Annotated in this window: 52 protein-coding genes (2 of these 52 running past the window's edge); 28 read left to right on the forward strand and 24 right to left on the reverse strand. The window is 72.2% G+C overall.

The features are described 5' to 3' along the window. The 5 genes from O7635_RS14445 to O7635_RS14465 form a co-directional block, all read left to right on the forward strand. On the forward strand, positions 1-693 hold the end of the coding sequence (locus O7635_RS14445; protein WP_278080928.1) for a nitrite/sulfite reductase. The gene continues 993 nt to the left of window position 1, outside the view; only the last 693 of its 1686 coding nucleotides appear in the window; the start codon falls outside the window, past its left edge; the stop codon is at positions 691-693. Beyond that, positions 690-884: a hypothetical protein gene (locus O7635_RS14450; RefSeq protein ID WP_278085687.1), complete on the forward strand. Its 195-nt coding sequence runs from the start codon at positions 690-692 to the stop codon at positions 882-884. The genes O7635_RS14445 and O7635_RS14450 overlap by 4 nt, the downstream gene beginning before the upstream one ends. A 4-nt stretch (positions 885-888) precedes the next feature. After that, a complete protein-coding gene (locus O7635_RS14455) occupies positions 889-1650 on the forward strand; it encodes a phosphoadenylyl-sulfate reductase (protein WP_278080929.1) in 762 nt (253 codons plus the stop codon). Further along, positions 1647-2459 (forward strand): CbiX/SirB N-terminal domain-containing protein, encoded by an 813-nt coding sequence (locus tag O7635_RS14460; protein WP_278080930.1) that lies wholly within the window; start codon positions 1647-1649, stop codon positions 2457-2459. The genes O7635_RS14455 and O7635_RS14460 overlap by 4 nt, the downstream gene beginning before the upstream one ends. Before the next feature lie 64 nt (positions 2460-2523). Then, positions 2524-2931, forward strand: coding sequence for a hypothetical protein (locus tag O7635_RS14465; RefSeq protein ID WP_278080931.1), 408 nt, complete (start codon positions 2524-2526; stop codon positions 2929-2931). A 230-nt stretch (positions 2932-3161) separates the two neighbouring features. Here O7635_RS14465 and O7635_RS14470 read toward each other — a convergent pair whose 3' ends face one another. Together O7635_RS14470 and O7635_RS14475 are read right to left on the reverse strand one after the other, a co-directional pair. Next, positions 3162-3419: a WhiB family transcriptional regulator gene (locus O7635_RS14470; RefSeq protein ID WP_203703244.1), complete on the reverse strand. Its 258-nt coding sequence runs from the start codon at positions 3417-3419 to the stop codon at positions 3162-3164. A 420-nt stretch (positions 3420-3839) separates the two neighbouring features. Next, positions 3840-4790 carry a diacylglycerol kinase family protein gene (locus O7635_RS14475; protein ID WP_278080932.1) on the reverse strand — a complete coding sequence of 317 codons (951 nt, stop codon included), beginning with the start codon at positions 4788-4790 and terminating at the stop codon, positions 3840-3842. Between the two features lie 90 nt (positions 4791-4880). On the opposite strand from O7635_RS14475, the gene O7635_RS14480 reads away from it, so the two are divergent. Beyond that, complete coding sequence (locus O7635_RS14480; RefSeq protein ID WP_278080933.1) at positions 4881-5273, forward strand: hypothetical protein; 393 nt, start codon at positions 4881-4883, stop codon at positions 5271-5273. A 2-nt stretch (positions 5274-5275) separates the two neighbouring features. On the opposite strand, the gene O7635_RS14485 is transcribed toward O7635_RS14480, so the two are convergent. The 3 genes from O7635_RS14485 to O7635_RS14495 all read right to left on the reverse strand — a co-directional run bounded on the left by O7635_RS14485 (position 5276) and on the right by O7635_RS14495 (position 8334). Further along, positions 5276-6226, reverse strand: coding sequence for a zinc-binding dehydrogenase (locus tag O7635_RS14485; protein WP_278080934.1), 951 nt, complete (start codon positions 6224-6226; stop codon positions 5276-5278). Between the two features lie 503 nt (positions 6227-6729). Further along, entirely contained in the window at positions 6730-7914 is a 1185-nt protein-coding gene (locus O7635_RS14490) for an NADP-dependent malic enzyme (RefSeq protein WP_278080935.1), read from the reverse strand. A gap of 96 nt (positions 7915-8010) precedes the next feature. Beyond that, entirely contained in the window at positions 8011-8334 is a 324-nt protein-coding gene (locus tag O7635_RS14495) for a S24/S26 family peptidase (protein WP_278080936.1), read from the reverse strand. A gap of 87 nt (positions 8335-8421) precedes the next feature. Between O7635_RS14495 and sodN the strand changes: the two genes are divergently transcribed. The 3 genes from sodN (at position 8422) to O7635_RS14510 (ending at position 9680) form a co-directional block, all read left to right on the forward strand. Next, positions 8422-8826, forward strand: a complete 405-nt coding sequence (gene sodN / locus O7635_RS14500) for a superoxide dismutase, Ni (RefSeq protein ID WP_278080937.1) — start codon at positions 8422-8424, stop codon at positions 8824-8826. Positions 8827-8927: 101 nt separating this feature from the next. Next, a complete protein-coding gene (locus O7635_RS14505) occupies positions 8928-9326 on the forward strand; it encodes an anti-sigma regulatory factor (protein WP_278080938.1) in 399 nt (132 codons plus the stop codon). A gap of 60 nt (positions 9327-9386) precedes the next feature. Then, positions 9387-9680 (forward strand): hypothetical protein, encoded by a 294-nt coding sequence (locus tag O7635_RS14510; protein WP_278080939.1) that lies wholly within the window; start codon positions 9387-9389, stop codon positions 9678-9680. Here the strand turns inward: O7635_RS14510 and O7635_RS14515 are convergent. Further along, the gene (locus O7635_RS14515) at positions 9663-10631 is read right to left on the reverse strand and encodes a phosphotransferase (protein WP_278080940.1); all 969 of its coding nucleotides are present in this window, start codon (positions 10629-10631) and stop codon (positions 9663-9665) included. The two genes, O7635_RS14510 and O7635_RS14515, sit on opposite strands and share 18 nt — an antisense overlap. A 605-nt stretch (positions 10632-11236) precedes the next feature. On the opposite strand from O7635_RS14515, the gene O7635_RS14520 reads away from it, so the two are divergent. Beyond that, on the forward strand, positions 11237-12538 hold the full coding sequence (locus tag O7635_RS14520; protein ID WP_278080941.1) for a hypothetical protein: 1302 nt from the start codon (positions 11237-11239) through the stop codon (positions 12536-12538). 51 nt (positions 12539-12589) lie between these two features. Here O7635_RS14520 and O7635_RS14525 read toward each other — a convergent pair whose 3' ends face one another. Together O7635_RS14525 and O7635_RS14530 are read right to left on the reverse strand one after the other, a co-directional pair. Next, a complete protein-coding gene (locus O7635_RS14525) occupies positions 12590-13336 on the reverse strand; it encodes a dienelactone hydrolase family protein (RefSeq protein ID WP_278080942.1) in 747 nt (248 codons plus the stop codon). A 266-nt stretch (positions 13337-13602) separates the two neighbouring features. Continuing rightward, positions 13603-14505: an alpha/beta hydrolase gene (locus tag O7635_RS14530; protein WP_278080943.1), complete on the reverse strand. Its 903-nt coding sequence runs from the start codon at positions 14503-14505 to the stop codon at positions 13603-13605. A gap of 86 nt (positions 14506-14591) precedes the next feature. On the opposite strand from O7635_RS14530, the gene O7635_RS14535 reads away from it, so the two are divergent. Beyond that, positions 14592-14780: a hypothetical protein gene (locus tag O7635_RS14535; RefSeq protein WP_278080944.1), complete on the forward strand. Its 189-nt coding sequence runs from the start codon at positions 14592-14594 to the stop codon at positions 14778-14780. 3 nt (positions 14781-14783) lie between these two features. On the opposite strand, the gene O7635_RS14540 is transcribed toward O7635_RS14535, so the two are convergent. From O7635_RS14540 to O7635_RS14570, 7 genes are all read right to left on the reverse strand, one after another. Next, entirely contained in the window at positions 14784-15908 is a 1125-nt protein-coding gene (locus tag O7635_RS14540; RefSeq protein WP_278080945.1) for an acetate kinase, read from the reverse strand. Further along, complete coding sequence (pta, locus tag O7635_RS14545; RefSeq protein WP_278080946.1) at positions 15905-17947, reverse strand: phosphate acetyltransferase; 2043 nt, start codon at positions 17945-17947, stop codon at positions 15905-15907. Before pta ends, O7635_RS14540 begins: the two co-directional genes overlap by 4 nt. 103 nt (positions 17948-18050) lie before the next feature. Further along, a complete protein-coding gene (locus O7635_RS14550) occupies positions 18051-18227 on the reverse strand; it encodes a DUF6104 family protein (protein ID WP_278080947.1) in 177 nt (58 codons plus the stop codon). Next, positions 18227-21976 (reverse strand): multifunctional oxoglutarate decarboxylase/oxoglutarate dehydrogenase thiamine pyrophosphate-binding subunit/dihydrolipoyllysine-residue succinyltransferase subunit, encoded by a 3750-nt coding sequence (locus O7635_RS14555; protein WP_278080948.1) that lies wholly within the window; start codon positions 21974-21976, stop codon positions 18227-18229. Before O7635_RS14555 ends, O7635_RS14550 begins: the two co-directional genes overlap by 1 nt. Before the next feature lie 133 nt (positions 21977-22109). Next, positions 22110-22940 carry an ABC transporter permease gene (locus O7635_RS14560; protein WP_278080949.1) on the reverse strand — a complete coding sequence of 277 codons (831 nt, stop codon included), beginning with the start codon at positions 22938-22940 and terminating at the stop codon, positions 22110-22112. After that, the gene (locus O7635_RS14565; protein WP_278080950.1) at positions 22937-23851 is read right to left on the reverse strand and encodes an ATP-binding cassette domain-containing protein; all 915 of its coding nucleotides are present in this window, start codon (positions 23849-23851) and stop codon (positions 22937-22939) included. Before O7635_RS14565 ends, O7635_RS14560 begins: the two co-directional genes overlap by 4 nt. A gap of 64 nt (positions 23852-23915) precedes the next feature. Further along, positions 23916-24560 (reverse strand): hypothetical protein, encoded by a 645-nt coding sequence (locus O7635_RS14570; protein WP_278085481.1) that lies wholly within the window; start codon positions 24558-24560, stop codon positions 23916-23918. A gap of 123 nt (positions 24561-24683) precedes the next feature. On the opposite strand from O7635_RS14570, the gene O7635_RS14575 reads away from it, so the two are divergent. The 9 genes from O7635_RS14575 (at position 24684) to O7635_RS14615 (ending at position 36422) form a co-directional block, all read left to right on the forward strand. After that, on the forward strand, positions 24684-25415 hold the full coding sequence (locus tag O7635_RS14575; protein ID WP_278080951.1) for a GNAT family N-acyltransferase: 732 nt from the start codon (positions 24684-24686) through the stop codon (positions 25413-25415). Next, positions 25412-26245: a lysophospholipid acyltransferase family protein gene (locus O7635_RS14580; protein WP_278080952.1), complete on the forward strand. Its 834-nt coding sequence runs from the start codon at positions 25412-25414 to the stop codon at positions 26243-26245. The genes O7635_RS14575 and O7635_RS14580 overlap by 4 nt, the downstream gene beginning before the upstream one ends. 73 nt (positions 26246-26318) lie before the next feature. Beyond that, on the forward strand, positions 26319-27152 hold the full coding sequence (locus tag O7635_RS14585; RefSeq protein ID WP_278080953.1) for a DUF4097 family beta strand repeat-containing protein: 834 nt from the start codon (positions 26319-26321) through the stop codon (positions 27150-27152). After that, positions 27149-27742, forward strand: coding sequence for a PadR family transcriptional regulator (locus tag O7635_RS14590; protein WP_278080954.1), 594 nt, complete (start codon positions 27149-27151; stop codon positions 27740-27742). Before O7635_RS14585 ends, O7635_RS14590 begins: the two co-directional genes overlap by 4 nt. A 70-nt stretch (positions 27743-27812) precedes the next feature. Further along, complete coding sequence (locus O7635_RS14595) at positions 27813-28514, forward strand: response regulator transcription factor (RefSeq protein ID WP_278080955.1); 702 nt, start codon at positions 27813-27815, stop codon at positions 28512-28514. Between the two features lie 11 nt (positions 28515-28525). Then, positions 28526-30169, forward strand: coding sequence for a HAMP domain-containing sensor histidine kinase (locus tag O7635_RS14600; RefSeq protein ID WP_278080956.1), 1644 nt, complete (start codon positions 28526-28528; stop codon positions 30167-30169). Positions 30170-30174: 5 nt separating this feature from the next. After that, on the forward strand, positions 30175-31686 hold the full coding sequence (locus O7635_RS14605) for a trypsin-like peptidase domain-containing protein (protein WP_278080957.1): 1512 nt from the start codon (positions 30175-30177) through the stop codon (positions 31684-31686). Between the two features lie 251 nt (positions 31687-31937). After that, complete coding sequence (locus tag O7635_RS14610) at positions 31938-35348, forward strand: cyclic nucleotide-binding protein (protein WP_278080958.1); 3411 nt, start codon at positions 31938-31940, stop codon at positions 35346-35348. 267 nt (positions 35349-35615) lie between these two features. Then, positions 35616-36422: a hypothetical protein gene (locus O7635_RS14615; protein ID WP_278080959.1), complete on the forward strand. Its 807-nt coding sequence runs from the start codon at positions 35616-35618 to the stop codon at positions 36420-36422. Here the strand turns inward: O7635_RS14615 and O7635_RS14620 are convergent. Further along, positions 36419-37069, reverse strand: a complete 651-nt coding sequence (locus O7635_RS14620) for a response regulator transcription factor (protein WP_278085482.1) — start codon at positions 37067-37069, stop codon at positions 36419-36421. The genes O7635_RS14615 and O7635_RS14620 overlap by 4 nt on opposite strands. Next, positions 37066-38367: a sensor histidine kinase gene (locus O7635_RS14625; protein ID WP_278080960.1), complete on the reverse strand. Its 1302-nt coding sequence runs from the start codon at positions 38365-38367 to the stop codon at positions 37066-37068. The genes O7635_RS14620 and O7635_RS14625 overlap by 4 nt, the downstream gene beginning before the upstream one ends. A gap of 145 nt (positions 38368-38512) precedes the next feature. On the opposite strand from O7635_RS14625, the gene O7635_RS14630 reads away from it, so the two are divergent. After that, positions 38513-39784 (forward strand): ABC transporter ATP-binding protein, encoded by a 1272-nt coding sequence (locus tag O7635_RS14630; RefSeq protein WP_278080961.1) that lies wholly within the window; start codon positions 38513-38515, stop codon positions 39782-39784. On the opposite strand, the gene O7635_RS14635 is transcribed toward O7635_RS14630, so the two are convergent. Further along, positions 39746-41086: a serine/threonine-protein kinase gene (locus O7635_RS14635; protein WP_278080962.1), complete on the reverse strand. Its 1341-nt coding sequence runs from the start codon at positions 41084-41086 to the stop codon at positions 39746-39748. The genes O7635_RS14630 and O7635_RS14635 overlap by 39 nt on opposite strands. Positions 41087-41179: 93 nt before the next feature. On the opposite strand from O7635_RS14635, the gene O7635_RS14640 reads away from it, so the two are divergent. From O7635_RS14640 to O7635_RS14655, 4 genes are all read left to right on the forward strand, one after another. Then, on the forward strand, positions 41180-42028 hold the full coding sequence (locus O7635_RS14640) for a patatin-like phospholipase family protein (protein ID WP_278080963.1): 849 nt from the start codon (positions 41180-41182) through the stop codon (positions 42026-42028). After that, positions 42028-43068: a 1-acyl-sn-glycerol-3-phosphate acyltransferase gene (locus tag O7635_RS14645; RefSeq protein WP_278080964.1), complete on the forward strand. Its 1041-nt coding sequence runs from the start codon at positions 42028-42030 to the stop codon at positions 43066-43068. The genes O7635_RS14640 and O7635_RS14645 overlap by 1 nt, the downstream gene beginning before the upstream one ends. 48 nt (positions 43069-43116) lie before the next feature. Next, complete coding sequence (locus tag O7635_RS14650) at positions 43117-46755, forward strand: hypothetical protein (protein WP_278080965.1); 3639 nt, start codon at positions 43117-43119, stop codon at positions 46753-46755. A gap of 75 nt (positions 46756-46830) precedes the next feature. Beyond that, positions 46831-47847: an acyl-CoA desaturase gene (locus O7635_RS14655; RefSeq protein ID WP_278080966.1), complete on the forward strand. Its 1017-nt coding sequence runs from the start codon at positions 46831-46833 to the stop codon at positions 47845-47847. Between the two features lie 64 nt (positions 47848-47911). On the opposite strand, the gene O7635_RS14660 is transcribed toward O7635_RS14655, so the two are convergent. Together O7635_RS14660 and O7635_RS14665 are read right to left on the reverse strand one after the other, a co-directional pair. Continuing rightward, entirely contained in the window at positions 47912-48685 is a 774-nt protein-coding gene (locus tag O7635_RS14660; protein WP_278080967.1) for a hypothetical protein, read from the reverse strand. 74 nt (positions 48686-48759) lie between these two features. Continuing rightward, positions 48760-49533 (reverse strand): hypothetical protein, encoded by a 774-nt coding sequence (locus O7635_RS14665; RefSeq protein ID WP_278080968.1) that lies wholly within the window; start codon positions 49531-49533, stop codon positions 48760-48762. 86 nt (positions 49534-49619) lie between these two features. Here O7635_RS14665 and O7635_RS14670 point away from each other — a divergent pair, with 86 nt between their 5' ends. The 3 genes from O7635_RS14670 to O7635_RS14680 are packed head-to-tail and all read left to right on the forward strand — an operon-like array spanning position 49620 to position 52117. Further along, positions 49620-50666, forward strand: coding sequence for a cation diffusion facilitator family transporter (locus O7635_RS14670; protein WP_278080969.1), 1047 nt, complete (start codon positions 49620-49622; stop codon positions 50664-50666). Positions 50667-50717: 51 nt separating this feature from the next. Further along, complete coding sequence (locus O7635_RS14675) at positions 50718-51011, forward strand: 4a-hydroxytetrahydrobiopterin dehydratase (protein ID WP_278080970.1); 294 nt, start codon at positions 50718-50720, stop codon at positions 51009-51011. Further along, positions 51008-52117 carry an FHA domain-containing protein gene (locus O7635_RS14680; RefSeq protein ID WP_278080971.1) on the forward strand — a complete coding sequence of 370 codons (1110 nt, stop codon included), beginning with the start codon at positions 51008-51010 and terminating at the stop codon, positions 52115-52117. The genes O7635_RS14675 and O7635_RS14680 overlap by 4 nt, the downstream gene beginning before the upstream one ends. Positions 52118-53807: 1690 nt before the next feature. Here the strand turns inward: O7635_RS14680 and rocD are convergent. From rocD to O7635_RS14700, 4 genes are all read right to left on the reverse strand, one after another. Further along, positions 53808-55022, reverse strand: a complete 1215-nt coding sequence (gene rocD, locus O7635_RS14685) for an ornithine--oxo-acid transaminase (protein ID WP_278080972.1) — start codon at positions 55020-55022, stop codon at positions 53808-53810. Further along, positions 55019-55858, reverse strand: a complete 840-nt coding sequence (gene ddaH / locus O7635_RS14690; RefSeq protein WP_278085483.1) for a dimethylargininase — start codon at positions 55856-55858, stop codon at positions 55019-55021. Before ddaH ends, rocD begins: the two co-directional genes overlap by 4 nt. Before the next feature lie 232 nt (positions 55859-56090). After that, positions 56091-56912, reverse strand: coding sequence for a thrombospondin (locus O7635_RS14695; RefSeq protein ID WP_278080973.1), 822 nt, complete (start codon positions 56910-56912; stop codon positions 56091-56093). A 59-nt stretch (positions 56913-56971) separates the two neighbouring features. Beyond that, a protein-coding gene (locus O7635_RS14700; RefSeq protein WP_278080974.1) for an FAD-dependent oxidoreductase crosses the window boundary here: on the reverse strand, positions 56972-57671 show its 3' portion. The gene runs 677 nt beyond the window's last position; 700 of the gene's 1377 nt are visible here — the last part of the coding sequence; the start codon falls outside the window, past its right edge; it ends in the stop codon at positions 56972-56974.

Consider the following 57671-nt stretch of genomic DNA (forward strand, 5'->3'; position numbering starts at 1 on the left):
AAGCCGATCGACCACATCGGCGTGCACGAGCAGCGCGACGGGCGTTACTACGTCGGGGCCGCGCCGGTCGTGGGTCGCGTTTCCGGTTCACAACTCGCGGCGCTGGCCGACGTCGTCGAGGCGCACGGCAGCGGGCGGGTCAGCCTCACGCCGTACCAGAAGCTGCTCGTCCTGGACGTGCCCGCCGAACGCACCGAGTCGCTGGTGACGGCGCTGCGCGGGATCGGGCTCGAGGCCCGGCCGTCGAGCTGGCGGCGCGCGACGATGGCCTGCACCGGCATCGAATACTGCAAGCTGGCCATCGTCGAGACCAAGGCCCGCGGCCAGGAGCTCGTGGCCCGGCTGGAGGAAAGGCTCGGCGACATCGACGCCGAGATCACCATCAACATCAACGGCTGCCCGAACGCCTGCGCCCGCACGCAGACCGCCGACATCGGCCTCAAAGGACAGTTGGTGGTCGGCCCCGACGGCCGCCAGGTCGAAGGGTTCCAGGTGCACCTCGGCGGCGGGCTCGGCATGGCGCAGGGCCAGACCGCCGGTTTCGGCCGCAAGCTGCGCGGCCTCAAGACCACGGCCGACGAGCTCCCGGCGTACGTCGAGCGCCTCGCCCGCCGTTACCTCGCTGACCGGTCCGGCCCCGACGAGGCGTTCGCCCAGTGGGTGCTCCGGGTCGACGAGGAGGCATTGCGGTGAGCTCCGAGACCCGGGCCGCGCCCATGTACTGCCCGTACTGCGCCGAAGAGGACCTGCGCCCCCACGAGGAGTCGCACGGCGCGTGGGAGTGCCGCGGGTGCCAGCGGGTCTTCTCGGTGAAGTTCCTCGGCCTGCGTGCGGCCGGCGTGTCCAACTCCGCTCCAACTCCGCTGACGGAAGAGGTGAGGTGACCCGATGACAACCGTCAACGCGTCCGGCCTGGGGCTGGTGTCGCTCGGCGGCGCCGCGCGGCCCACCACCGGCCGGTGCTCGGCCGACGAGCTCAAGGCGCTCGCCGACGAGGCGGGCCGGGAGCTGGAAGGCGCGCCCGCGCTGGAGATCGCGCGCTGGGCCGCGTCGACGTTCGGCCCGCACTTCTGCGTGACGAGCTCGATGGCCGACGGCGTCGTCGCCCACCTGGTGTCCCGCGTGGCACCCGGCGTCGACGTGGTGTTCCTCGACACGGGCCTGCACTTCCCGGAGACGCTCAAGGTGCGTGACACGGTCGCCCGCACCCTGCCGGTCAACGTGCGGTCGATCCGGCCCCGGATGACGGTGGGCCAACAGGACGGGGAGTACGGCCCGCGGCTGTTCAACCGCGCCCCCGACGAGTGCTGCTTCCTGCGCAAGGTCGAGCCGCTGGAGCGGGCGCTCGGTGACTACGACGCCTGGGCCGCCGGCCTGCGCCGCGACGAGTCGCCGACCCGGGCCAACACGCCGGTGGTGGCCTTCGATCCCAAGCGCGGCAAGGTGAAGGTCAACCCGATTGCCGCCTGGAGCCAGGCCGACGTCGACTCCTACATCTCGCGCTGGAACGTGCCGGTCAACGAGCTGTTCAAGCAGGGGTACGGTTCGATCGGCTGCTGGCCGTGCACCCGGCGCACCAAGGCCGGCGAGGATCCGCGGGCGGGCCGGTGGGCGATGTTCGACAAGACCGAGTGCGGTCTGCACGTATGAGTCTCCGCGTCTGGCTCCCTGCCGCGACCGGCCCGCTGGTGCTGGTCGCGCACGGCAGCCGCGACCCGCGCGCCGCGCGCGCCAACGCGGCGCTGGCCGCGGCCGTGCGCCGTGCCCGCCCCGGCACGCCGGTGCGTCTGTCGTTCCTCGACCACGCGGGTCCGCGGCCGGCCGACGTGCTGCTGGAGCTGGAGGCGAGCGGGGCCGCGCGGGCCACGCTGGTGCCGTTGCTGCTGACCTCGGCCTATCACGGACGCGTCGACATCCCGGCCGCGCTGATGGACGCGCGGGCCGCGGGGCTGCGGATGCCGGTGGCGCTGGCCGACGTGCTCGGCCCGGTCGCCGGTGTGCCGGACCCGTTGCTGCTGGCCGCGTTGCACCGCCGGCTGCTGGCCGCGACGGCCGCGGCGGGCGTGTGGTCGCCGGACGCGGCGCCGCTCGACGGCGTCGTGCTGGCGGCGGCGGGCACGCGGGACGCGGCGGCGCGCGACACTGTGGAGACGGTGGCGCGGAGCTTGTCGGTGGAGTTGGGCGGGGTGCCGTGCCAGGTGGCGTACGCGTCGGCCGCGGCGCCGACCGGCGACGAGGCGGTGGCGGCGCTGCGAGCGCGTGGGGCGCGCCACATCGCGGTCTCGTCCTATTTCCTTGCCCCGGGCCTGTTGCACGAGGCCGTGGTCACGGCCGCCCGCTCCGCCGGGGCGACGATCCTGGCCGAGCCGCTGGGCGGCGCGCCGGAGCTGGCGCGCCTGGTGGTGGCCCGCACGGCGACGGCCCGCGAGCCGGTGTGTGACCTGGCCCACGCGGCCTGACCCGCCGGTGCCCACTTTGGAGTGATTGCGCGGCGCCGGCCCTGGTCGGGGATACCTTCCGGCCGTGACGAGCGACATGTCATCCGGGGCGGGGCAGCCGACGAAGCCCCCGTTCTACACGACACTGCCGGGCGCGGTGACCATCATCGGCCTGCTCGGCCTGGTGACGCTGTTCATCTGGCTCGGCGACCGGGAGAACCGGGCCCGGGCGGCGCAGATGGTGGTCGAGGTGGCGGAGTGCGACCTGACCGGACAGACCGGCAAGGTGGTGCTGACCGTGCAGAACATGGGCGCGGACACCAGGTCGGCCCACATCGAGGTCGAATACCGGGACGCCGACGGCCACCTGGTCGACACCGACTCCGCGGCGGCCTGGAACGTCCCCTCCGGCGAGACGATCCGCGTCGAGGAAACGACCTCACTGGACTCACCAGCACCCGGCGGCACCTGCACGGTGGCCAGCGTCCGGTGAGAGCAAGGAACGGCCCGTTGTTAACGCATTCCGCAGAGGAACGGTCCGTTCCTAACGCACCGCGGAGCTGGCAGCGACGCGGAGCGAGCGGTCCCCGGCGGGAGCGTCGGTCCGGACCACCGTGGACCCGGGAAACTTCGGGTTAACGGGCCGCGACGTCCGTATGACCAGTCGCCGGGAAAACGCAGGACGCCCCGGAAAACCGGGGCGTCCTTGCGTTGGTGCTTTGATCAGGCGGAGTGAGCGCGCAGGACCCGCAGGCCGCCGCGGCGCTTCACGGCGCGCCGCTCTTCCTCGCTCATCCCGCCCCACACGCCGGCGTCCTGACCGGACTCCAGCGCCCACTGCAGGCACTGGTCGGTCACGGAGCACCGCCGGCAGACGGCCTTGGCCTGCTCGACCTGCAACAGAGCCGGACCGGACGTCCCGATCGGGAAGAACAGCTCCGGGTCCTCGTCGCGGCAGGCAGCATGGTGGCGCCAGTCCATGGCGGCAACACTCCTCGTTCTGCGATGGCAAACAATTTGCGGGTGGATCTTTATATGCGCGCGCGTTGCAGTCCGTGACGGTGAGCATCCGCCACGGCGGCAGCACGTGGGCAGGCGACTAGCCCTGAGGAACGGCGCCGAGGGTGCTCGCTGAGTGCTCGCAGGCAACGTTCCCGTAACTCGTTTTCGCTTGTGAATACTTTCACGAACTGTCGCGATGTCAAGGGGGACGCCGCGAAAAAGTCTGAGCGGGTGAGCAAGGTCACGACCCCTTTGTCCGGATTTCGAGCATGTGCCCAGCACCCGGATTTCGCCAGCCGCAATCAATGTAGTACGGTCCGGGCCACATTACTGGCATTTCCGGCACGTGTCACCCCTGCGGCTGCCAAAATCGGCGCCCGGACACCCCGTACCCGCTCCTCAGCAGATTACTCTCAGCGCTTGCGCCACGGAGGTAAATCTGACTTTTTCCCGCTCGCCGAGATAGTCGCCGTCGAGCTGGAAGGCTTCGGGACGGCGCGCGAGCAGGGTGAATTCGTGGATGTCGTGGAGTTGGACAACTTGCCGACCATGCGGATTGGATCGCGGCGACAGGATCTGGGTAACTGTCCGTGTCGCACTGGCCACCGCTAGCTGACGGATGGCCAGCACGTCAAGTCCGAGGTCGAACGACGCGTCCGGATTGGGGCTTACGGCCCGATCGCCGAGATAGGTCCACGGGGTGGTGTTCTGGATGATCACGGTGGCCAGTTCATCGATCGCCGTCTCGGCCGGGCGTTCGAGCGAGATCGCCGGGTGGCGCCGATCGGTGGCCAGATATTCACTCGCCGTAGAACGCAGATAGAGCGGCGCGGTCGACACCCGGCCCCGGGATCGGGCCCGCTCGACCCGCCTGATGACCGCCGCGTCGAGCCCGAAGCCTGCACAGAAAGTGAAGTAGCGATCGTCCGCGCGCCCCAGCCCGATGGTGCGGAAACGGCCCGCGCGCATCCCCTCGAGTATCACGCCGGTGCCCTCGACCCAGTCCTTCGGAAGGCCGATGGCCCGGGCGAAGACGTTCGTCGACCCGCCGGGCACCACGGCCAGCGCCGGCAGCCGGTCGGCCGGCGCCGTGTCGGCCATCATCGGGAGTTCGCCCAGCGCGCCCATCAGACCGTTGACGGCCTCGTTGACCGTTCCGTCCCCACCGAGGGTGACTACGACGTCGACACCGTGCAGGGCCGCGTCGCGCACCAGCGTCACCGCGTGCCCGCGTCGCCGGGTGAACTCGACCCGCAGGTCGGCCGCGCTGCGCAGCGCGCGGATCAGGACGTCGCGGCTGCGTTCGGAGGTCGTGGTGGCCTTCGGGTTGACCACCAACAAGGCCCGCATGTGGCGGACTGTACCCGCGTGCGGTCACCCTCCGTGCGCCTTCTCGCCGCCCAGCGGCTGTGTCGCGCGGCACGGCGGTATCGTGGCCGCGTGTCCGACACCCCCGCCGAGCCCGCGCCGACGACCCTCCGCGCCGCGGTCTGGCTGCTGTTCGCGGAAGGCGCCGGCATGGTCGGCCTCACCGCCTATCTGGCGTACGAGCTGCTGACCGCCGACGCGGTCGGCCTCGCGTCGGCCGCCATGCTCACCGTTTTCGCCGCCTTGGGCGCCGTGGCGCTGTTCCTGCTCGGGCGCACCCTCGGCCAAGGCCGGGCCGGAGCGCGCGGCCCCGCGATCGTGTTGCAGCTCATGCTCTGCGCGGTCGGCTACTACATGATCCAGGGCGGCCTGGCCTGGCTCGGCTTCCTGTTGATCGCGCTGGGGCTCGGCGTCTGCGGCCTGCTGCTGGCGCCGGCGAGCACCCGCGCCCTGGGCGTCGGATAGGCCTAGCGGGTGTGATCTAGCACGATCTTGCCGAACACGTCTCCCTCGTGGAGACGCGCGAAGGCCCGCTCGACCTCCGAGAAGCCGATCACCTCGTCGACCACCGGCCGAATGCCCTTGTCGGCGCAGAACGCCAACAGCGCGGCCAGCTCGCCCGGCGTGCCCATGGAGCTGCCGAGGATCTCGAGCTGCATGGCGTACACCCGGCGCAGGTCGAGTTTGGGCAGGTGACCCGAGGTCGCGCCGGACACCACGATCCGGGCGCCCGGTGCGCTCGCCTTGAGCGAGTGCTCGAACGTCGCCTCGCCCACCGTCTCGATCACCACACCGACCCGCTCGGGCAGCCGCGCCCCCGGCTCCAGCGCGGTCACGCCCCGGGCCGCGATCCGCTCGCGCTTGTCGGCGTCGCGGCTGGTGACGTAGACCCGCTTGTCCATCGCCAGCGCGATCAGCGCCGCGGCCGTCGCTACCCCGCCGCCGGCGCCCTGGATCAGCACGGCCTCGGTCTCGTCGACGCGCCCCTTGGTGGTCAGCATCCGATAGGCGGTCAGCCACGCCGTCGGCAGGCACGCGGCGTCGGCCCAGTCGAGATCGGCGGGCTTGGGCACAAGATTCTCGACGGGTACGGCGACGCGTTCCGCGAACGTGCCCGGAAAGTGCTCGGACAGCAGGGTGTAGCCGCGGGGATCCCCGGGCGTCGGGATCACCGGGTACACGACGACCTCCTCACCACCGGGCGCGATGCCGGCGGCGTCGCAGCCGAGGATCATCGGGAGTTGCTGCTCGCGCAGGCCGACACCGCGCAGCGACCAGAGGTCGTGGTGGTTGAGCGAGCTGGCCCGCACCTCGACGGTGGTCCAGCCGTCGCGCTGCTCGGGCTCGGGCTGGTCACCGACGGCGAGCGCGTCGAGCGGGTTGGCGTCGTCGAACCGGGTGGCATAGGCAGCGCGCATGGCTAGGAATCTAGCCGCTGCCTCGGCCCGACGCGCGGGTCGTGGCCTGGGGGTGTGCTGGCGGCTTTGCTCTGCAGCCAAATACGCAACGCCTCGCGGCGAGGGTGTTGCGTATTTGGCTGCAGAGCAAAGCCACGACGCTGAAGCGTGCGCGAGCGGTGGTTGGCCGGCTGGTTGGCGGCCACCTTCGTCCGCCCGTCGGCTGGCGTACGCGGCTGGTGGCCGGCGGTCGGGCGGTGCCGCCGTCGCCCGGCCCCGGCGGTGAAACGTGGGCGAGCTCGTTGCCGGGTCCGTGCCTTCTTCGTCCGCCGAGGGAGGACGCGCGCGAGCGGTCGCTTGTCGGCGCCGCTCTCTTTGACTTGCGCCGCGGTCCTCTGTGGTGGGTGCGCCGAGGTCCGCGGTGGTTGTGCCACCGCGGACCTGGCAGCGAAGCGGAGCGAGCGGTCCCCGGCGGGAGCGACGGTCGTGCCCCCGACGGGCCCGGGAAAGCCGGCTCTTGACCGTTATGCGCGTGCGACGCCGTCGCGGCGGGCGGCTTCGGCGACCGCGGCCGCGACCGCCGGGGCCACGCGTGGGTCCAGGGCGGACGGGACGAAGGCGTCGGGGTGCAGGTTGTCGGCGACGACACCGGCGATGGCGTCGGCGGCGGCGACCTTCATGCCCTCGGTGATGCGGGTGGCGCGGGCATCCAGGGCGCCGCGGAAGACGCCCGGGAAGGCCAGCACGTTGTTGATCTGGTTGGGGAAGTCGCTGCGGCCGGTCGCCACGAGGGCGGCGTGCCGGGAGGCGACGTCGGGGTGGACCTCTGGGGTCGGGTTGGCCAGGGCGAACACGATCGCGCCCGGGGCCATGGCGGCCACCGCCGGCTCGGGGATCTCGCCGCCGGAGACGCCGATCAGGACGTCGGCGCCCGACAGCGCTTCGGTGATGCCGCCCGCGCGGCGGTGCGGGTTGGTCAGCGCGGCCATCTCCGCCTTGGCGACCGCGGCCGGAGCGGCCAGGTCGGGGCGGTCGGAGTGCAGGATGCCGCGCGAGTCGACGAGCAGCACCTCGGCCGGGTTGACGCCGCCCGCGATCAACATCTTGCTCACCGCGATGCCGGCCGCGCCGGCGCCACTGACCACGACGCGCAGGTCGGTGAGCTTGCGTTCGAGCAGGGTGGCGGCGTTGCGCAGGGCGGCGAGCACGACGATCGCCGTGCCGTGCTGGTCGTCGTGGAAGACCGGGATGGACAGCGCCTCGTCGAGGCGGCGTTCGATCTCGAAGCAGCGGGGGGCGCTGATGTCCTCGAGGTTGATGCCGCCGAAGCTAGGCGCCAGCGCGGTCACTGTGTCGATGATGCCGTCGATGTCCTGTGTGTCGAGACAGATCGGCACCGCGTCGACGCCGCCGAACTGCTTGAACAGCACCGCTTTGCCTTCCATCACCGGCATCGCGGCGCGGGGGCCGATGTTGCCGAGGCCGAGGACCGCCGAACCGTCGGTCACGACGGCGACCGTGTGAGAGACCCAGGTGTAGTCGTCGACCAGCGCGGGGTCCGCTGCGATCGCCTCGCAGACCCGGGCCACACCCGGGGTGTACGCCAGCGACAGGTCGTCGCGGCTCGTCAGCGGGACGGTGGAGGCGACCGCCATCTTGCCGCCGCGGTGCAGTCGGAAAACTGGATCGTCTGTGGACTCTGCGGACATTGCTGTGCTCCAAATCGCGTCGAAGGTGAGCCGGCAGAGAGGTGCCGGCTTGACGCGAGGTCAGCGGTGACCGGCGAAGCACGCGGGGGTTGCCCGCTAAGTGTCGAGCATAATCCTTGGCCGGAGCCGGGACGGGCGCGGCCAGTATCGGAGCAGTACCCGTCCGCGCACGTCGGCGACGCCGTACGCACGGGAATCGTCGGTGACGAACTCGTTGTCGCCCTGGAGCCACCAGCCGCCGTCTGCTTTTCGCACGGCGCGTTTCACGACGAGCAGGTCGGGCCGCGAGCGGAAAGTGGCCACGACGACTTCGCCGGGACGGACGGGACGGCCGCCGCGCCGGACCAGCACCGCGTCTCCGTCACGCAGCGTGGGCGCCATCGACGGACCGCGTACGAGAGCGGCGAAAAGTGACGCCACGAACGGACCTCCGCGAGGTTTCCGAGCACCACCGGGGGTAATGTCCTCAGCGAGGATCATCGTAAGTCTTCCCTTGGAGGAGTCCTGATGCGACTTCCTAACTTCCTAACGCCGCGAACGGTGGTCAGCGCGCACTGCGACCTGCCGTGTGGCGTCTACGACCCGGCGCAGGCCCGCATCGAGGCCGAGTCGATCAAAGCGATTCAGGAGAAGTACCAGGCCAACGAGGACCCGGTCTACCGCACCCGCGCCTTGATCATCAAGGAGCAGCGGTCGGAGCTCGTCAAGCACCACCTGTGGGTGCTCTGGACCGACTACTTCAAGCCGCCGCACTTCGAGAAGTACCCGCAGCTGCACCAACTGTTCAACGAGGCCACCAAGCTCGCGGGTGGCGCCGGCACCAAGGAGTCGGTCGACCCGGCCACCGGCGACAAGCTGCTGGCCAAGATCGACGAGATCGCGAAGATCTTCTGGGAGACCAAGCAGGCCTGACCGGGCTTGGATATACAGCTGTCCCGGCCGGTACCCACAAGAGGGTGCCGGCCGGAGCTCATTTCGCAATGATTCGGTAGAGTCCGCAACCGGTGAGCCAGATGACTACGCAACCCGAAGCGCTCGACGACGACGTCGTGCTGCTCAGCGTGCCCGCCGACGGCGGCTACCTCGGCGTGCTCCGCACCGCGACCGCCACCCTCGCGGCCCGCCTGCAGTTCGCCCTCGACGAGATCGAGGACCTGCGGATCGCCGTCGACGAGGCCTGCGCGATGCTCCTGGTCGTCGCGACATCCGACGCGGAGCTCGAGTGCCGGTTCGCGGTCACCGACGACGAGTTGTCGGTCGAGGTCACGGTGCCGACGACGCGCGGGGCCCGGCTGCCTGCGGAAAGCTCGTTCGCGTGGAAGGTGCTGACGGCGTTGACCAGCTCGGCGAGCGCTGAGGTGGCCGACGGGCGGGCGACGATCCGGCTGGTCACCCGCCGGACGGGGCGCTAGTCCTTCGCTGTTGCCAATCTCTGGCAATTCCTGTCGTACGGCGGGCCTAGGGTTCGACGTATGGCGATGTTTCTGGTGATGCGGGAGCGGGCCGGGCCGCGGTGGCAGGCCGGGCAGCCGTTGGAGGCTCAGGACGGTTTTCCCGCGCACGCCGAGTTCATGGACGCTTTGGTCGCTGCCGGCGTGGTCGTGCTGGGCGGTCCGCTGGCTGACGACGTTCGGGTGGCGCTGGCCGTCAAGGCCGAGTCGGCTGAGTCCGTCGCGTCGACGTTGGCCGCCGATCCATGGACCGGCTCCCACCTACGCACGGTGGCCGTCGACCCCTGGACGATCCGACTAGGTGGCCGCGTCTAGATAGCTCCCGAGGTGGTGCAGGGCGGCGGCTGGGTCTTCGCTGTCGCCGTGCGGGCGACGCAGGTCGTCGACGAAGGCGGCGATGTCGGCGAGTGCCCAGCGGCGGCGATAGAGGGCGAGGGTGGTCGGGTCGACGGTCAGGCCGGTGGCGTTCGTGTAGCGGGCCAGCAGGTCCCGCTCTGGTTCCTTCTCGTCGAGGAGCATCCACAGGTCACGCTCGGGCGGGGCGAGGCGGGTGGTGTCCCAGTCGACCAGCCTCAGGCCGGTCGCGGTCCGGAGGATGTTGCCGGGGTGCGGCTCGCCGTGGGTGATGACGAGGGTGGCGCCGGCCTGCGCGGTGCGGCGGTCGAAGTCGGTGAGCCGGGCCCTGACGTGGTCGGCATGGGCGGCGAGGAGGTGGCGGGCCGGTTCGGCGTAGGGGCCTGAGTGCCATGCCCGGTCGGTCTCGGCCATCGCCTGCTCCAGGCGGTCGCGGCCGGGGATCGCGGTGTCCGCGCGGGGAGCGACGTCGGTGACCGTGGCGGTGGCGAGGTGGAGTTTTGCGACCATGTCCACCACCGCGGGGAGGTCGCTTGGCGCGTGTCGGCCGAACTGCCCGACCGGGGCGGCGTCGATCATCGGGTATACGGAGAGGGCGTATCGCGGTGTGATGCGCCGGGTTGGCTGGCCGTTGGTCGCCGTGAGTGGGGCGACCACGAAGTCGAGGGCCGCGACCTGGCTCAGCGTCGTCGTGGTGGTCAACGCGCGGTCGAGCAGGTCGAAGGCGTCGTCGTCCAGGCCTTGGTCGTCGACTGTCGCGAACCACGTCTGGCCGTCGTGGGTGTCCACGGACCAGTGGTAGCTGCCCGCGCCGACGGGGAGGTATCGGATCGCGCGGATCCGCAGGTTCCAGCCGCTCTCGAGCGCGGCGATCAGGTCCCGTTCGTCCAGCGCCGCTGGTCGGTCACGCACGAAGCCGCATTCTTCCGCCACCATCACGCGCTCGGCGAGCGGGTTTGCCGCCGCCCGACAGCCCGGCCTGCGACGACGCGCCATCTGCGAGGCCGCGACGCGAGGCCACGAGGGCGACGCGCGGCGCCCCAGGCGCCTCCGCGCAACGCACTGAATGTCGGCCTTCCGCGAGCTGGCCGGTCACCGGTCAAGGCGCCCGACGCTCGGGACATGTCTGATCAACTACTCGCCGAGGCCCGGACCTGGGCAAATGGATCACTCTCACGTGCGCGGACATGCCCAAATCTCGGCTGGCGAGAAACCGGACTTTTAGGAGCGTTCAAATCGGACAAATGCTGGCTATGGGCGAACTGTAATCGGCCATATAAGGGTGTTCACAGGGGTTCTTAAGGATCACTAAAGGATTGATCGACAGCGGATTTTCTGTCCGTCTGCGGGTTCTCGTGCGGCCGGTAAAGTCGGCTCCGTTCCGCGGTGGCACCCACGGAAAGCTCTCCAAAAGGAGTCAGATTTCGATGTTTTCGGCAGCGCACAAAGGCACCCGACGAGCACCGCGCACCTCCGGAGGGCGCTTCGGCCTCCGGCGGCCCGGGCGCGCTCTGCTGGTGGCGCTGACCACGCTCGGCCTCGGTGCCGCGGGCGTCGGCGTGGCGGTCGCGAAGTCCGGGTCGGTCACGGTGACCAAACCGGGCACCGTCATCGACGGGCAGACGATCAACGGATACGTGTACGTAAAGGCTGACAACGTCACCATCCGAAATTCCACCATTCGTTACGGTGGCTATCACTCGGTCCGCGTGTTCGAAGGCGCGGACGGCACCCGCATTGAAGACACGACGATCGTGTGTCAGGAAAGCAAGACCAACGGCATCGTTTTCGGCAACTACACCGCCGTTCGGGTCCAGCTGCAGGGTTGCCGCAACGGCTTCATGTTCTCCGACGCCGCCCCCGCGACGATCATCGACTCGACGTGGAACGGCAAGGCGGTCAACGTCGACGGCGGGGTCACGGCGCCGAGTGCGCCGACCAAACCCGTGCCGGGCACGTCCCCGACGCCGACCGCCAAGCCGACCCCGACGGCGACCCCGAGCGCGACCAGCAAGCCGGACCCGAAACCGACGAAGCCGGTCGACCCGCCGCCCGCCGGTGGTGGCCAGGGCCCGGGCATCCCTAGCTCGTTCCCCGGCCCGAGCAACACGGGCGTCCCCGACGGCACCGCGCTCAAGGCATCCGGCGGGCTGACCCTGTCCAAGGCCGGCCAGGTGGTCAGCGGCCTCGACATCAAGGGCTGCGTGACGGTCAACGCCAAGAACGTCGTCATCCGCAACTCGAAGATCAGCTGCGGCAGCAACTACTCGATCAGGGTGAGTGACGCCAGCGCCAACCTGCTCGTCGAGAACGTGACCATCGACGGCCAGGGCAAGAACTCGGCGACGGTGTGCTGCGGCGGCTACACGCTCAAGAAGGTGGAGATCTTCAACACCATCGACGGCCCGCGGCTGGGCAACAACAGCCAGGTCATCGACTCGTGGATCCACCACCTGACCCGGGCCTCCGGCTCGCACAACGACGCGATGCAGACCACCGCGGGCTCCAACATCGTGGTGCGCCACAACACCATCGAGGCGTACAACCCCGACACGAAGGACCCGTTCAACGCCTGCCTGATGATCGGCTCGACCACCGGCCCGAGTGTCACCAACCTGCTGTACGAGCAGAACTACTGCAACGGCGGCAACTACTCGATCGGTGTGCGGGAAGACCTCAACGGCTCCGGCATCGTGTTCCGCGACAACCTGTTCGGCCGCAACTTCCGCTACGGCGTGATCGCGCGGCCCACGCAGTCCGGCCTCAGCTGGCAGAACAGCACCAACCTGTTCGCCGACAACCGCAAGCCGGTCAAGTAACTGCAGCACGCGAACGCGGCGGGGTCCACATCGGACCCCGTCGCGGCGCGTCTAGAGCTGGTCGTCGAGCTGCGCGACGTCGTCCCGGGCGGCCGCCCGCGGGATGCGTGACTTCGCGGCCGGGTCGCCATACAGCGCGTACCGCAGGAACTCGGTCGTCGTCGCCGTCAACACCTGGAACGACGTGCCACCGTCGCGCAGCAGCGTCGTGCCGTGGTCGCCGTCGGGAAACGACAGCAGCGCCTTCGGCCACGGCACGGCGTCGAAAGCGGCCTTGCCCGAGGCGTACGAGATGGTCTGATCGCGCTCCCCGTGCACGAACAGCATCGGCGCCGCCGTGCCGCGGAACCCGGTGCCGGCCCCGAGCGAGTTGCCCGACAGCACGATCCCGGCGTCCAGCCGCGCGTCGCGGGCCAGCGTGAACAGCCCGACGGTGGTGATGCCGCCCGCCGAGTGCCCGGCCGCCGCGACCCGATCGGTGGCGAGCCGGTGGAAGAGCGCGTCACCCCGCCGCGCGTCGAGAGCGAGAACCTTCCCGATGGCGTACGACGCGTCGGCCGGCTGGTTCACCACGTCGAGCACGTCGTAGTCCGCCGCGTCGCCGCTAGTGTGCGGATAAGCCGGCGCCGCGACGACGAACCCGGCCGCCGCCCACCGCCGCAGCAGCGGCGCGTAGTCGACCGGTCGACCACCCAGCCCGTGGCTGAACAGCACCACCGGGAACCGCCCGGCCCCCTCCGGGTAGTAGACGGTCGTCGGCAGCTCCCGCCCGTCCCGGACAAGATCGAGTTCGCGCACGCCGACCTCGAACGTCCGCGCCGGCGCTCGGCCCGGGGCGGCGGGCGGAGCCGACACGGCGCCCGGCGAAGCCGAAGCCGTCGGAGTCCGAAACGCCGGCGCCCGCGGCGGCGTCGCCGTCGAACACCCCGCGACCAACGCAGCACCGATTGCGACCACCACAGCCGCCCGGTTCGCCCTCGCAGACCCGGTCCGTAGAGCGGACGCGCAGAAACCCAGGAACGACCACCGACCTGCCGCAGCTGAACCCGGGGAAGAGTCCCGCGTCATCCGCAGAGGGGCCGGTCGGCGCCGAAGGCGGCGCGGAGCGGGCCCGGGGCACAGCGGGCGTTCTTGTCGCCGTCGAGGCGCCAGCGCAGGAAGTCCGTGGTCGACGTCATGACTTCATTGAACCCGGACCGGCCCGGGCTCAGGTAGGAACCGTGGTTGAGGCCATGCAGCGTGATGAAGCCCTTGTCCCACGGCACGCGAGCGTAGACGGCGCGGCCGGTGGCGTAGGGGACCGTCGGGTCGGCGTCGCCGTGGATGAAGAGCATCGCTGCCGGTGGGCCGCCGAACTCGAAGCGGGGGCGGGCGCCGGCGATGATGATCGCGCCCTTGAGGCGCGCGGAGTGGCCGCGTTGGAACATGGCGGCCGCGGTGTACGCGCCTCCGCTGTGCCCGGCCGCCACCACGTCACCGGTGTCCAGGTGGCCGGCGAACGGGTCGCCGGGGTTCGTGTCGAGGCGGCTGACCGCCTGCACCACCGCCCACGCGTCGGCCGGCTGGTTGACCAGGTCGGCGCGGGTGTAGCCCGGGGCGTTCTTCTTGGTGTGCGGATAGGCCGGGGCGATCACCACGAAGCCGGCGGCGGCCCACCGGGTGGTCAGCTGCACGTGGTCTTCCGGGCGGCTCTGCAGGCCGTGGCTGAACACGACGAGCGGGAAGCGGCCCTCAGCGAACGCCGCGTCGCGGGTGACCGCGCCGGTGCGTGCGGCCGCCGGGTACCAGACGAGCGTGGGCAGCGGGCGATCCGGGCCCCGGGCGAGGGCCAGGATCCGCAGGCCCACCGCGTAGCGGCCGGGCGCGTCGGCCGCCGCGCCGCCCGGGGCCACGCCCGGGACGAAGGCCGAAATGGCAAAGAGAAGCAGCAACGCCAAAATTGCGAACGCCGACCGCCTTCCCACCATGAGCACACGGTAAGTGCTGGGAACCGGACAGACGTCAGCCTTTTCGGTGTTTGGGGCGGTCGATGCGGTTCGCTATGGTCGTCGGCATGTCTGACGACTACCGGGACCCGAGCGGCAACACGGAGGCCTTCCGCGCCTTCGCCGCCCGCCAGGAGACTCCCGCGACCAGCCCCGAACCCGCGCCCGCGGCGGCGCCCAACCGCATGCCCTTGATCATCGGCGGCCTGGCCCTCGCGGTCATCGTGATCATCGTGCTGGTCTTCGCCCTGACGTAGGCCTCACGGAGCGACCACCCCCAGCGTCTGACGGGCGATCTCCCACTCCTCATCGGTCGGCACCACACACACCGCCACCGGCGCGTCCGGCGGCGAGATGACACGCGCCCCGCGGTCGGGCGCGTCGTTGCGGACCGGATCCACCACGATCCCGAGCCGGTCGAGGCCGGCCAGCGCCGCCGCGCGTACGGCCGGCGCGTTCTCACCCACGCCCGCGGTGAACGTGATCGCGTCCAGGCGGCCGAGCTGCGCGTAGTAGGCGCCGACGTAGGAGCGGATCCGTCGGCAGTAGACCTCGAACGCCAGCGCGGCGGCACCGTCCCCGGACGCGCGGCGGGCCAGCAGCGTACGCATGTCGTTGACGCCGGCCAGCCCGGCCAGCCCGCTGCGCCGGTTGAGCAGATCGTCGATCTCGCCCAGCGGCAGGCCGGCGACCCGGTGCAGGTGGAAGATGATCGCCGGGTCGAGGTCACCGCTGCGGGTGCCCATGACCAGCCCTTCCAGCGGCGACAGCCCCATCGAGGTGGCCACGCTGCGCCCGCCCTCGACCGCGCAGGCGCTCGCGCCGTTGCCGAGGTGCAGCGTGACCGTGTTGACCTCCGCGAGCGGCCGGCCGAGCAGCGCCGCCGTGCGCCGCGACACGATGGCGTGCGAAGTGCCGTGGAAGCCGTAGCGATGGATGCCGTAGCGCTCCGCCGTCGCCGCGTCGATCGCGTAGGTGCTGGCGGCGGGGGAGAGCGTCCGGTGGAAGGCGGTGTCGAAGACCGCCACCTGGGGTACGCCCGGCAGCAGCGCCCGGGCGACCTCGATGCCCGCCAGGTTGGCCGGGTTGTGCAGCGGCGCCAGCGGCACGAGCTCGGCGATCGCGGCCAGCACGGCGTCGTCGACAACGGCCGGCGCGGTGAACGTCAGTCCACCGTGGACCACCCGGTGCCCGACCGCGGTCAGCCCCTCGAGCGGAAGCCCGGCCATGGCCGTCGAGAGGGCCTCGGCATGGTCCCGTGGCGCGCCCGGCTCGTCCTCCCCGATCCGTTCCACGATCCCGCTGGCGACCACCGCCGCGTCGCCCTCGAAAAGGCGGTACTTGAGCGATGACGAGCCGCAGTTGAGGACGAGGACGCGGGTCACCGGGCCGCCGCCTGGATGGCCGTGATGGCCACCGTGTTGACGATGTCCTTGACCGTCGCACCGCGGGAGAGGTCGTTGACCGGGCGGCGCAGGCCCTGCATCACCGGGCCGACGGCGACCGCGCCGGCCGAGCGCTGCACCGCCTTGTAGGTGTTGTTGCCCGTGTTGAGGTCCGGGAAGATGAAGACCGTCGCCCGGCCGGCCACCGAGCTGCCGGGCAGCTTGGTCGCCGCCACCCCGGCGTCGATGGCCGCGTCGTACTGGATCGGGCCCTCGACCGGCAGGTCCGGGCGGCGTTCGCGGACCAGCGCCGTGGCCGCCGCCACCTTGTCGACGTCGGCGCCCGCGCCGGACGTGCCGGTCGAATAGGACAGCATCGCCACCCTCGGCTCGATGCCGAACGCGGCCGCGGTGTCCGCGCTGGACAGCGCGATGTCGGCCAGCTGCGCGGCGTCGGGATCCGGGTTGACGGCGCAGTCGCCGTAGACCAGCACCCGGTCGGCCAGCAACATGAAGAAGACGCTCGACGCCACCGAGACGCCGGGCACCGTCTTGATCACTTCGAACGCCGGGCGGATCGTCGCGGCCGTCGTGTGGGTGGCGCCGGAGACCATGCCGTCGGCCTGCCCGGCCAGCACCATCAGCGTGCCGAAATAGTTGGGGTCAGCCACCACGTCGTGCGCCAGGTCCAGCGTCACGCCCTTGTGCGAGCGCAGGCCCGCGTAGGTCGCCGCGAACTCGTCGCGCCAGGGGCTGGTGGCCGGGTCGACGACGGACGCGCCGGTGATGTCGACGCCGAGCTCGCGTACCCGGCGGGCGATCTCGTCCTTGGCGCCCAGCAACGTCAGGTCGGCGACGCCGCGCCGGAGCAGGATCTCCGTCGCCCGCAGGATCCGTTCCTCGGTGCCCTCGGGCAGCACCAGCCGGCGGCGGGCGGAGCGGGCGCGGTCGATGAGGTCGTACTCGAACATCAGCGGCGTCACCCGCGACGACCGCGCCACCTGCAGGCGGTCGGCCAGCGCGGCGGTGTCCACATGGGACTCGAAGGCGCCGAGCGCGGCCTCGACCTTGCGCGGGCTGGTGGCGCTCGGCCGCCCCTCGATCCGGGAGGCCGCCGCCACCGTGTGGTAGCTGTCGGACTCGATCGAGAGCACGGCCAGCCCGGAGTCGAGCCGGTCGATCAGCCGCATCACCCGCGGGTCGGGGCGCTCGCCCAGGGTCAGCATCAGCCCGGCCACCGCGACCAGGCCGCTGGCGTGCGCGGTGGACGCGGCGACCAGCAGGTCGGCCCGGTCGCCTGGGGTGATCACCAGGCAGCCGTCGGTCAGGTGGTCGAGGAACGCCGGCACGTGCGCGCCACCGACGACCAGGTCGAGCACGTCGCGGTCGAGGGCGCGGGCGTCGCCGGAGAGGACCGTCGCGCCGAGCGCCGTGGCGACCTCGCCGACCGTGGGCGCGGAGACGGTGGGCACCTCGGGGATCACGTAGGCCGGCACGGGTAACGCGGGCGGGACGACCCCGGCCGGCGCCCGGTTGGCGATCACCGACAGCACGGTGGCGCCCAGGTCGGTCAGGCTGTGGTACGCGGTGCTCATCGCGGACGCCGGGTCGTCGGTCTGCCCGTCGACCACCGCGACGGCCACGCTGCCCAGCTCCGTCGCCAGTCGGGCGTTGAAGCCGAGCTGGCGCGGGTCGTCGCTGTCCTCCAGGTCGCTGCCGATCACCACCATCGCCGGCACCTGCCGCTCGACGGCCCGGTAGCGCTCGACGATCCGCGCGAACAGCTCCTCGCGGCGGCCGGCCGCGACCAGCGCCGCCGCCTCCGCGTAGGTCGCGCCGTGCAGGTCCTCGGCGCGCAACGAGATCTCGTAGCGGCGGCGCAGCAGGTCCAGGATCGGATCCTGCCCCGGCCGCGTCACCAGCGGCCGGAACGCCCCGATCCGGCCGACCTGCCGGGACAGCAGCTCGGCCAGCCCGAGCGCCACCGTCGACTTGCCGCCGCCTTCACCGAAACCCGCGATATAGACACTGCGCCCCACCGCACCAACCTACCCAGGCCGAGCTGGGCTTGCCGAAGCACCGACCTTCGGTCGGCGCAGATCAAAACCGGCAGGAGCGGGGTGAGGGGGCGCAGTGATCAGGTCAGTCCTCGTCGTCGTCGAGGCGTGCGAGGAACGTGGCGAAGCGCTCCATCGGCGTCTCGAACTCCGGGTTGTCGTCGACGAAGTCGCGGAGCCGGTCGGCGACCCACTCCAGCGACACCGTCTCCTCACCCCGGCGCGAAACCAGCTCCTCGATGCCGCGGTCCGTGAAGTACATCAGCCCTCCGCAGGCCGCGGCAGGGCCGCCTCGATCAGGGCCGTCTGCTCCGCGTCGTGCAGCTTGGTGGAGCCCACCGACGGCGCCGCGGCCGCCGGGCGGGAGATCCGCCGAAGGCGTACCCCCTCGAGGTGCTCCAGCAGGTTGAGCGCGACGAACGACCAGGCGCCCTGGTTGGCCGGCTCCTCCTGCACCCAGGCGAAGTCGACCGCGTTCGGGAACTGCGCCAGAGCCGCCTTTACCTCGTCGACCGGCAGCGGGTAGAGCTGCTCCATCCGCACCAGCGCCGTGTCAGTGATCTTGCGGTCGGCGCGGGCCTGGACCAGGTCGTAGTAGACCTTGCCCGAGCAGAGCAGCACCCGGCGCACGCCCTGCGGGTCGAGCCCGCTGGTGTCGGGGATGACCGGCTGGAACGTACCCGTGGCGAAGTCCTCGACCGACGAGACGACCAGCTTGTGCCGCAGCAGCGACTTGGGCGTGAACACGATCAGCGGCTTGCGCTTGGGCGAGAGGGCCTGGCGGCGCAGCAGGTGGAAGTAGTTGGCCGGCGTGGTCGGGATGGCCACCCGGATGTTGTCCTCGGCGGCCATCTGCAGCCAGCGCTCCGGCCGGCCCGAGGTGTGGTCTGGACCCTGGCCCTCGTGGCCGTGCGGGAGCAGCAGCGTCAGCGCCGACTGCTGGCCCCACTTGACCTCGCCCGAGGTGATGAACTCGTCGGCCACCGACTGGGCGCCGTTGGCGAAGTCGCCGAACTGCGCCTCCCAGAGCACCAGCGCCTCGCGGTTCTCCACGGAGTAGCCGTACTCGAAGCCCATCGCCGCGTATTCGGAGAGCAGCGAGTCGTGGACGAAGAACCGGGCCCGGTCCTTGGTCAGCGTGGCCAGCGGCAGGAAGTCCTTGCCGGTGTCGGCGTCGACGATCGAGGCGTGTCGCTGCACGAACGTGCCCCGGCGGGAGTCCTGGCCGGCCAGCCGGACGGTGACGCCGTCGGCGAGCAGCGTGCCGAACGCGATGATCTCGCCGAAGCCCCAGTCGATGTTGCCCTCGACGGACATCTTGTGCCGCCGGTCGAGCAGTTGCTGGAGCCGCTTGTGCGGGGTGAAGCCCGCCGGCAGGTTGACGTGCGCCTCGCCGACCGCGCGCACGGCCTCGACGGAAGCGGCGGTCTCGACCGCGGGCTCCGGCTCGGGCTGGCGGGTGCGGACCGGCCTGGTGCCGCCGGCCGCCGCGTCGCGGGTCGCCTTGAACACCTGCTCCAGCTGGGACTGGTAGTCGCGGAGCAGCTCCTCGGCGTCGTCGACGGTGATGTCGCCGCGACCGATCAGCTCCTCGGTGTAGAGCTTCCGCACGGACCGCTTCTGGTCGATGATCGAGTACATCAGCGGGTTGGTCATCGAGGGGTCGTCGCCCTCGTTGTGGCCGCGCCGCCGGTAGCAGACCAGGTCGATGACCACGTCCTTGTTGAACGACTGGCGGTACTCGAAGGCGAGCCGCGCGACGCGTACGACGGCCTCGGGGTCGTCGCCGTTGACGTGGAAGATCGGCGCCTGGATCATCCGCGCGACGTCGGTCGAGTAGAGCGACGAACGCGAGTATTCCGGCGCGGTGGTGAAGCCGACCTGGTTGTTGACCACCACGTGCACGGTGCCGCCGGTGCGGTAGCCGCGCAGCTGCGACAGGTTGAGCGTCTCCGCGACCACGCCCTGGCCGGCGAACGCCGCGTCACCGTGGATGGCCAGCGGCAGCACGGTGTAGCCCTCAAGCTTGAGGTCGATGCGGTCCTGCTTGGCCCGGACGATGCCCTCCATCACCGGGTCGACGGCCTCGAGGTGCGACGGGTTGGCGGTCACCGACACGCTGATCGCGTGCTCGCCGTCGGGCGTCGTGAACTTGCCGTTCTGGCCGAGGTGGTATTTCACGTCGCCCGAGCCGTGCGCCGACTTCGGGTCGATGAAACCCTCGAACTCCGAGAAGATCTTCTCGTACGGCTTGCCGACGATGTTGGCCAGCACGTTGAGCCGGCCGCGGTGGGCCATGCCGATCACGACCTCGTCGAGGTCGCCCTCGGCCGCGGTCTGCAACACCTCGTCGAGCAGCGGGATCAGCGACTCGCCGCCCTCGAGCGAGAACCGCTTCTGGCCCACATATTTGGTCTGCAGGAAGGTCTCGAACGCCTCGGCCGCATTGAGCCGATTGAGGATGTGTTTCTGCTCCTCGGCCGTCGGCTTCTCGTATTTGCGCTCTATGCGCTCCTGGATCCAGCGCCGCTCTTCCGGGTCCTGGATGTGCATGTATTCGACGCCGACCCGGCGGCAGTAGCTGTCGCGCAGCACGCCGAGGATGTCGCGCAGCTTCATCGTCTGCTTGCCGGCGAAGCCGCCGACCGGGAAGCTGCGGTCGAGGTCCCACAGGGTCAGGTCGTGCTCGAGCACGTCGAGGTCGGGGTGCTTGCGCATCTTGAACTCGAGCGGGTCGGTGTCGGCCATCAGGTGACCGCGCACGCGGTACGCGTGGATCAGCTCGATCACTCGCGCGGTCTTGTCGATCGCGCCCTCGGAGCTGACCGCCACGTCGCGCATCCAGCGCACCGGCTCGTAGGGGATGCGCAGCGAGGTGAAGATCTGGTCGTAGAACCCGTGCTCGCCCAGGACCAGCTCGTGGATCGTCTTGAGGAACTCGCCGGACTGCGCGCCCTGGATGATGCGGTGGTCGTAGGTGCTGGTCAGCGTGATGATCTTGCTGACCGCCAGCTCCGCGAGCTTCTCCTCGGACATGCCGGCGTACGGGGCCGGGTACTCCATCGCGCCCACGCCGATGATCGTGCCCTGGCCGATCATGAGCCGGGGCTGCGAGTGCACCGTGCCGATGCCGCCGGGGTTGGTCAGCGAGATCGTCGTGCCGGCGTAGTCGTCCATGGTGAGCTCGTTGCGCCGGGCCCGCCGCACGATGTCCTCGTAGGCCTGCCAGAACTGCCGGAAGTCCATGGTCTCGGCGTTCTTGATCGACGGCACGACCAGCGTGCGGGTGCCGTCGGGGCGCTTGAGGTCGATCGCGATGCCGAGGTTGACGTGCGCGGGCTGCACCACCGCGGGCTTGCCGCCGACCTCGGTGAACGAGTTGTTCATCTCCGGGTTGGCCTGCAGCGCCCGGACCATCGCCCAGCCGATCAGGTGGGTGAAGCTGACCTTGCCACCGCGGCCGCGGGCCAGGTGGTTGTTGATCACGATGCGGTTGTCGACCAGGAGCTTGGCCGGGACGGCCCGCACGCTGGTCGCGGTCGGGACGGCCAGCGAGGCGTCCATGTTCTGGACGATCCGGGCGGCCACGCCCCGCAGCGGGGTGGTCTCGGCGGTCTTCTCGGCCGGCGGGGCCTCCTTGGCGGCGGGCGCGGCGGCCTTGACCGGGGCGGCGGCGCGCGGCTGCGCCGGGGCCTTGGTCGTCTTCGGGGCGGTTTCGACCTTGCCGTCACTCTTTGCGGGTGCCGGCTTGGCGGTGGCCCGGGGCTCGGGGGAGGAAGCCGCGCCGGGCGCGTCGGTGCCGGCCTTGGCGGCGCTCTGCTTGGCGGTGGCCGCGGTCGCCTGGGTGGGCGACGCGCCGTCCGCCTCGGGGCGGTAGTCGGCGAAGAAGTCGTGCCACGCCGGGTCTACGCTCGTCGGGTCCGCGAGATAGCGCTGGTACATCTCGTCGACGATCCACTCATTGGGGCCGAAACCCGCCAGTGGGTTCTCGGATGTCTGCTGGCTCGACACGGCCGGTAATCGCCTCTTCCGCGCGCTGTGTGTATGTGTGAGAAGACATTTCCAAGGCTACGCCGCGCGACATGGACGGCCGTCGGCGACGTCCGTCCGTGTCACGTCTCACAGGTTAAAACGCGGGAACGCGTTAGGAGATGTCTCGCGTGCGGGTGATCAGGGTGCCGATCGTCCCCGTGACGACGGCCCAGGCCACGAGGATGACCGCGCCGACCCAGTATTCGGGCTGGCCGGGCAGGTCGCGGCCGGCGACCATCAGGCCGGAGGCGATGGACGGCAGCGCGTATTGGATGTCTTCGATCCAGTCCTGGTCGAGCGCCTGGGACAGCAGCGTGAACAGGAAGCCGACCACGGCCGTGCCGAGCACGTAGGCCAGCACGGCGGTGACGGTCGCCGCGATCTGGCTGCGCATGAGCACGCCGATGCCGACGCCGAGGATGCCCCAGAGCAGGTAGGCCACACCGTTCAGCAGGATCGCCCGCTGCACCGACGAGTCGCCGAGCAGCGTCGGCAGGTCTTCGGAGCGCAGGAAGATCATCGTCGCCGGGATGTTGAGGGCGGTGGTGACCACCCAGAACAGGACGCCGATGAAGGCCGCGACGCCGAGCTTGGCGCTGATCACGGAGGTGCGGTGCGGCGTGGTGAGGAACGTCGAGGTGGCGGTCTGGTGGTGGAACTCGTTGGTGACCATCAGGATGCCGAGCAGCACGACGAACAGCAGACCGGTGAACTGGCCCGAGGTGTAGAGGTTGGCCGCCTGGTAGATCTGGTCGCTGACGGCCGCGATCTGGGCCGCGTCTTCCGGCGAGACGTCGGTCGGCGGCGCCTGGGTCAGCGTGAAGTGCGCGAACGTGGCGTTGAGCGCGAACGTCGCGGCCCAGCACAGGAGGGCGCCGAGGGCGAACAGCCACCACGTGTTGGTGGTCAGCAGCTTGCGGAACTCCGCGTTGACCAGCCTCATCGGATGCCCGCCTTTCCGGCCGTGAGCTCCAGGAAGACGCCTTCGAGGTCGGGGCGTTCGGGGGTCAGCTCGTGCAGCTCGACGCCGGCGGCCAGGGCCGCCTTGCCCACGGCCGGCGCTTCGACGCCGGTGACCAGCAGCGAGCCGTCGGCGCGCGGGGTGACCGCCGCGCCCGGGATGCCCTCGAGGGCGCTGCCGAGCGCGTCGGCCTGCGGCGTGCGGACCCGCACGTGCGTCGTGGCGGTCATCGACGCGAGCACCTCGGACACCGGGCCCTGCCGGATCAGCTTGCCGGCCGCGATGATCACCACGTCGTCGGCCAGCAGCTCCATCTCGGAGAGCAGGTGGCTGGAGACCAGCACCGTGCGGCCCTGCTGGGCCAGGTTTTGCAGGAACCCGCGCATCCACCGGATGCCCTCGGGGTCGAGACCGTTGGCCGGCTCGTCGAGGATCAGCACCCGGGGGTCGCCGATCATGGCGGCCGCGATGCCGAGACGCTGCCGCATGCCGAGGGAGTAGCCCTTGAACTTGCGCTTGGCGGCCGGCGTCAGGCCGACCATCTCGAGCACCTCGTCGGCGCGCCGGCTGGGCAGCCCGGCGGCCGCGCAGATCACGCGGAGGTGGTTGCGGCCGGTGCGGCCGCGGTGCGCGCTGGACGCCTCGAGCACAGCGCCGACCGTGCGCAGCGGGTCGCGCAGGTCGGCGTAGCGCTGACCGCCGATCGTCGCGGTGCCCGCGGTCGGCGTCACCAGGTTGAGCAGCATGCGCAGCGTCGTGGTCTTGCCGGCGCCGTTGGGGCCCAGAAAGCCGGTCACGCGACCCGGCTCGACGGTGAACGACAAACCGTCGACGGCCATGAGCTGCTTGTATCGCTTGGTGAGACCGGAGACCACTAGCTGGCCGTCGGACATCTCACTCCTCCCCCTGGGTGACGTCGCCGCACACCATACCGGCGGGGTGTGACGTTCGCTGTCCTTAAATCGCTACCCAGGTGGCCCGTGCGTGCGCCACAAGCTCGCCGTCCGGTGTGTAGAGAGCGGTGTGCACGGCCGCTCGCCGCCCCTCGACGCCGGCCAGCATCCCGACCGCCACCGACTCGCTGCCCGGCGCCGGCAGCGCGGAGACGACAGCGGCCATCCGGCCCAGGACGTACGCCCGGCCGGGGGAGAGCACCGACCAGCCGCCCGGGCAGTCCAGCGCCGCCCACACGGTTTCCGTGGTGACCTCGGCCGGCGCGGTGAACGGCGCCGCCACGACGCCGTCGACCGGCCCGGGAAAGATCCGCAGCCCGTCGGCGCGCTCCGGACCGCAGACATAGCAGGTCGGGAACGGGTGGTCGGCGAAGCCGGCGTACCGGCCCGCCGCGTCGGTGGCCGCCGCCAGCGACACGGCCGGGGCCACCACCTCGAACTGCGGGACGGCGCGGACGGCCGCGACCACCTGCCCGGCCGGGTCGACCACCTCGCCGTCGCCGGCGGTCAGCGGGGTGTCCAGCGGCGGTGGCTTGACGAGCGTCACCTCGGGCACGCCCCCGGCGCCGACCAGGGCCGCGAACGTGCCCGCGGACCAGCCACCGTTGCCGGTGCCCGGCGGCCCGTTGAACCGGCTCGGGATGATCAAAGAACCGCTGTCCACCTGCACACCTTCGCACACCGAGCGCCGAGGTCCGGCGTTCACGCAATCGACATCCACGCACCCGTTGGGCGACACGCGTGTGGTAGCCGGCACACTTACACAGAACGCATGGACCTCCTGACCAGGACCGGCGGCTACACCCTGCTGATCGCGGACGACGCGCAGCAGGTGGCCGCCGCTCAACGGCTGCGCTACCAGGTGTTCGCCGACGAGCTGGGCGCCACCCTGCAGACCACGGTTCCCGGGCACGACGTCGACGAGTTCGACGACGCCTGCGACCACCTGATCGTCCGTGACGACAAGTCCGGCGCGATCGTCGGCACCTACCGGATGCTGCTGCCCGGGCGTGCCCCCAAGCGCTACGGCGACACCGAGTTCGATCTGTCCGCCCTGGACCCGCTGCGGGACGCCCTGGTCGAGACCGGCCGCTCGTGCGTCGCGGCGGAGCACCGGTCCGGCGCGGTGATCAATCTGATGTGGGCCGGCATCGCCCGCTACCTGCACCTGCACAACAAGCGGTGGCTCGGCGGCTGCGCGTCGATCCCGCTGAACGACGGCGGCACGATGGCCGCGGCCGTGTGGGAGCGGGTCCGGGTCAAGCACCTCTCGCCGCCCCGCATGCGGGTCACCCCGCGCCACCCGTGGGAGATCCAGCCGGCCGCGCCGGCCTCCGCCGCGCTGATGCCGCCGCTGCTCCGCGGTTACCTGCGGCTGGGCGCTTGGATCTGCGGCGAGCCGGCGTACGACCCGGACTTCGACTGCGCCGACCTCTACGTGCTGCTTTCCCTGGACCGGATGGACCCGCGCTATCTGCGGCACTTCCTGGGGGTCGATCAGTGACGCTGTGGCGGCCGCGGAACGACTGCGGCACGGACTGCCTGGTCACTGGCGACGAGCCGGCCGAGGCGCCGAAGGCGCTGCAGGTGCTGCGCTTCGTCCGGCTGCTCGGAGCGGTGCTCGTCGGCGCGCTCCTGGTGCCGGTCCTGCCGCTGCTCACCGAGCGAGGGCGCGAGCGGGCCGGCCGGTTCTGGGGCCGGCTCACGCTGGCCGCGCTCGGCGTGCGGCTGCGGCTGCGCGGCCGGCCGCCGCGCGGCAAGGCGCTGGTGGTGGCCAACCACGTGTCCTGGCTCGACATCGTCGCGCTGCTGGCCGTGGCGCCGGGCCGGATGCTGGCCAAGGTCGAGGTGCGCAACTGGCCGCTGTTCGGCGCGCTGGCGGCCTCGGGCGGCACGATCTTCGTCGACCGCTCCCGGCCCAGGACGCTGCCCCGCTCGGTGGCCGACGTGGCCGACGCGCTGCGGTCCGGCGCCGTCGTCACCGTCTTCCCGGAGGGCACCACGGGCTGCGGCGCGTCGGTCGGCCCGTTCCGCCCCGCGATGTTCCAGGCCGCGATCGACGCCGGTGCGACGATCGTGCCCGTGACCCTGCGGTACGGCAGCCCGGCGGCCTCCTTCATCGGCGACGAGACTTTGTGGGCGTCGGTCCGTCGGGTGCTGGCAATGCCGAAGCTGGTCGCGTCGGTCGCCGTCGCGCCGGCCCTGCACCCCGAGCCCGCGGCGTCCCGGCGGGCGCTGGCCCGGGTGGCCCAGGCCGCCGTCGGCACCCCGGTGTTCGTGCCCGCGCCGGTCGAGGAGACCCCGATCCCCGTACCGCTGGCCCTGGCCGCTTGATCGCCCCGCTCGGAGGCCGCTGGCATAACGCGATACATCGCGATATGCTCAAGCGGCTTTCGGGAGGTGATCCGTGTCCAACCGCTGGACCGTCGAGGAGCCGCGCGAGATCGCCGTCGAGGCGGCCATCGATCGGGTCGACGTCAACCTGGTCTCCGGCCAGGTCAACCTGGTCGGCACCGACGACGGTCCGGCCCGGGTCGACGTTACGCGGGCCGGCCGCACGCCGGTGATCGTCGAGGTGGTCGACCGCACGCTGGTGGTCCGGCACAACCGCCTCCCGCGCTTTCCCGGCGTGTTGTGGTGGATCGGGCAGCTGCGCCGCCGGTTCCGGGTCGACGTCTCGATCGGCGTGCCCCGCTCCACCGCCGCCTACCTGCGCCTCGTCGACGGCGCCGTGGTCGTCGCCGGTCTGCGCGACGACACCGAGGTCGACCTGACGTCCGGCCGGATCACGCTGATGGGCCTCGGCGGCCGCACCCGCGCCAAGGTGGTCGCCGGGCCGGTCGAGGCGCTCGGCGTCGACGGCGACCTGACCCTCAAGACGGTCTCCGGCGAGCTGGTGCTGGCCGACAGCTCCGCCGACCGGGTGGAGATGACGACGGTCTCCGGGTCGGTCACCTGCGACCTCGACAACCCCCATCACCGCGAGCTCCGCCTGCACACCACCTCCGGCAGCGTCACCGTGCGGGTCCGCGCCGACGCCGACCTCGCCGTCGACCTGCACACGCAGTCGGGGCAGATCACCAGCGCCTTCCCGCTGGCCGGCAGCGAGCGACACGGCGCTTCGCGGCACCGGCGCGGCGACCTCGGCCGCGGGACCGGCAAACTCTGGGCGACGACCGTCTCCGGCAGCATCGCGTTGCTGGCGAGCCCGGTCGACGAGGAAGGGGAGACGCCGGAATGACGGCCGTTTTCAGCCATGGGCGGTTGCGCCTCTACCTGCTCAAGCTGCTCGACGACGGCCCGAAGCACGGCTACGAGTTGATCCGGCTGCTGGCCGACCGGTTCCACGGCACCTACGCGCCCAGCGCCGGCACGATCTATCCACGGCTGGCCCGGATGGAGAGCGAGGGCCTGGTCACGCACACCGCAGCCGGCGGCCGCAAGACCTACTCGATCAGCGACAGCGGCCGCACGGAGCTGCGCCAGCGCTCCGGCGAGCTGGCCGACCTCGAGCAGGACATCAACGCGTCCGTCGCCGACCTCGCCGCCGACATCCAGGCCCAGGTGCACGGCTCGACCCGCGACCTGAAGAAGGAGCTGCGCGAGGCCGCCCGCAAGACCCGCCGGAGCGCCTGGGTGTTCGACGTCCAGCTCGGCGGCGGCGGTCATCCGAGCGGCGACGTGCGGGACGAGTTCGACCGGCGGCTGGTGGCGTTCACCGACGAGGTGCGTGCGATCGTCCGCCGTGGGCGGTTCAGCGACGACCAGCTGCGCACCGCGTCCCGCCTGCTCGACGGGGTGCTCGACGGCCTGCGCCGGCTGCAGCGCTGAGGGGTGCCGCACAGCCGACTTTCAGGTTCAGTCCAGCGACGGCACAGCGTACGGGTAAATGATGGGTGTCATGGCCGCACCACAGACCGAGGCGAGACTGCTCGTCGTCGAAGACGACCCCAACATCCTCGAGCTGCTCTCCGCCAGTTTGAAGTTCGCCGGGTTCGAGGTGAGCACGGCGACCAGCGGCAGCTCCGCCGTCAGCGCGGCCAAGGACCGCCGGCCCGATCTGGTCGTGCTCGACGTGATGCTGCCGGACCTCGACGGCTTCGAGGTGATAAGGCTGATGCGCGAGGGCGGCACGCGTACGCCCGTCGTGTTCCTGACCGCCCGCGACGCCACCGACGACAAGATCCGCGGCCTGACGCTCGGTGGCGACGACTACGTCACCAAGCCGTTCAGCCTCGAGGAGCTGACCGCCCGCATCCGCGCCGTGCTGCGCCGCACCTCCGCCGGCGACCAGAGCGCCTCCCGGCTCACCTTCGCCGACCTGGAGCTCGACGAGGAGACCCACGAGGTCTACCGCGCCGGCCAGCGGGTCCAGCTGTCGCCGACGGAGTTCAAGCTGCTGCGCTACCTGATGCTCAACGCCAACCGGGTGCTGTCCAAGGCGCAGATCCTCGACCACGTGTGGAACTACGACTTCCGCGGCGACGACAACATCGTGGAGAGCTACATCTCCTACCTGCGCCGCAAGATCGACAATGGCCAGCCCCGGCTGATCCACACCCTGCGTGGGGTCGGCTACGTCCTTCGTAAGCCAGCGGCCTGACCAGGAAGCTCATGTTGGCTCCCCTGCGCGGCACCCCGCTGCGCGTCAAGCTCGTCGCCGCGGTGTTGGCGCTGGTGACGGCCGCCCTGCTCGTGATCGGGGCGGCCAGCACGTTCTTCCTGCGCAACTACCTGCTCGACCAGGTCGACGGCAACCTGCGCAGCCTCAACAACAACGTGCAGGCGCTGCTCCGCGACAACATCCAGTTCGCCGTCGGCGACAACGCGTTCGCCGTGGCGTCCACCCCGGCGCAGCCCACGCTCAACGACCTGAGCAGCCGGCCGGGCCAGCTGTTCACGCCGGACGGGCCGGACCTGCCGCAGAACTACACCGGCCTGCAGGAGTCGCTGCGGCAGCACCACAACGACCCCTACACGGTCAAGGCGATCGGCAGCCAGGTCCGCTGGCGCGTGCTGGTCGTGCAGCCGCAGGACAGCACCGCGATCGTGGCCGTCGGCTTCAACCTCTCCGACGTGGACCACACCGTCAAACAGCTGCTCTGGATCGACGGCCTGGCCGGCGGCACGGTGCTGATCGTGCTGGCCACCCTCGGGGCGGCGATAGTCCGCAGCAACCTCAAACCGTTGCGGCAGATCGAGCGCACGACGGTGGCGATCGCGGCCGGCGACCTGAGCCAGCGTGTTCCCGACCCCGAACCCGGCGCCGAGGAGCCCAAGACCGAGCTCGGTCGGCTGTCCCGCGCGCTCAACGCGATGCTCACCCAGATCGAGACCGCGTTCGCCGCCCGGGCCGAGTCCGAGGCCGCCGCCCGCGACGCGGCGTTCTCCGCCCAGGCGTCGGAGGCGCGGGCGTTGCGCTCCGAGGAGCGGATGCGGCAGTTCGTCGCCGACGCCTCCCACGAGCTGCGTACGCCGCTGACCACCATCCGTGGCTTCGCCGAGCTCTACCGGCAGGGCGCCGCGGCGGGGTCGCCGGAAGACACCGCACGGCTGGTCCGTCGCATCGAGGACGAGGCGGCCAGGATGGGCCTTCTCGTGGAAGACCTCCTCCTGCTGGCCCGCCTCGACCGGGAACGACCGCTCTCGCTGTCGCCGGTCGAGCTGCGGGTGCTGGCCAGCGAGGCGGTGCAGGCGGCGCAGGCGATGGCGCCCGACCGCGAGATCGCGATCGAGGTGGCGCCGCGGGCCGGGCTGCTGGTGGTGCGGGCCGACGACGCCCGGCTCCGCCAGGTGCTGGGCAACCTGCTGACCAACGCGATCATCCACACGCCACTGGACGCGCAGATCACCGTCCGGCTTCGCTCCGACGGCGACTCGGCGATCGTCGAGGTGGTCGACACCGGCCAGGGTCTCCCGCCCGAGCAGGCCGAACGCGTCTTCGAGCGGTTCTACCGGGCGGACGCCGCGCGCCGGCGCGACCGCGAGGCCACCAGCACCGGGCTGGGGCTGGCGATCGTGGCCGCGCTCGTGCGAGCGCACGGCGGGACGGTCGAAGTGGACACCGTGCCGGGGCAGGGCTCGACGTTCCGCGTCCGGCTGCCGCTGGCCGGCGGCGACGACGTGGCCGGCGGGGACGACGTGGCCGGCGGGGACGACGAACAGGAGGACCCGGGCCCGGGCGCCAACGGGAACGGGCACTCTCAGACAACGCTCAGCCCGGCCCCAGGCCGGTCGCAGAGCGGTGGGGAAAGGTAAATGTCATGACCGAGCACGAAAGCGACCCCCGGCGCGATCCCGAGCGGGGCACCGAGCCGGGCGCCGGGACCGCGCCCGCCGCGGGCGCCGCCGCCGGTGCCGAGCAGCCGACGGAGCAGCAGCCGCGCCCGTACGGCGCCGACCAGCCGACCGCGCAGCAACCCACCCTCCCCACCGAGTCCCAGCCGGTCAGCGGCGCGCACGCGGAGCAGCCGCGCAGCCCGTGGCAGCCGGCCGCGCAGCAGCCGCCGCAATATCCGCAGGCCGGCTCCGGCTACCCGCACTACACCTACCCGGGCTACGGGCAGGGCGGTTACGCCGGCACCCACCAGCAGCAGCACGGCACGCCGATCCCGTGGGCCGGTGGCGGCCCGGGCGGTCCGCCGGCGGGCCCGCCATGGCAGCAGCACGTGCCGAGTCCCGGCGATCCGCGGCGGCCCAACAAGGTCGGCCGCTGGATCGCCGCGGCCGCGGTGGCGCTGGTCCTGCTGCTCGGCGCCGGCCTGGTCGGCGGCGTGATCGGCGCGGCCCTCAACGGCAACGACGCCGACAACGCGCGGGCCCGGGCGGCCGCCGCGCCGGTGGTCAACCGGTCCTCGCTGGCCGAGATCGCGCAGAAGGTGGAGCCGAGCATCGTCTCGATCACCACCGGCAGCGGCGAGGGCTCGGGCGTGGTGCTCACCGACGACGGCTACGTGCTGACCAACAACCACGTCGTGGCCAGCGCGAGCGGCAACAGCGTGACCGTGGTCTTCGACAACGGCAAGCGCGCCAGCGCCACCATCGTCGGCACCGACCCCAAGAGCGACCTGGCCGTCGTCAAGGCGTCCGGCGTCTCGGGCCTGAGCGCGGCGAAGTTCGGCGACAGCGCGGCCGTGCAGGTCGGTGACACCGTGCTCGCCCTGGGCAGCCCGCTCGGCCTGCAGGGCTCGGTGACCGCCGGCATCATCAGCGCCAAGGACCGCACGATCCGCACGCAGTCCGAGCAGGACCAGCAGCCGAACCCGTTCGGCGGCAACCCCAACCAGCAGCCGACCGCCACGTCGCTGTCGGGCCTGCTGCAGACCGACGCGCCGATCAACCCGGGCAACTCCGGTGGCGCTCTGGTCAACACCAACGGCGAGGTGATCGGCATCAACACCGCGATCGCCACGTCGGGGCAGGGCAACGGCAGCATCGGCGTCGGCTTCGCGATCCCGAGCGCCAAGGCCGAGCAGGTCGCGCAGGCACTGCGCAACGGCGAGAAGGTCTCCCACGCCGCGCTCGGCGTGCAGGTCACCGAGACCGAGAACGGCCAAGGCGCCCTGGTCGGCGCCGTCACCCCGAACAGCGCGGCCGCCAAGGCCGGGCTGCAGCAGGGCGACGTCATCACCAACTTCGGCGGCGAGGCGATCAACACCTCCGACGAGCTGGTGGCCGCGGTGCAGTCGCACAAGGTCGGTGACCAGGTGCAGCTGACCTACACGCGAAACGGATCCGGAAACACCGCAACCGTGACGCTCACCGAAGCGTCTTAAATAAGCGCACACCTGGGACTGGCGAGCCGCGCGACCCGCGGTGACGGTCCTCCTCCCAAGGTGGCGGGTGGCACGGCCCTCGGGGGTTGGTCGTGTCACCCGCCTCCGCCTTTTCCGGCCCTTTTCCGGCTCTGCGTGACGGGGCCGTGACGGCCCGCCGACACCCGCTGTCGGGTGGCGGACATGAGGTCGAATCCGATCAATGAGACGCCTACTCTGCATCCCCGGTGGCTTAGGGGAGGCGGGGCGCCGTGACGGTCGTCGAGACCCGGGTGAGTGTGTGGGAGGCGCTGGCCGGGCGGGCGCCCGGGCAGCCGGTGGGCCCGCACGACCCCGGCATGTGGGCGGCCGTCGTCGAGCGACTCAATCCGGCGCGGGCGCGGCCCGTGCGGCGCGCGGGCATCGAGCAGGTCGACCTGGTCTCGGTGCGGGGCGTTCCCTACGTGATGCTCCGCTCGCCCGACGACCGCGGCGGCGCCTGCTACCTGCGGCTCACGCCCGAGGAGTGGCAGCTTGCCACGTTGATGGACGGCTCGCGTACGGTCGCCCGACTGGTCGCGGAGTTCGCCCGGATCGGCGGCCGGCTCGCCCCTGACCAGGTCACCCGGGTGGTCGCCGATCTCGCCGCCAACCGGATGCTGGCCGAGCTGCCGGTCGACGCGTTCCTGCCGCTGCGCAACGTGCGGCGGCGACCCTGGCCGGTCCGGATCGGCCGCACGCTGCTGGCGTTCGCGCAGGGCCGGCGCACCGTGGTCGCCGACATCGACCCGCTGGTGGGCTTCCTCTACCGGGCCGGCGGCCGGCTGCTGTTCCACAAGGCCGTCGTCGCGCTGCTCGGCGTCGTCGCCCTGGCCGGCCTGCTCGCGTTCGGCTGGACCTGGTGGCACGGCGAAGAGTCGATCTTCCTGACCGGCGGCTCGTACGCGACCGGAGCGGCCGTCCTGCTCGGCCTCAATGTGCTCGCTCTGGCCTGCCACGAACTCGGCCACGCGCTGGCCACCAAGCACGCCGGTCGGCGGGTGCCGGCCGCCGGCTTCCTCGTCTACTTCGGCATCCCGTCCGTCTTCGTCGACACGACGGACGTGTGGATGGCCGGCCGGCGCGCCCGGATGACCACCACCGCCGCCGGCCCGGCCACCGGGCTCGTCCTGGCCGGCGTCGCCGGGCTCGTCGGCGTGTTCGTGCCCGAGGCCGCGCCGTGGACGTTCAAGCTCGCCTTCGCCTGGTACCTCAACGCGCTGTTCAACCTCAACCCGTTCCTCGCGCTCGACGGCTACTACCTGCTGATGGACTGGCTCGAGATCCCCAACCTGCGCGCCCGGGGGCTCACCTACGTCGTCAGCCGGCTGCGCCGCCGCCCGCCGCGCTGGTCCGAACTGGACCGCGAAGGCCGGCTGGTCGCGCTTTACGGCACCGTCGCCGTCCTGTGGATCGCCATCGCGGTCAACCTGGGCTGGCGCATCTGGACCGACCGGGTCGCGGGCCTCACGATCGGCCTGTGGCGGTCGGGCTGGCCGGCCCGGCTCCTGCTCGTCGCCGTGGTCTGCGGACTCGCGGCGCCCCTGGTCTACCTGGCGTTCAGCTGGCTCGCCGCCCGGGTCCGGGCACTGCGGCGGCGGCTCGCCCAGCGCCGCCACGACCTCGACATGCCCCGGCGGCTCGACGCCCTGCGGGCCTCGGCCCTCGGCCGGCTCTCCGGCGCCGCGCTCGCCGACCTCGCCGCGGCCGCCACCTGGGTCCGCCCGCGCACCGGTCAGCCGCTGGTCTTCGCCGGCGCCGCCCAACGCGCCGTCTACGTCGTCGTCGACGGTGCGGTGGAGGCGCGCCGGCCCGACGACCCGTCGGGCCTCGTCCGCCAGCGACTCGGCGCCGGCGGCGTGGTCGGCCTGGCCAGCGCGTTGAGCGGGGCGCCGGCCGCGCTGTCCTGGCACACCGCCGGGACCACCCTGCTGTCGCTGCCGCCGTCGGCGGTGTCGCGGGCGATCGGCCCGGTGCCGGGGCCGCCGCCGGCCGAGTGGGACGAGGCGGACCGGCTGTTCGCCGAGGCGCCCGCCCTGCAGTCGCTGAGCGCCGAGGACCGGATGGGGCTCGTGTCGGCCGCCCGGCCGGTGCTGCTCGCGCCGGGCGAGCCGGTGCTGCTCAACGGCGCCACGGACGCGGTGGTCATCGAGTCGGGCAGCGTGGTGCTGCCGGACGGGGTCGAGCTGCGCCGCGGCACTCTGATCGGGCCGATCGGCGACGGGCCGGGCGGCGTCGTGGCGTCCGCGCGGACCCCTACGCGCCTGTGGTCGGTGCCCGCGCTGCCTGGCGTACCCCTGCTGCTCGGCGCCGATCCCAGCGTGGTCGCGTCGGCGGCCGGCGCGCGCCCCGCGGCCGGCGTGCACCCGACCGGCGGCTACCCGCCGCTGGCGGCGCCGCCGGGGCCGCCGCCGGTGATCGACGAGACCGTCGACGGCCGTTTCGAGCGCCGGCTGTGGTGGCTGGTCGCCCTGCTCCTGCTGCTCGCGCTGCTGCTCACGGCGACCAACTTCATCCCCGGGCCGGCCTGGGCCGAGATGCCCGCCGACCGCGCCCTGCTGTCGACCACCCGGGGCACGGCCGAGGTGTCGGTCGACGGCCGGCCGGTGCGGCTGACCTCCGGCGACAAGGTGTACGTGACCGAGGGCGACCAGGTCCGCCTGCGCGACCGGTCGGCGGCGACGCTGACCTTCCGCGGCGGCTCCGTCACGGTGCTCTGCGCGGGCAGCGGGATCGTGATCGGTCCTCTGTGGAGCGAGGGAGGGCGGCGCACCGAGCCGCACGGAACGCTGCGGTTGGCCGACGGGCGGGTGCTGGTCGACACAGCCAGCACGCGGAGCACGTTCCGGCCGCTGGATCTCTCGCTGGAGGTCCTCGGGCTGCGACTGAACAACGAGGGGGCGGCCTGGTACTGGGCCAACGCCGTCGGCACGAGCGTTGTCTCGACGGGAACGGTGCGGGTCGACGGGCAGCTCCAGCCGGCCACGGACGAAGCGCTCGACTGCGGTGACGGTCGCGAGGTGCCCCGGCCGGCCGGGCCGACCGAGGAGCCGGTGCCGAGCGAGGAGCCGACCCCGTCCGAGCTGCCGTCCCCGACGGTCACGCCGAGCCCGACCCCGACACCGCCGGCCGACGAGGACGATGACGACGACAACGGCGGCGACCCGCCGGCGAACCCGCCGCCGGGCGGCAATCCTCCGGGCGGGAACCCACCCGGCGGCAATCCGACGACCAGGCCGCCGACAAGTCCGCCGACGTCGCCGCCGGACGACAACGACCCGCCGGAGATCACCTGGGTGACCGACCCCGGCGGCACCATCGACCAGCAGATCGGCGGCGAGGGATCCTGCGGCAACAACCGCACGGAGGCCTTCCCGGTGGTCGCGGTCAGCGACGACAAGGACCCTGATCAGGTCATTAAGGTCACGGTCTCGTGGTCCGGCTTCGCATCCGGCAGCGATGCCATGTCGTGGGACGGCAACTTCTACGGCCGTATCGGCCCGGTGCCCTACTCCGGCGAGCCGAACACCGGTGGCGCCTTGTCGATCAGGGTGACCGCGACCGACTCCGAGGGCGAGAGCAGCTCGATCTCCGGCACCGACGTGACCGTTGCGGGGTGCCGCTTCCAGGAACCACCCACCTAAGGAGATCTGGTGCTCTGTTGGTTTTGTCCTAAGGCGGCGCGGGGGTCGTGCCGGTTCTGCGGGCGCGGGGTCTGCGAGGACCACGCGCGGTTCGGGCCATTCCTACTGGAGGTGCACCGGTCCGAGACCCGCAACCGGGCCGAGGGTCTGGTCGTCGAGGACGCCGTGCAGTGCGGCACCTGCCGGCCGCGACCTCAGCCGGTGCCGATGCCCGAGCTCGACTGACGGGGCTACGGTAGGAGCGCCATCGATGGGGAGGGGCCGGCGATGAGTGACTTCGACGAGGTGCTGGAACGACTGGTCGTGGACCCGGCGTTCGCCAGCGCCCTGGCGTCCGACCCGGGGCTGGCGCTGGCCAGCTACTCGCTGAGCGACGACGAGGTGGCGCTCCTGCACACCCAGGTCGGCGGCGCGCCGGCCACCGAGCACGCGGTGGAGACTCGGGCCAACCAGTCCAGCACGTTCGGCCTGCTCGGCTCGCTGGGCGGGATCCTCATCGACGGGCCGATGGCGGGCGGCTCGGGCGTCGGCCACGCGGCGACCTCCGGGTTCGACTCGGTGGGCGGATCGTCGGGGATGGGACCGGCCGGTTACGACGGCTTCGGGCCCTACGCCCAGGCCGAGGGCAGCCACGGTGGGATGGGCGGCCTGTCGGGCTTCGGCGACGAGATCGGCGCGGGCCTGCGCGACACGGCGCCGGCCGGCACCGACGCGATGGGTCCGGCGCCGACCGCCGCCGGTCTCGGTCCCGCCCCGGTCGAGGGCACGACCGGCCTGGGCGCGGCGCCGGCGGAACCGTTGAGCACCGCGCCGCCGGCGGGCTACCACACGCGGGTCGACGTCGACGGTGACGGCGACTGGGACAAGCACGTCCTGCTGGGCCGCGGCGACGGCGGCGTCGACATCCTGGTCGACAACAACCGCGACGGCCGGGTCGACTTCGTCGGCCACGACACCGACGCCGACGGCCTGGTCAATTCGGCCGACTACGACAAGGACGGCGACGGCGTCTTCGAGAAGACGATGTACGACGACAACGGCGACGGCTGGATGGACCGCACCGTCAACCATTAGGGCCTAGCGCGCAGATAGGTGAGCACGGCGACGACCCTGCGGTTGCGGTCGTCGTCGGGCGGCAGGTCCAGCTTGGCCAGGATGTTGCCGACGTGCTTGCCCACCGCCGCCTCCGAGACCACCAGCTGCCGGGCGATCGCCGCGTTGGAGTGGCCCTCCGCGACGAGCTGCAGCACCTCGCGCTCGCGGGCCGACAGTTGGGCCAGCGGGTCCCGGCGGCGCCGCACCAGCTGCGCGACGACCTGCGGGTCCACCACCGTGCCGCCGGCCGCGACCTGGCGCAGCGCCGCCACGAAGTCCTCGATGTCGACCACCCGATCCTTGAGCAGGTAGCCGACGCCGCGGCCCCCGCCCGAGTCCAGCAGGTCGGCGGCGTAGCTCTGCTGCACGTACTGGCTCAGCGCCACCACCGCCAGGCCCGGATGCCGCCGTCGCAGCTCGACCGCGGCCCGCAGGCCCTCGTCGGTGAAGCCGGGCGGCATCCGGATGTCGGTGACCACCAGGTCGGGGACGTCCGCGTCGACGGCGGCGACCAGCGCGGACGCGTCGCCGACGGCGGCCGTGACAATGAACCCGAACCGGTCGAGGATCCCCGTCAGCCCCTCGCGCAGGAGGGTGCCGTCCTCGGCCAGCACGGTCCGGATCACCGCCACGGCAGTTCCGCCCGCAGCAGCGTCGGCCCGCCGGCCGGGCTGGACAGCCGGGTGGTGCCGCCGACCGCCGCGACCCGGTCGGCGAGCCCGGTCAGCCCGCTGCCGTCGCCCGGTGCGGCGCCGCCGTGGCCGTTGTCGCTGATCTCGACGACCAGCGTCCGGCCGGACCGCGCCGCCGAGACGGTCACCGCCGACGCCCCGCTGTGTTTGGCCACGTTGGCCAGTGCCTCGGCCACCACGAAGTACGCGGTTGACTCGACGTGCTCCGGCGGCCGCTCCGGTAGGTCCATCTCGACCGTCACCGGAATGGTCGACTGGTCGGCCAGCTCGCCCACCGCCGCGGCGAGGCCGCTGTCGGTCAGCACCTGGGGGTGGATGCCCCGGATCAGCTCCCGGAGCTCCGCCATGAGCTGCTTGGCCTGGCCGTGCGCCACGGCGACGCTGCGCCCGGCCGGGCTGTCCGGTGGCAGGTCGAGTTGGGCCACACCGAGCTGCAGGGTCAGGCTGACCAGGCGCTGCTGCGCGCCGTCGTGCAGGTCGCGCTCGATCCGCCGCCGCTCGGCGCCGAACCCGTCGACCAGCCGGGCCCGCGAGCTGACCACCTCGGCCAGCCGGTGCTTGGCCTGCTCGTCCGCGCCGCCGAGCAGCACCCGGGCCAGTGCGCCGTGCGCACCGGCGACGGCGCCCAGGAGGTACGGGACCCCGGGCAGCAGGACCAGCCCCAGCAGGGCGTACGGCAGCGCCTCGGTCGGTGTGTCGACCGCCGCCCGGCCCATCGTGATCGGGTCGCCGGCGCTGACCAGGAACGGGCTGGAGACCAGCGCCACGATGGTCAGCACGCCGATGCCGGCCGCGAAGTAGACGAGTGGCACCAGCGAGCCCAGCGCGAAGCCGTAGACGACCGCGCGCCAGGTCGCGCCGTCGGTGTAGCGGTCGCGCAGCCAGCGGAACCACTGACCGGGCGCCGGCGGCGGCAGGCCGGGCAGCGGCCGGTCGTCGACCAGGCGCAGCCGGTACCGCTCGATCGCCGCGAGCAGCACCGCGCTGACCGGCGCGACCGTGGCGAGCAGGAACGTGCCGGAGCAGACCAGCAGCGCCAGTTGCGGGCCGGACAGGTGGACGCTGTGCCGGACGAGCCGGTCGGCGGCGACCACCCAGGGCAGCGCGACGGTGCCGAACACCACGGTCGCGACGAAGCCGACCGGAGCGGTGGTGAGCAGGTAGCCCAGCGCCCGCCAGGGCCAAGCGGTCAGCAGGTATCTCTTGGCGGCGAGGGCACGCAACGCGGTCATGCCGAAGACGTTATTGATCGCCGCCACCGAACCCCATACCCCTGCCGATAGTCCTCGGGTAGTCCTAGGCATACACGTCCGAGATTGCCCTGGCGTCGATGGTCATCGACGTTCCACCATGGCGGGTGGGAGGTGTTGGACAGTGGTGGCCATCGGCACGGAGGAGCTGACCAAGGTATTCGACGACGGGACCGTCGCGGTCGACCAGGTCAGCCTGGTCGCCGGGTCCGGGGAGTTCCTCGTGCTGCTCGGGCCGACCGGGTGCGGCAAGTCGACGATCCTGCGGCTGGTCGCGGGGCTCGAGGCGCCGACCAGCGGGCACGTGCGGATCGACGACCGGGTGGTCGACGACGTGCCGTCCCGCGAGCGCCGGCTGGCGATGGTCTTCCAGGACTACGCGCTCTATCCCCACCTGACCGTCGCCCAGAACATCGGCTTCCCGCTGAAGGTCCGGCACGAGCCGCCGACCGACGTCTCGACCCGGGTCGGCGAGGTCGCCGAGCAGCTCGGCATCACGGGCCTGCTGCGCAAGCTGCCCGGCGCGCTCTCCGGTGGCGAGCGGCAGCGGGTCGCCATGGCCCGCGCGATCGTCCGCCAGCCGCAGGGCTTCCTGCTCGACGAACCACTGTCCAACCTGGACGCCGGGCTGCGGGCCGAGCTCCGCTCCGACGTGGCCGCGCTGGCCCGGCGGCTCGGCGTGACCACCCTCTACGTCACGCACGACCAGACCGAGGCGATGACCATGGCCGACCGGGTCGCGGTGCTCCGCCGCGGCGTGCTGCAGCAGGTCGGCCCGCCGTCGGAGGTTTACAACGACCCGGCGACCCTGTTCGTGGCCGCGTTCCTCGGCACACCGCGCACCCGGCTGCTGGAGGGCGCGGTCTACGCCGACGGCGACCGGGTGGTGATCGACCTCGGCTCCCAGGTGGTCGAGCTGCCGGGCGACCATCCGGTGCGGGAGCGCCACACCGACCGGGTCACGGTCGCGCTGCGGGCCGACGCGCTCAGCCCCGCGCCGGCCGGGCACGCCGGGCCAACGCTGTCGGGCACCGTGCGCCAGGTCGAGAATCTCGGTCACGAGGCGCTGGTCCACGTCGACACCGGCGCCCTGCCCACCTCGACCGAGCAGTCGAGGCTCGAGCTGCCGGGGCCGCGGGCCGCCGCGCTGATGCGAGAGGCGCCCCGGCCGGCGGCGGCGCGCACGGAATACGGCTTCTACCCGGCGTACGACCCGGAGCTGCCCGGCGAGCCGCCGCCGGTGGGCGAGGTGGTGGTGCGGATGCCGGCGGCCGGACTGCCGCGCCGCGACGAGCCGCTGCGGCTCGCCGTCGACCCCGACCGGCTGCTGCTGTTCGACCGGGCCGGGGCGCGGATCCGGCTACCCGCCGCCGGGAAGGCCGGCCAGCGCCAGGTCTAGGCGCTCGGCGTACGGGCGGCTGATCGCGCCCTCGCCCGCGCGCACGGCGACCTTCTCGCGCAGCTCGTCGACCCGGGCCTCGCGGGTCTCGGCGGCGTGCAGTCCGCGCGTCAGGTTGCGCAGGTCGACGGCGGCGTCCTGGCGGATGTCGCCGGCCTGCTGCCCTTCGGTGATCACGCCGTCGAGCCGGCTCAGCGCCTCGACGAGGGAGCCGGCGGCCGACGGTGACGGCGGTGGCACCGTCGCCGGCGGCGGCGCGCTGGTCGGCTGGACCGCCACACCGCCGGGCTCTGGTGCGCCGTCGCGGAGCAGGGGGACGAGGGCGGCCGCGCCGAGCATCAGGAGCACCACGGCGGCCATTCCGACGATGACGGTTCGGCGCCGCCGCCCGCTCGGGGCCGCGGAAGCCGGGGCCGGGGCCGGAGCCGGGGCCGGGGCCGGGGCTGGGGCTGGGACCGGGTCGGGCCCAGGCTCCGCGAGGGCCGCGTGCAGCTCGACGGCGGCGTTGTGCGCCGTCGGCCGGGCCAGCGGGTCGCGGGCCAGGCAGCGCAGGCACAGCTCGGCCACCGCGGGCGGCAACCCCGGCACCTCGAGCGGCGCCGGGACACGGCCGGCGGCCAGCGCGCGGGTCAGGTCCTCCCAGGTGTCCGCGGGCACCGGGACCTGCCCGGTCAGCGTCTCGTAGAGCAGCACGCCCAACGCGTAGGTGTCGGTCGCCGGCTGCGCCGGGGTGCCGTCGAGGCGCTCGGGCGCCACGTACGCCGGTGTCCCGAAGGTCTCGCCCTCGGCGTCCTCGTCGGGCGCGCCGATCCGGGTGGCGATGCCGAAGTCGAGCACCTTCGCACCGGTCGCGGTGAGCATCACGTTGGCCGGGGTCACGTCGCGGTGCACGACGCCGAGCCGGTGCGCGGCGGCCAGCGCCTCGGCCACCTCGGCGCACACCCGCACGGCGGCCGGCCAGGGCAACGCGCCCTCGGTCAGCCGCGACTCCAGCTCCTCGCCGACGAGCAGCTCCATCACCACGAACGCGGTCACGGTGCCGTCGGGCGCGACCGTTTCCGCGTAGTCGTGGACGGTCGCGACATGCGGATGCACCAGTTGTGCGGCGGCCCGGGCCTCGTCGCGCACCATGTCCCGGAAGCGGGCGTCGGCGGCGAGCGAGGCGGAGAGGACCTTGACGGCGACCGTACGGTCGAGCACCTCGTCGCGGGCCCGCCAGATGATCGACATGCCGCCGGCGCCGACCCGGTCGATGAGCCGGTAGCGGCGCGCGAGGAGGACGCCCGGAGTGAGCGTGGACATGCGGTAGCCACCCCCTGGGATCGATTCAATCTCGGCGATGCCCGGTGGCTTGTCAACCAGGAGGGAACCGGTCCACCGTGCCAGGATGGGGGCGTGGGTGGTGGTCGGGTGGCGTTCGTGCTGGGTGGCGGCGGTGTGCTGGGCGCCGTCGAGGTCGGCATGCTGCGTGCCCTGTTCCGCGCCGACATCAAACCCGACCTGGTGATCGGCACCTCGATCGGCGCGGTCAACGGCGCGCTGGTGGCCGCCGACCCGACCGAGGCGGTCACGGATCGGCTGGTCCGGCTGTGGGCGAGCCCCGAAGCCAGCGAGGTCTACGGCGACTCGGTGGCCCGCCAGCTCCGCCGGTTCGCCGCGCGTACCCACCTGCACTCGCCGCGACCGCTGCGCCGCCTGCTCGAGCGGGAGCTGGGCGAGGAGACCACGTTCGAGGAGCTCAAGATCCCGTTCCGGTGCTGCGCGGCCAGCATCGAGCGGGCCGCCGAGCACTGGTTCTCGACCGGCCCGCTGGTCGACGCGGTGCTGGCCAGCGCGTCCGTGCCCGGCCTGCTGCCGCCGGCGCGGATCGGCGAGGAGCACTACGTCGACGGCGGCATCGTCAACTCGATCCCGATCAGCGAGGCGGTCAGCAGCGGGGCACGGCACATCTTCGTGCTCCAGGTCGGCCGCATCGAGCGCCCGCTGACACCTCCGCGCCGCCCGTGGGAGGTGGCCCAGGTGGCATTCGAGATCGCCCGACGGCACCGTTTCGCCCGCGAGCTGGCGGCGTTGCCGGACGATGTACATGTGCACGTGCTTCCCACGGGGGGCCTGGAGCCCCGAGACGACACACCCTGGGCCTACCGCGACATGGCCGCGGTGGGCCGCCGGATCAGCCGCGCCTACACGGCTTCCCGCCGCTATCTCGCCCAGCACCCGCGCGCCGGAAGGGACGAGGACTGATGGGGCCCCCGCCCCGCTGGCTGCGGCGGCTCGTCCTGGCGCCGCTGGTCATCGTGCTCGCGGTGGTCCTGCTGACCACGCTGCCGGTCTGGCTGCTGCTGGCCGCGGCGGCCTCGCCGCTCGTACCCGGCCGGCTGCGCCCGCTGCGGGTGATCTGGCTCGGCACCGTCTACGTGGTGTGGGACGCCGTCGCCCTGATCACCATGTTCGCGCTCTGGGTCGCGTCCGGCTTCGGCTGGAAGGTGCGCTCGCCGGCGTTTCAGCGCGCGCACTACGTACTCACCGGCGCGTTCCTGCGTTTTCTCTTCGCGCAGGCGCGGTGGACGCTCAAGCTGCGGCTCGACATCGCCGGCAGCGACCCCGACACCGCTCTGCCCGGCCGGCCCGAGCTCGTGGTCTGCCGCCACGCCGGGCCCGGTGACTCGTTCGTGCTGGTGCACGCGCTGGTCAACTGGTTCGACCGCGAGCCGCGGATCGTCCTCAAGGACACGCTGCAGTGGGATCCGGCCGTCGACGTCATGCTCAACCGGCTGCCCAACCGGTTCATCGCGCCGCAGCGCGACCCGGGCGGGCTCGAGAAGACGGTCGGCAACCTCGCGGTCGGGCTCGACGAGAACGACGCCTTCGTGATCTTCCCGGAGGGCGGCAACTTCACGCCGCGCCGCCGACTCCGGGCGATCGAGCTGCTGCGGTCGCGTGGCCTGCACCGGATGGCCGCCAAGGCCGAGAAGATGCGCAACGTGCTGGCGCCGCGCCCGGGCGGGCTGCTCGCCGCGCTGGACGCCGCGCCCGACGCGGGCGTGATCTTCGTGGCCCACACCGGGCTCGACCGCATGCTCACGGTCGGCGACGTGTGGCGCGAGCTGCCGATGGACAAGCAGATCACCATGCGGTTCTGGTCGGTGCCGCCCGACGAGGTCCCCGACGATCGCGAGCAGCGGATCGAGTGGCTGTTCGACTGGTGGGCCAAGATCGACGCGTGGATCGAGGAGAACAGGCCCGTCGTGGTCGTGCCTGAGCACCACCTGACCACCACCTGAGTACGCACACTCTGTGGCGCCGGCGCCCGGCCGGACAGGATGCGGAGCGTGACCTATCCGTGCCCGTCCTGCCAGGCGCCGGCCTCGCTGGAGACCGGTTGCCCCAACTGCGGCCGCGGCCCTGACCCGGCCGCCGCCGAGGTGCTGCGACTCAACGCCGAGATCGCCGCGCTGACTCCGTCGGTCGAGGAAGCGCGTCGTGCGTACGCCGATCTGTCGGCTCGGCTCGGCGCCCTGCACCGGCGGCGGGAGGAGGTCGCCGCGCGGGTCCGGGCGGCGGCGTTCGTGTCCGCGGCGCCGGCCCCTGTGTCGGCCCGTCCTGAAACCTCCCCGCGTACGGCGCAGAACGTGCTGTTCGTCCTCGGCGGCCTGCTGGTGGGCGCGGCGGCCATCGTGTTCACGGGGGTGGCCTGGGCGACCTACGGCGCGGTCGGGCGGGCGGTGGCGCTCGCGGTGGTGACGGCCCTGGTGTTGGCGGTGCCGCCGCTGGCGACGCGGCGCGGCCTGCGCTCGACCGCGGAGACGTTCGCGGCGCTGGGCATGCTGCTGGTGGTGCTGGACGGCTACGCGGCCTGGTACGCGAACCTGCTCGGGCTGGCCGCGGTCGACGGCGCGGGCTACGCGGCGGTGGTGTGCGCGGTGACGGCCGGGGTGGGCGCGGCCTACGGGCGGGCGACGGGCCTGACGGGCCCGGGACTGGCGGCGCTGGTCCTGCTGCAGCCGGTGCCGCCCCTGCTGGCGGCATGGCTCGGCGCGGACACCGCCGCGACGTGGTCGCTGGCCTTCGCCACGGTGGCGGCGCTGGACCTGGCGCTGCTGCGGCTCCTCGCGGCACGGCCCGCCCGGGTGGTGGCGTGGATCGGCTTCGGGTGCGCACTGGTTTCCTCGGGGGTGTGCGCGCTCGGGGTGCTGCTGGTCTTCGCCAGCGCACCGCCCCTGCTGACCGGTCTACCGACCCTGCTGGTGGCTTTGCTGCTGGCGGCGGCCGGGCCGGTCGGCCGGGTGCGCTGGCTGGGCGTCGTCGGCGCGGCCGCCGTGCCGCCGGCCCTGGCGATCGCGGTGCTGCGCCCGGTGGCCGAGCTACGCGATTCGGTCCTTCTCATCGCGGCGGCCGGGGTGGTCCTGCTGATCGCTCTGGCCTCTCTTCGGGTGCCGGCGGGTCGGCTCGGGGCGCAGCTCACCGCGGGGGCGTTCGCGGTGGTGCCGGGGCTGATCGCGGTGACGGTGGCGGTGGCGACGCTGGGCGCGTCCCTGCCGCCGTTCGCCGGGGACGGCATCACCGCGGCCGACCTGCCGTCGGATTGGCAGCTTCCAGCCGCCCTGCTCCTCGGGGCCGTGGCGTTGGCTCTGGTGGTTCCTTCGGCGTTCCGCACCATCACGGTGACGACTGGCGTCCTGCTCGCGTTGCTGGCGCTGCCGACGTGGGTGTCGCTGCCGTGGTGGGCCGTGTCCACAGTCGACCTTTTCGCGGCTGCGGCGTTGGTGGTCGCGGCCCGTCGGGCGCTGGTCTTCACCGCGGCGTCCGCGACGCTCGCCGCGCATGCGGTGCTGGTCGCCTTGGCACGGCCGTGGTCCGCGGCGGCGGCTTTGGGCGTGGTGGCGCTGCTGGGCGTGGTGGCGGTGGTCCGTGCGGCGCGCGGGGCGGCGTGGTGGTGCGCGGCCGGACTGGCGGCGGTGCCCGCGGCGGCCGCCGCCACGGTTTACGCGGCCGGCGCGGTCGGCGCGTGGCCCGCTCGCGCGGGGCTGGCCGCGGTCGCGTTTCCGCTTGCGGCGACGATCTGGTTCGCCCGCGCACCGCGCCTGACCGGCTACGCGGGCCCGGCGACGATCGCGCTGTCCCTTTCCGCCGGCGTAGCCGGCATCTGGCCTGCGTTGTCCACTTTGGACGAGCCAGCCGGCGTTTACCCTTCTCTGGCCCTGCTGGCCCTGGCCGCAGCCGCCACCCACGTCGCCAAACCACCTGCCGTTCGACCCGGCCGGAGATCCGTGGCAGCCGGGCGGCCCGACACCAAGGACGAGGCGGCTGGGCCGTCGGTCCGTCGGCCGGACGCCCCTGCGCTGCAGGCGGTTCGTCAGCGCCAGACCGAGCAGCGGGCGTTTGCCCTGCGGATGGCCGCCTGGGTTGCGCTCGGCGTCGCGGCGGTGCCGGTCGCTGTGGTGGCGGCGTTCGCGGCCGTGCCCGCGTTGGCTGTGCTGCTGTTGGCGCCCTACGGCTGGTGGGATGAGGCTTGGAGCGGCATGCCCGACGGCGTGGGCCTGACGCCCGCCGGCACTGCTGTGATCACCGCCGGCCCGGCCGCGACGCTGCTGATACTCGCTGCCGCGAGTCTCGCCTTCGCCCGCCGGCCCCGGCTGGCACCCCAGACCGCGCACGGATCGCCCGTCGCCGCGTCGTCGGCTGAGCCTGTCGACGGCCCACCGGCCGATGGTCCTGCGTCGTCGGTTGAGCCTGGCGGCGGCCCGGCGGCCGATGGTGGCGCGTCGTCGGTTGAGCCTGGCGGCGGCTCGCGGGCCGATGGTGCCGCGTCGTCGGATGCCTCGGCTGGGGCCGCGGACGACGAGGGAGCGGCGCCTTCCTGGATTGGGGCGGCTTTGGTCGTAGCCGGGTTCCTCGGCGTCAGCGGACTGCTGGCGGTGCTGGCGGCGGCCGAGGTGCCGTGGCCTGTGGTGCCGGCTTTCGCTCTGGCCGCCGGCCTGGTCGCCGGGATCATCGGGGCCGAGCGCCGCAAGGGCGCCATCGTCGCAGCCCCGGTCGTGCTGCTGATCGCCGCAGGGTTCTCCGGCCTCCTGCCCACGGCGGGCAGCACCCTGGGCGCCCTCGGCGCGCTGATCGCGACGGGCGCCCTTGCCGGCGCCACGGGCGCGACGACCACGGCCCGCATCGTCGGCTGGCTGACCGCCGTCGGCGCGGGCGCCGGGTTCGCTGTCGCGGCGGTGGCCGCCGCCGATCTTCCGCTGCGGCACGCCGCGTTCCCAGTGGTCGGGGTGGGTGCGCTGGCGCTCGGCCTCGGCCACCTCCTCAACCGCCGCGGGCGCCGAGGAGAAGGCCGCGCCGTCGACGCCGTCGGCCACGTCGCGATCGGCCCGGCGCTCGCGCTCGCCTGGGCGGACCCCCGGATGGCCGCCGCCGTAGCCACCGTCTGGGGCGCCGTGCTCGGAATCCGGGCCGTGTTGCCGGGGGAGCGGGCCCGGACCACCCTGGCCTTCGCCGCCGCTGCGAGTGAGCTGCTCGCCTGGTGGTTGCTGCTCGCCGGTTGGGACGTCGCGCTGCGGGAGGCCCACACGCTCCCTGCGGCCGCGCTCGCGCTCGCCGCCGGGCTGGTGGCGATCAGACGGCAGCGGCTCGGTAGCTGGCTGGCCCTCGGTCCGGGACTGGCCGCGGCGCTGTTGCCCAGTCTCACCTCCGTGCTGATCGCGGGCGGCCAGGTCGAGCGGCGGCTGCTGCTCGGGGCCGGCGCCGTCGTGGTCGTGCTGGTCGGGGCGCACTGGCGGTGGCAGGCACCGGTCGTCGCCGGTGGGTTGACGCTGGTCGTGCTGACCGTGCACGAGCTGGCGGTGTGGGACCTGCTGCCGCGCTGGGCGTACCTCGCGGGTGGGGGTCTGCTCCTGATCGCCGTCGCGATGACCTATGAGCGGCGGCTGCGCGACCTGCGCAAGATCCGCGGAACCCTCGCCAGAATGACCTAGGTAGGGCTGGCACCACCGCGGGTTCGGGGGACCACGGGCTTATTGCCGGGGCCCCCGGCCGGGAGGCTGGTGGGCATGACTGTGATCGCCCAGGAACGACCCGCCACCGGGGAACGCGGAAGTGACTTCGCCCGGCTCTCCCGCGAGATAGCCGCGGCGGGGCTGATGCGGCGGAGGCCCGGCCGGTACGCGCTGACGATCGGCCTGACCGGGCTGCTGTTCGCCGGCTCCTGGGCGGCGTTCGTCGTCGTCGGCAACTCGTGGTGGACCCTCGCGATCGCCGCCCTGCTCGCTGTCGCCACCACCCAGGTCGCCTTCCTCGGCCACGACGCCGGGCACAAGCAGATGTTCCGCGGTCGGCGGGCCAGCGAGATCGCCGGGTTGACGGCCGGCAACCTGGCCACCGGGCTCAGTTTCGGGTGGTGGATCGACAAGCACAACCGGCACCACGCCAACCCCAACCACGAGGATCATGACCCGGACGTCGGCGAGGGTGTGCTCGTCTGGACCGAGAAGCAGGCCGCGAAGCGCACCGGTTTCGGCCGGTGGATGGCCCGCAACCAGGCCAAGCTGTTCTTCCCGCTGCTGACCCTCGAAGGGCTCAACCTGCACTGGTCCAGCATCAAGGCCCTCAAGGACGTGCCGATGCGGCACCGGAAGGCCGAGGCGCTCCTGCTGTTCCTGCACACCGCGGGTTACCTCGGGCTGGTCTTCGCCGTGCTCCCGCCCGGCAAGGCGTTCGCCTTCATGGCCGTGCACCAGGCGCTCTGGGGTGTCTACATGGGACTCTCATTCGCGCCCAACCACAAGGGCATGCCGGTGTTGACCGCCGAGGACCAGCTCGACTTCCTGCGCAAGCAGGTGCTCACCTCGCGCGACGTGCTCGGTGGCCGGTGGGTCGACGTGGCCCTGGGCGGGCTCAACTACCAGGTCGAGCACCACCTGTTCCCGAGCATGCCGCGGGCCAACCTGCGCCGGGCCGCGCCGATCGTCCGGGCCTACTGCGCCGAGAACGGCATTCCGTACCACTGGACCGGGTTGGTCGACTCCTACCGCCAGGCGCTGCGCTACATGGACAGCGTCGCCAAATGAAACGGCCCGTACCCCCGTCGGAGCGGGGGCGCCGACGGGGGTACGGGAGGGGGAGAGGAACGCCTTACTTGGCGCCGAGGGCCTGGAGCAGCGAATCCGGCGCCTCGACCACGTCGGCCGCCGGCGGCTGGGCCACGGTGACCGCCGCGCCGAAGTCCGAGTAGGTCGTGGTCATCTTGCCGAGCTGCGGGTCGATGGTGCTGAGGTCGAGGCTGAGCTGGGTCAGCCGGCCCTCGGAGTCGGTCGTGGCGGTGAACGGCACCTTGTTGCCCTTGCCGCCCAGCACGTCGACCGACACGCCACTGCCGGCGACCTTGGTCAGGTCGATGGAGCCCTGGTAGGAGCCCTCGCCCGACTTGGTCACATCGGCCATCCGCTCCACGAACTTGCCGGCCCCGGCGGCGTCGCCGTCGGGCAGCGCGTCGAACGTGGTGCCAGCCAGCCGGGCGCCGTCGATGTGCAGCCACTTGCCCGGCTCGACACCCGGCACGCCGGTGGCCTGCAGCCAGGCGTCCTCGCCGATCGACCGCAGGTCGATGCTCGAGTTGTTGCCGATGCGCACGCTCATGGTGGCCTTGTCGGCCTTGGGGTCGAGGTTGCCGGTGCTGCGCACCGTCGCCGACTCCAGGGTGACCTTGACCGTGTCATCGTTGAGCTTCTGCGCGGCCGCGGTGAGTTCCGCGGTCGCTTCGCTGGGCGGGGACGCGTCAGCGCTGCCGGTCGCGCCGGCCGAAGGGGTGGACGTCACGCCCGGTGCGGTCGTGTCACCGCAACCGGCGAGCCCGATGCAGAGCGCGGCGAACACGCCGAGCCCGGAGGTCGCAAGTCGAATCCGCATGCGGGCGAAGGTGCCCGATCCACCCCAACGGCAAACGTCGATCAAGCGCCAAATGGCTCGATCAGCGGCCGAACTCAGCCGCCGGTGAGCATCTTGACCACCTGGTCGGACGCGGGCACGGTGTCGCCGGCCGGCGGTGGCTCGACGGTGACCGTCGTGCCGAAGTCGGAGTAGGTCGCCTTCGTCTTGCCGGCGCTCGCCTCGACCGAGGTGATGTCGATTTCGGTGCTGGTCAGTCGGCCCTCGTCGTCGACGGTGGCCTTGAACGGCAGGGCCTTGAACTTGTCGCCCAGCTGGGCCGCCTGGTTGGGGTTGCTCGTCTTGTTGAGGTCGATCGTGGCGCTGAACTGGCCGGGCCCGTCCTTCTTGACGTCGGACAGCGCGTTGAGCAGCCGGTTGGTGCCGGCCGGGTCATCTTCGGGGAAGACGTCGAAGCTCGAGCCGGCGAGCCGGGACCCCTCGATCTCGAGCCACTTGCCGCCCTCGGTGCCCGGCAGCCCGTCGGCCTGCAGGTAGACGTCTTTGCCGATGGTGCGAATCTGGATGTCGAGCGAGCGGCCGGCGGCCGCGACCTTCATCGTCATCTCGCCCAGCTTGCGCTGGGGGTCGAGGCTGCCGGTGCTGGTGGTGCCCACCGACTCCAGGGTCATCTTCATGGTGGTCTCGTTGAGCTTGCGCGCCGCGGCGGTCAGCTCCTCCTTGGGATCGGCCGGCGCGGCCGAGGTGGCGGGCGGTGCGCTGCCGGTGGCGCCGCCGGAATCGCCGGCGTCGCCGCTGCCGCAGGCCGCGACCGTGATGGCAAGGGCGGAGAGCACGCCGAGCCCCGTAATCAATCGTCGTATCCGCATGCGTAACAGTTAACCGGCGCCGTCAAATCGAACGACGGACAGTTTGGCAGCCGGGAATTCGAAGCGCGGCGGGCGATGATGAGCGCATGCCCGAGCCGGACGCGACCCGCCAGCACCACCACGGGCCGCACCACGAGCACGACCACAACAGGACCTGGCGGCACCGCGTACGCCACGCCCTCCGCCCCCACTCGCATGACACCGCCGACCAGGTCGACCGCGAGCTCGAGGCCAGCAACGAAGGCATCCGCGCGGTCTGGGTCTCCCTGGCCGTCCTGGCCGTGACGGCGGCCCTCCAGGCGGTCGTGGTCGCGTGGTCCGGCTCGGTCGCCCTGCTCGGCGACACGCTGCACAATGTCGCGGACGCCCTCACCGCCGTCCCGCTGTTCATCGCGTTCGTCGTCGGCCGGCGCCCACCGAACCGCCGCTACACCTACGGCTACGGGCGGGCCGAGGACCTGGCCGGCATCGTGATCGTGCTGTTCATCGCCGCCTCGGCGGTGATCGCGGCGGTCGAGGCGATCCGCCGGTTGGTCAACCCCGCCGACGTCGACCACCTGCCCGCGGTCGCGGCGGCCGGCCTGCTCGGCTTCGCCGGCAACGAGATCGTCGCCCGCTACCGGATCACGGTCGGCCGCAGGATCGGCTCGGCCGCGCTGGTCGCCGACGGCCTGCACGCGCGCACGGACGGCTTCACCTCGCTCGGCGTGCTGGTCGGCGCCGGCGGCCTCGCGCTCGGCTGGCGTTGGGCCGACCCCGTCGTCGGCCTGCTGATCACGGTCGCGATCCTGGCGGTGCTGGCCGGCGCGGCCCGGCAGGTCTACCGGCGGCTGATGGACGCGGTCGACCCCGCCCTGCTCGACGCGGTCGAACGGACGCTGCGGGAGACCGACGGCGTGCTCGACATCGGCCCCGCCAGGCTCCGCTGGATCGGTCACCGGCTGCGCGCCGAGTGCGAGATCGTGGTCGACGAGCGGCTCGACGTGGTGGCCGCGCACGCCATCGCGGTGGCGGCCGAACATCGGCTCCTGCACGGCGTACCCCGCTTGGCGTGGGCTCTTGTGCATGCCGACCCCAGGGCGCGGGACGGTGCCGATCACCATGCGGCGCTGGCCCACCACCACCGCCCGTGAGCTGGTCGTAACGGGATTGCGCGCGTGCGCGTGGGCGGTATGGTCTGGTGCGTGGCAGAGGTCTTGGGTGCCGAAGAGCTGCGGACGGCGCTGGCCGAGCTCGACGGTTGGGCGGGTGATCCTTCGGCGATCAGCCGCGGCGCGGAGCTGGCCAGTTTCCCGGGCGCGATCGCGGTCGTCGACCGCGTCGCCGAAGTGGCCGAGGAGCTCGACCACCACCCCGACATCGACATCCGCTGGCGGCGCCTGCGGTTCACGCTGAGCACCCACTCGGCCGGCGGGGTCACCGTCAAAGACCTCGAGCTGGCCCGCCGCATCGACGCGATCGTGAAGGACGCGGCATGAGGTTCGAGATCTCCCGCGTCCTCGACGCGATCGAAAGCCGGCTGTGCCTCGACCCCGCGCTGGCCCGCGCCGTCGTCGACCTGGGCGAGGTCAGCCGGTTCGTCGACCTCGACGGCGGCCGCCCGGCGACGCTGCTGCGCCTCGGCATCGCGGTCGACGCCCTCGGTCGCCAGCTCGAGGAGGAGAATGTCCCGGTCTACGTGATCGCGCCGCGGGCACTGATCTCCGACGCCGATCTGACTTCCAACGAGCGCATGGTGGTACGCCGTTGGGCCGACGACGGCCGCATCGAGGTGCTGCGCGAGCCGGGCGACCGGTTGCTCGAGGTCGCCGAGCTGCTCGGCCTGCCGGTCGTCAGCCGCAACCGGTTCGACGGTGCGCGGCAGCGCTACGGCTGGCTGGCGCAGCCCGGCCGCCTGCTCGCCCCGGTCAACGGCCCCGGCGGCCCGACCCTGATCGCCCGGGTCGGCGGCGGTGCCGAGCCCGGAATGGCCGACCCGTCACCCGTGGGGCTGAAACTGCTGTCCCGGCTGTGGCGGTGCCCGGAGCCGGGCTGCTCGTCCTACGGTGCGCGCCCGGCCGGCCGCCCCGGCGGCCAACCGCCACCCAGCCTGCGCACCGGCGCACCCACCTGCCCGCGCCACGAGCAGCGGCTCGGCGACGGCGGCCCGCGCCCGCCGGTCGAGGTCCTGTCGGCCCGAGTGGGCGGCGTGGTCCGGCAACGCTTCGTGGTGGCTGCCGACCAGCCGGTCATCGTGGGCCGCGCACCCGACCGCGGCGTGATGCTCGGGCAGTGGCTCAACGACGAGGCCCGCCGCTGGATCAGCCGCAACCACGTGCGCTTCGAGCTGCACGGGCCCGATCTCGTCGTGCACGACGTCAGCACCAACGGCACCGGCCTGCGCCCCGGCGGCTCGATCGACGAGGACCACCGGATGACGCTGAAGTCGCAGAGCAGGGTGCTGGGGCTGGGCGATGTGGTCGAGCTCTATCCGGGCGTCCAGGTGGCGCGGGCCCGCACATGGACGACGGGCGGCGTGACTAATCCCAGTTCGGTCATGGCAGAAGCGCCGACCTCGACAATGCGGGCGTTGGACAGGCGTTAGTTCTTGCCGCCCGCAGTGCCTACGCGGGGATCGTGTAGCTGCCGCGGCCGATATCGTTATTTGCGGTTCAGGGGCAACGCGGCGACTCGCGAGAATGCATTTCGATTACGCCTTTGCGCGGTCCTCGATGTCGCACCCGATTTTGTGTTAGCTGAGTCTACGGGGGCGGTGTTAAGGTCCGGCCGAGTGCGCGTCGTCGTGAAACGACTTGACCACGAATGTGATTGCCGGTCCTACGCACCTGACGCGGTGAACGCCGCTTCGATTCATTGTCCGGTATTGAACTGCTATCGCCTCCGCCGGCAGGAGCCCGCTGCGGCACGGTCAGCCGGCTTGCTTGTGTGGCTATACCCGCGCCGCCTTCGGTGGGGCGGTGCGGTCACTGGTTCCCATTTGCCTGCCTGGAATCTTCAATTGAAGGAATATTGAGGTAGATCGAATGATAGCGGAGTAGGTTGGCGTCGCGAGATAATTTCCGCATGCGACAGCTTCGGCTTTTCTCGGCGGCTCAGTTGGCCGCCATGCGGGATAGGACGAAGCGTCGTAACTATTCGGTTGAGGGTGAGAATTTTCGGCGTGAGCATGCCCGGGATCGGGACCGGGGTCTGGCGTTGCGGCATGCGTGGAAGTTGCGCCGGCTTTATGGCCATGTTCCCGATGGCGCGGAGGTTTTCGCTAAGTGGGGCCCGCGGTTGGTCGCGGCAGAAGCGGTCGGGCTGGTTGCGACGTTGGGCGGTCCGGTGACGCGGGCTCGCGCCTCGGTCCGAGCGGGCACGGACGTCGAGGCCGGGGCCATCGCGCCGGCTATGCCACCGAGATCAGCGGCCTACGCAGCTAGAGACGATGGGGCCAAGGTCGAGCCAGTCGGAACGAAGCTGGCCAGGCCCGAGCCGGTCCGGTCCGAGGTGGCCGCGGCGGAGCTGGCCGGGTCTGAGCCGGTTCGGTGCGAGGTGGTCGGGGCGGAGCTGGCCGGGGCGGAGCTTGCCGCGCCCGAGCCGGTTCGGTGCGAGGTGGTCGGGGCGGAGGTGGTCGGGGCGGAGCTGGCCAGGTCTGAGTCGGTCCGGTCCGAGGTGGCTGGGGTGGAGATGGTCGGGGCGGCGCTGGGCCGGGACGAGCTGATGTGGGCGGCGCTGATCCAAGTTGAGCCGGGCAAGGTTGAGCCGGGCAAGGCCAGGCCCGTCAACGCCCAACCGCTCGGTTCAAGGCCGAGACCGCCGACGCAGAGCCGGTTGAGCCGCGCCGTATTGAGGTTCAGGGCGTGGCTTGGGGCGATCGCGCGGCGGCGGGTCCGCGATCGGCTGGCGGATCCACGTCGGAGGAGCCCGGTCGGGCTCTGCTCGTCGTCAGATCGATCAGGCGCCGGCTGTCCGGACGAATCGTGGGTGAAGCCGTCCTGGCCGATCAGCGGTCCGGCTTTACCGAGCCGGTCGGCGGTGGCGACGGGCAGAGGCCGGGTTGCGCGAGGTCGACCCAGCGCGGGCGGCTGTCCAGGCCGGTCCGGTCAGCCGCGGGCGGCTGTCCAGGCCGGTCAGGGGCGCCGCAGGACCACGGAGGTGTCACCGCTCGCAACGCGCCGGAGCCAGTCGGGGAGAGCCCGCAGACCTTCGTGGCCGGCAAAGGCCAACCGCGAAGCCGCCCGGGGGACCGGGCCCCGCGCCACCGCGAGAGCCCGTCCCCGCCACCCTCGCAGCTACTTCAAGATGCCGCGCAGGGCGCTCACCGCGACGTCGATGTCGTCCTTGTCGATGATCAGCGGTGGGGCCAGGCGCAAGGTCGAGCCGTGGGTGTCCTTGGCCAGTATTCCGCGTTCCGCCAGGCGCTCGCATGCCTCGCGGCCCGTCATCAAGGCCGGGTCCACGTCGATGCCGGCCCACAGGCCGCGGCCGCGGACCGCGAGGAGGCCGTCGCCGACCAGGCCCGCCAACTCGGCGTGCAGGTAGGCGCCCTGTTCCTTGGCCCGCGCTTGGAACTCGCCGGTTTTCAGCAGATTGACCACCTCGATGGCGACCGCGCAGGCGAGCGGGTTGCCGCCGAACGTGGAGCCGTGCTGGCCCGGCTTGATGACGCCGAGCACGTCCGCGTTGGCGGCGATCGCCGACACCGGCACGATGCCGCCGCCGAGTGCCTTGCCCAGCACGTACACGTCGGGGATGACCTGCTCGTGATCGCAGGCGAAGGTGTCGCCCGTGCGGCCCAGGCCCGACTGGATCTCGTCGGCCACGAACAGCACGTTGCGTTGCGTGCACAGCTCCCCCACGCCCGGCAGGTAGCCGTCCGGCGGCACGACCACGCCCTGCTCACCCTGGATCGGCTCGATCAGCACGGCCACCGTCGTGTCGTCGATCGCGGCGGCCATCGCCTCGAGGTCGCCGTAGGGCACGAGTCGGAAGCCCGGCGTGTAGGGGCCGAAGTCGTCGTGCGCGTCCGGGTCCGTGGAGAACGAGATGATCGTCGTCGTGCGGCCGTGGAAGTTGCCGTCGGCGACCACGATCGTCGCCTGGTCGGCCGGCACGCCCTTGACCTGGTAGCCCCACTTGCGGGCCAGCTTGATCGCGGTCTCGACGGCCTCGGCGCCGGTGTTCATCGGCAGGACCTGGTCCTTGCCGCACAGCTCGGCCAGCCCCGAACAGAAGGCAGCGAACTGGTCGTGTACGAACGCCCGGCTGGTCAGCGTGACCCGGTCGAGCTGGGCGTGCGCCGCCGCGATCAGGGCCGGGTGCCGGTGCCCGAAGTTGAGCGCCGAGTAGCCGGCCAGGAAGTCCAGGTAACGCCGGCCGTCGATGTCGGTGACCCACGAGCCCTCGCCCGTGGCGATCACGACCGGCAACGGGTGGTAGTTGTGCGCGGTGTGGCGCTCCGCGTCGCGGATGGCCGCGGGCGTGCGCAGCACGTCGTCGAGAATCATGAGTCGGCCCCTCCGCCCGTACGCAGCTCGAGCGTGCAGCACTTCGGTCCGCCGCCCGCTTTACGCAGTTCTGACATGTCTACACCGATTGTCCGGTAGCCCCGCTCCCGCAGCGCCGAAGCGAGCCCGGTCGCCTGCGCCGGCAGCACCACCGTCGACCCGTCGCTGACCGCGTTGAGGCCCAGCACCTCCGCGTCGGCCACCGAGGCGATCACCGCGTCCGGGAACAGCCGCCGCAGCACGGCCTGGGAGCCGGGCGAGAACGCCTCCGGCAGGTACGCGATCCGCGCCGGCCCGACCCCGTCGGAGCCCGCCAGCACGCACAGCGCCGTGTCGAGGTGGTAGAAGCGCGGGTCGACCAGCTGCAGCGTGATCACCGGCCGGCCGAGCACCTCCTGGGCCCGGGCGTGCGCGGCGTGCGTCGTGCGGAACCCGGTGCCGGCGAGCACCACGTCGCCGGCGAGCATCAGGTCGCCCTCGCCCTCGTTGACGAACTTCGCCTCGTGTACGGCGTAGCCGGCGCGCTCGAACCAGGCGCGGTAGGCCGGACCCTCGTCGGCCCGCTCCGGGTCACGGAACTGGACGGCGAGGACGGTCCCGTCGACAACGGTCGCGCCGTTCGCCGCGAACACCATGTCGGGCAGACCGGGCAGCGGGTCGATCTCCTCGACCTGGTGCCCGAGGTCGAGGAAGGTCTGCCGCAGCGTCGACCACTGCGCGATGGCCAGCGCCGTGTCGTAGGGCGCCGTGGGGTCCATCCACGGGTTGATCTTGTAGTTAACGGCGAAGTACGTCGGCCGGCACATGAGGTACCGCCGTCCGCCGACCGAGTCCATCGTCATGCCGGCAACGCTATGTGCGCAGGTCGTACGCGGGCCATGGGAAAGGATTGCGTCCTGCGGAAGATCGTTGCGTGATTCCCGGCGGGCACCCCTGATTCGTTGCGTGCCCCGGACAGCATTTTGGGGGGCAGCGAACCGCTGCCCCCCAAGCAACTGTGGGATCAGTGAACCACTTCTCCCAGCCTCGGAACGTTTGTCCGTGCCGCTCCGCGGACCTACTTTCCCGTCAGAACCGGTCGACAAACTGTGAGTCAAGCCACCCACGGAAGCGCTCGACCCAGTCGGCGTCCGTGGTCGGCCAGGTGAACGTGCCGGTGAAGGCGAGGATGCCGACCACCACGGCGGCGCCACCGATGATCAGGCCGAGCGTGGCGTCGAGCTTGCCGGCGACGTGCCGCCGGCGGGTCGCGGGGAACGCGGCGACCGCGAACAGGAAGCCGATCGCGGCGACGGCGATGCCGTAGCCGGCGAGGGCGCCGCTGAGCACGAGGAAGGCGCCGCAGATCGCGAGGACCAGGCTGAGCGTCGCCAGCACGCTGGTCCGCGGCTTCGGCCCGGCGGGGACGACCTCGGGCCGGGTCTCGGTGTCGGTGGCGGGACCGGCGGGCGACGTCGGGCGGGCGTCGGCGGCGTCGGTGCCGCGCAGTCGGCGCTCCTCGTCCGTGTCCATGTCATGCGACCGGCGCTCGTCCGTCACGCCGGCGCCGGCCAGCCGCCGCTCCTCAGTCACGTCAGCGCCGGCACGCCGGCGCTCCTCGGTCACGTCGGTCGCGGCGAGCCGGCGCTCCTCCGCGGTCGGGGCGTTCGGCCCGGTCGACGGCGCGTGCGAACCAGGGGTCGCGGGCGCCGGACGGCCGGCGGCGGCAGCGTCCACCCGGGTGCGGTCGCGGTCGGCCCAGCGTCCGAACAGGGTGGGCCGGTCGGCCCGCTCCACCCGCTCGGTGTCGTCCGACGAACGGTCGCGGACCACGGTCTCCTCGGTCGCGGCGCGGTGCTCGTCCACATCGGCGCGTTCCTCGCGCCGCGCGAACGACGGAATCTTGACCACAACACACCTCCATCAGTGGTTACGGAGAGGCGATTACCCGTTGTGGCCGAAATCCATGCCTATCTAATCCCGAGCGCGTCGACCGCCTTCCGCGCCGCGATCAGCACCGGATCCCAGACGGGGGCGTACGGCGGCGCGTAGCCGAGGTCGAGCCCGACCATGTCCTCGACGGTCATCTTGTTCCACAGCGCGACCGCCAGCGGGTCGATCCGCTTCGCCGCGTCGGATCGGCCGACGATCTGGGCGCCGAGCAGCCGACCGGTGCCCCGTTCGGCGAGCAGCTTGATGGTCATCGGGTCGGCGCCGGGGAAGTAGCCCGCGCGGTTGGTCGACTCGACGGTGGCGGTGACGTAGGAGTAGCCGGCGTCGTCGGCCTCGCGGGACAGCAGCCCGGTGCGGGCCACCTCGAGGTCGCACACCCGGGTCACCGCCGTGCCGATCACGCCGGGAAACGTGGCGTACCCGCCGCCGATGTTGATGCCGGCGACCCGGCCCTGCTTGTTGGCGTGGGTGCCGAGCGGGATGTGCACCGGCTGGCCGGTGACCCGGTGCACCGACTCGACACAGTCGCCGGCGGCCCAGACGCCCGGCACGCCGACCACCCGCATCCGCAGGTCGACCCGGACGCCGCCGGTCGGTCCGAGCGGCAGGCCGGCGTCCCGGGCCAGCGTGGTGTTGGGCTTGATGCCGAGGCCCAGCACCACGATGTCGGCCGGGATCGGTCCGTCCTCGGTGCGGACCGCGGAGACGACGCCCTCG

The sequence above is a fragment of the Asanoa sp. WMMD1127 genome (genome assembly GCF_029626225.1).
GTDB lineage: Bacteria > Actinomycetota > Actinomycetes > Mycobacteriales > Micromonosporaceae > Asanoa.

Bases quoted from the DNA above. Each gene is read 5' to 3' on its own strand.
- O7635_RS14635 (WP_278080962.1), bottom strand. From the start codon at position 41,086: ATGTCCACGCTCACTCCGGGCGTCCTCCTCGCGCGCCGCTACCGGCTC.
- O7635_RS14485 (WP_278080934.1), bottom strand. From the start codon at position 6,226: ATGCGCGCTGCCTATGCCACCCGGTTCGACGACGCCAACCCGCTCGAC.
- O7635_RS14575 (WP_278080951.1), top strand. From the start codon at position 24,684: ATGGACCTCCTGACCAGGACCGGCGGCTACACCCTGCTGATCGCGGAC.
- O7635_RS14670 (WP_278080969.1), top strand. From the start codon at position 49,620: ATGCCCGAGCCGGACGCGACCCGCCAGCACCACCACGGGCCGCACCAC.
- O7635_RS14490 (WP_278080935.1), bottom strand. From the start codon at position 7,914: ATGTCCGCAGAGTCCACAGACGATCCAGTTTTCCGACTGCACCGCGGC.
- O7635_RS14470 (WP_203703244.1), bottom strand. From the start codon at position 3,419: ATGGACTGGCGCCACCATGCTGCCTGCCGCGACGAGGACCCGGAGCTG.
- O7635_RS14665 (WP_278080968.1), bottom strand. From the start codon at position 49,533: ATGCGGATACGACGATTGATTACGGGGCTCGGCGTGCTCTCCGCCCTT.
- O7635_RS14550 (WP_278080947.1), bottom strand. From the start codon at position 18,227: ATGTACTTCACGGACCGCGGCATCGAGGAGCTGGTTTCGCGCCGGGGT.
- O7635_RS14625 (WP_278080960.1), bottom strand. From the start codon at position 38,367: ATGACCGCGTTGCGTGCCCTCGCCGCCAAGAGATACCTGCTGACCGCT.
- O7635_RS14655 (WP_278080966.1), top strand. From the start codon at position 46,831: ATGACTGTGATCGCCCAGGAACGACCCGCCACCGGGGAACGCGGAAGT.
- O7635_RS14565 (WP_278080950.1), bottom strand. From the start codon at position 23,851: ATGTCCGACGGCCAGCTAGTGGTCTCCGGTCTCACCAAGCGATACAAG.
- rocD (WP_278080972.1), bottom strand. From the start codon at position 55,022: ATGATTCTCGACGACGTGCTGCGCACGCCCGCGGCCATCCGCGACGCG.
- O7635_RS14475 (WP_278080932.1), bottom strand. From the start codon at position 4,790: ATGCGGGCCTTGTTGGTGGTCAACCCGAAGGCCACCACGACCTCCGAA.
- O7635_RS14505 (WP_278080938.1), top strand. From the start codon at position 8,928: ATGACTACGCAACCCGAAGCGCTCGACGACGACGTCGTGCTGCTCAGC.
- O7635_RS14595 (WP_278080955.1), top strand. From the start codon at position 27,813: ATGGCCGCACCACAGACCGAGGCGAGACTGCTCGTCGTCGAAGACGAC.
- O7635_RS14560 (WP_278080949.1), bottom strand. From the start codon at position 22,940: ATGAGGCTGGTCAACGCGGAGTTCCGCAAGCTGCTGACCACCAACACG.
- O7635_RS14680 (WP_278080971.1), top strand. From the start codon at position 51,008: ATGAGGTTCGAGATCTCCCGCGTCCTCGACGCGATCGAAAGCCGGCTG.
- O7635_RS14530 (WP_278080943.1), bottom strand. From the start codon at position 14,505: ATGGTGGGAAGGCGGTCGGCGTTCGCAATTTTGGCGTTGCTGCTTCTC.
- sodN (WP_278080937.1), top strand. From the start codon at position 8,422: ATGCGACTTCCTAACTTCCTAACGCCGCGAACGGTGGTCAGCGCGCAC.
- O7635_RS14600 (WP_278080956.1), top strand. From the start codon at position 28,526: ATGTTGGCTCCCCTGCGCGGCACCCCGCTGCGCGTCAAGCTCGTCGCC.
- O7635_RS14615 (WP_278080959.1), top strand. From the start codon at position 35,616: ATGAGTGACTTCGACGAGGTGCTGGAACGACTGGTCGTGGACCCGGCG.
- O7635_RS14510 (WP_278080939.1), top strand. From the start codon at position 9,387: ATGGCGATGTTTCTGGTGATGCGGGAGCGGGCCGGGCCGCGGTGGCAG.
- O7635_RS14660 (WP_278080967.1), bottom strand. From the start codon at position 48,685: ATGCGGATTCGACTTGCGACCTCCGGGCTCGGCGTGTTCGCCGCGCTC.
- O7635_RS14460 (WP_278080930.1), top strand. From the start codon at position 1,647: ATGAGTCTCCGCGTCTGGCTCCCTGCCGCGACCGGCCCGCTGGTGCTG.
- ddaH (WP_278085483.1), bottom strand. From the start codon at position 55,858: ATGGACTCGGTCGGCGGACGGCGGTACCTCATGTGCCGGCCGACGTAC.
- O7635_RS14535 (WP_278080944.1), top strand. From the start codon at position 14,592: ATGTCTGACGACTACCGGGACCCGAGCGGCAACACGGAGGCCTTCCGC.
- O7635_RS14455 (WP_278080929.1), top strand. From the start codon at position 889: ATGACAACCGTCAACGCGTCCGGCCTGGGGCTGGTGTCGCTCGGCGGC.
- O7635_RS14605 (WP_278080957.1), top strand. From the start codon at position 30,175: ATGACCGAGCACGAAAGCGACCCCCGGCGCGATCCCGAGCGGGGCACC.
- O7635_RS14590 (WP_278080954.1), top strand. From the start codon at position 27,149: ATGACGGCCGTTTTCAGCCATGGGCGGTTGCGCCTCTACCTGCTCAAG.
- O7635_RS14645 (WP_278080964.1), top strand. From the start codon at position 42,028: ATGGGGCCCCCGCCCCGCTGGCTGCGGCGGCTCGTCCTGGCGCCGCTG.